Raw genomic sequence first — 57,671 nt, 5'->3', positions numbered from 1 at the left:
CCGCCTGTAGTACTCGTAGACCGGCATCTCTGACCATCGCACGACCGATGCCCTGACCCTGTAATGATTTATCTATTGCCAGACGACCAAGTACTACAACAGGGATCGGTTCTGGCATATTTCGGCGAAATCGTCCTGTCGCGACATACGTTTCAACGGCGCTGGAAGCAAGCGAATAATATGCCAAAACGTTGCTATACGTATCACAGCTAACAAATGTACGTGATGCGCCGGCAAGCTGATTTTTTAGGGCTCTCTGCTTTAGCCAGTTATCCATCGTTTCTACTCCCGAGCAAAAAGAGGTGAATTGATGCCTTGCCATGAGTGGCTCGGGGGCCTGAATCATTTTTTTTGCTCCCACGGCGCGGGTGTTTGCATGGTTTTGCGTAATGCAGCATTGGGCGCGGGGGGCTGATCCAGACGATTCAAAAATAGCTGGTAATCATCAGAATCGATCCTGAAAATTCTCTGCTCAATGAGCGCCTCTTCAGCTGCGGCTCTGGCGGCCTCAAGGACAAATTCGGTGCGATTTTTTCCTCGGGCTTTAGCGGCCCGGTCAATAAGATCGCGTTCTGCGGGTTTTATGCGCAAATTTAAAGATTCGCGCCTGGTTGGAATGTTATTGGCTGCTGGCATAAATATATCCTTCGGCTTTGCATGGATGATAATTATACAGCGCATGTAACGCTAATGTCATTACAACAAAGATGCTACCCTGAAATAAAAAAGCCCTGGCAGTTACCAGGGCTTGATTACTTGAGCTAATTATTACTCAACAGGTTGCGGACGCGCAGGAGCGGCAGAGGCATGATGCGTTGCCGTATGACCACCTGCAGCACCTTTACCTTCGAAGGCAAAAGTAGGGCGCTGCCAGTCACTGTGACGCGGTGCCTCCGGAACATATTCCGGTGCCGGAGCGCGCGTCATTGGCGCGGTAGCGTGGTTATGCTCAACGGTGACCTCAGGTTTAACCGCGGCTACCGTTTCAACTTCTGCTGCGACTTCGGCGACGACTGGCGCGGCAGGTTGAGCAACAACTTCAGGTTCAGCAACCACAACCTCAGCAGTTTCGGCAACTTCTTCAATATCTGCCGTCTCTTCCTGCGGTTCAACCACCGGTTCTGCGTGTTCTGCAACTTCCTGGGCTACGGCAACATCAGACTCGGTAATCACCTGCGGCTGTTCAGTTACCGCGGCGGCAATCACTTCAGGATGCGTCGTTTCAACCACTTCAGGTTGCGGTTCGGCAACCTGAACGGGGGCTTCTACAACTTCAGCCACTTCTTCAACAACCGGTGCGCTAACAGCAGGTTCGACAGCGGCGGCGACAGGGACCTCAGTCACCATCGGCTGCACTTGTACTTCTTCCTGTTCGCGCTGCTCTTCGACCTGTACATCTTGCGGACGTACAATTGGATAGCGGATCCAGACTTTGCCAGAGGCCAGTTCCGGAGATGCGCACGCTACGGTCAACGGCATTGGCGATTGGGTTGGATAACGCTCGTCACGATAGCGACGACGACGCTGACCACTCACGCGCAGGTGACGAGGCGAGCGGCGAGAACGACGCGGCATGCCACCGTTGTCACGGTTATCAGCATTGTTCTCTTCTTGCTGTTCTGGTGCAGTTTGCGCTACGACTGGCAGCGGGACTTTCACCAGTTCTGTGCGTGGAGCTGGCGCTTCCTGAACAATTGGTTCGGCAGCGACAGTTTCTTCAACCACTGGTGCGACTACCGCTTCTTCGGCTACGCTTTGCTCGTAACGCACTTTCTGATTGAGCTGACGCTGTTTACGACGCGGCTGAACCGGACGTACACGTTCTTCCTGTTCGGTTTCCTGAACAGATTGCTCTTCAACATTCAGCGCCTTTGCTTCTTGTTGCGCCTGACGTTTATCATCGTTACGGCGGCGGCTACGTTCACGACGCGGCGCTTGCTGCTCGTCGGTGGTACGTGCTTTTTCCGTTACCTCAGCCTGCTGACGGCTCTCACGCGTCTCGGCAGTCTGCTGCTGTGCCTGGCGACGATTACGACGGTTTTCTTCGCGATTATCGCTGCCTTCTGTACGTTCACTACGGGTATCGCGGCGCTCATTACGGTCACGGCGGTTGTTCTGACGAGGCTTGCGACGATCCTGTTGACGTTCCGGTTTCGCTTCTGCTTTCGGTGCTGGTTGCTCGGCCGGTTTGGTTTCTTCACCACCGCTGAACAGCGCTTTCAGTGCGCCGAAGAAGCGGCTCAACAACCCTGGTTGTGCAGGAGATGCTGGTGTTGCCGTTGCAGCTTTAGGTGCTGGGGCTACAACAGGCGCGGCAGGTTCAGCTGGGGTTGGAGCTGGCGGCACATCCGGCATGGCAAAGGTTGCCAGCGCAGGTTGTTCAGGACGCTTACGTTCAGCGAACTCTTCTTCAGACGGCAGCGCCATCGCTTCTTCATGCAGCTTCGGCAGCATGTAGCTTAAGGTTGGAGTTTCTTCCCCTTTACGCACGCGCAGCACATGGTAGTGCGGGGTTTCCATCTGATCGTTTGGCACAATCACACAGCGCACGCCGTCCTGACGAGTTTCAATCGCATTCACTGCAGAACGTTTTTCATTCAGCAGGTAAGACGCGATTGGCACAGGAACAATGGCGTGAACTTCCTGAGTGTTCTCTTTCAGCGCTTCTTCTTCGATCAGACGCAGAATAGAGAGCGACAACGATTCGTTGTCACGCACGGTACCGGTACCGGAGCAGCGCGGGCAGACGTGATGGCTGGATTCACCCAGTGATGGGCTCAGACGCTGACGGGACATTTCCAGCAGGCCAAAGCGAGAAATATGGCTGATTTGAATACGCGCCCGGTCCTGACGCACCGCTTCACGCAGACGGTTTTCTACCGCACGCTGGTGGCGTACTGGCGTCATGTCGATGAAGTCGATAACAATCAGGCCGCCGAGGTCACGCAGGCGCAGCTGACGAGCAATCTCATCGGCAGCTTCGAGGTTGGTGTTAAACGCGGTTTCTTCGATATCGCCGCCGCGGGTCGCGCGTGCGGAGTTGATGTCGATGGCGGTTAACGCTTCGGTGCTGTCGATAACAATGGAACCACCGGATGGCAGACGAACTTCACGCTGGAAGGCGGACTCAATCTGTGACTCGATCTGGTAGTGGCTGAACAGCGGGATCTCGCCGGTGTACAGTTTGATTTTGCTGCTGAAATCCGGGCGACCTAATGCAGCGATATGCTGGCGTGCCAGTTCGAGCACTTTCGGGTTATCGATAAGGATTTCGCCGATGTCCTGACGTAAGTAATCGCGGAATGCGCGAACGATTACGTTGCTCTCCTGATGAATCAGGAACGGAGCTGGGCGGCTTTCAGCGGCTTTTTTGATGGCTTCCCAGTGTTTCAGACGGAAGCTTAAATCCCATTGCAGCGCCTCAGCAGATTTGCCGACGCCAGCGGTGCGCACGATAAGCCCCATGCCTTCCGGCAGTTCAAGGCTTGCCAGTGCTTCTTTTAATTCGGTACGGTCGTCGCCTTCGATACGACGAGAAATGCCACCCGCGCGCGGGTTGTTCGGCATCAGAACCAGATAGCTACCCGCCAGACTGATAAAGGTGGTTAATGCCGCGCCTTTGTTGCCGCGCTCTTCTTTATCGATCTGAACAATGACTTCCTGACCTTCACGCAACACATCTTTAATGTTGGGACGACCATGAGCACTGTAGTTAGCAGGGAAATATTCGCGGGCAATTTCTTTTAGTGGGAGGAAACCGTGACGTTCAGCGCCGTAATCAACAAAAGCAGCTTCCAGACTCGGTTCAATGCGGGTGATTTTACCTTTGTAGATGTTTGCCTTTTTCTGCTCGTGCCCTGGACTTTCGATATCCAGGTCATACAGACGCTGCCCATCTACAAGGGCAACGCGCAACTCTTCCTGCTGAGTTGCGTTGATTAACATTCTTTTCATCGTAACTTACTCATTATTCTTACATTGACGACTAAGCTGCGGGCAAAGTAACGCCTTTCCGGGTGTGAACCGATGGCCTCGTGTCTAGTCGCGTCGCCAACCTCACGGTTATCGTCAGCTCAAAGAGGCGCAGAGTGTCGGTTGCCCGTTTTTCATGCGGAAAAACAGCGCAATTATCAAAGAAACAGACTGGGTATTACTCTCCAGAAATATTTCCATCTACCGGTAAGGACTGCAACCCGCAGCCCGCTAACTGCCTGAAAGATCAATACGTCTTACGCCATTGCTGCGTGGATGATCGGTCGGGCAAAATGGGTTATTCCGTAAAATTTCTTGTTTTAACAAGGATGGACACGGAAACGGCCTCATTATTCCACTGCAAGCCTTGTTATAGCAAGATGACTTTTACCATTTATCACCCGCTTACTCACAGTTTTTTCACTTCTTGCTGGTGATTGGTTTAATAACCATCAATAAAGTGATCACGTAGTGAAGTAATAAGGTGCAAAACTAAATATAAGCATAGAAAAATGAGTGGCGCGAATCCTGTTGGCTAATTAGAATCGCCCACCATGAAAACAGAGACTCCATCCGTAAAAATTGTTGCTATCACCGCTGACGAAGCGGGGCAACGTATCGATAACTTTTTGCGTACCCAATTGAAAGGCGTACCAAAAAGTATGATTTACCGTATTTTGCGTAAAGGCGAAGTGCGGGTGAACAAAAAACGTATTAAGCCTGAATATAAACTCGAAGCGGGTGATGAAGTACGTATCCCACCGGTTCGCGTTGCTGAGCGGGAAGAAGAGGCGGTTTCGCCACATCTGCAAAAGGTGGCAGCGCTGGCGGACGTCATCTTATATGAAGATGACCATATCCTGGTGCTGAATAAACCTTCCGGTACGGCGGTACATGGCGGCAGTGGTTTAAGCTTCGGCGTTATCGAAGGTTTGCGGGCGTTGCGCCCGGAAGCGCGGTTCCTTGAACTGGTTCATCGTCTTGACCGGGACACCTCAGGTGTGTTGCTGGTAGCGAAAAAACGCTCGGCGTTGCGTTCTCTGCATGAGCAATTACGTGAAAAAGGGATGCAAAAAGATTACCTGGCGCTGGTGCGCGGTCAGTGGCAGTCGCATGTGAAGAGCGTTCAAGCGCCGTTACTGAAAAATATTCTGCAAAGCGGCGAACGTATCGTGCGTGTCAGTCAGGAAGGCAAACCGTCGGAAACACGCTTTAAAGTGGAAGAACGCTATGCATTTGCCACCCTGGTGCGTTGTAGCCCGGTAACAGGGCGTACTCATCAGATCCGTGTGCATACACAGTATGCGGGTCATCCGATTGCCTTTGACGATCGCTACGGTGACCGTGAATTTGACAGACAGCTCACTGAAGCCGGCACGGGATTAAATCGTCTGTTCCTGCACGCCGCAGCGTTGAAGTTTACCCATCCGGGGACCGGTGAGGTGATGCGTATCGAAGCGCCGATGGATGATGGTTTGAAGCGTTGTTTGCAAAAGCTGCGTAACGCGCGCTAATACGAGCATATAAGCATGATAATGGGCGGTTGGCCTGATAAGGCGTTTACGCCGCATCAGGCCGCCAGCACCGATTGCCGGATGCGACGTAACCGCATCCGGCGCAAACAACTATCCCATCAGCGGGTTTTTCCCTTCCCGACGTAACATCTGACACAGCGCGATTAGCGGTAAACCAACCAGCGTGTTAGGATCACGCCCCTCTAAACGCTCAAACAGAGTAATGCCAAATCCTTCACTCTTAAAGCTACCCGCGCAGTGCAGGGGATGCTCTTTACGCACGTAATTATCAATCTCCGCCTCGCTCAGGTGACGGAAATGGACGTCAAAAGGCTCCACTTCTGTTTGTAGATGCCCATTCGCCGAATTAAACAACGCCAGTCCAGTATAGAAGGTGACGATATTGCCGCTGGCTTTGCGTAATTGCAGACGGGCATTTTCTTCCGTTAACGGTTTACCGGTGATTTCGCCATCAAGAACACATACCTGGTCTGAACCAATAATTAAATGATCCGGATAACGTGACGCCAGAGATTGTGCTTTTTCTTGTGCCAGTCGAAGCACCAACTGTCGCGGTGATTCGTCGCTGCGTGGGGTTTCGTCGACCTCTGGTGCTGCACATTCAAAAGAGATTTGCAGTTTTTCCAGAAGAGCGCGACGCCAGGGCGAAGTGGAGGCTAAAATAAGTTTAGGCATATTTTTTTCCATCAGATATAGCGTATTGATGATAGCCATTTTAAACTATGCGCTTCGTTTTGCAGGTTGATGTTCGTTATCAGCACTGAACGAAAATAAAGCAGTAACCCGCAATGTGTGCGAATTATTGGCAAAAGGCAACCACAGGCTGCCTTTTTCTTTGACTCTATGACGTTACAAAGTTAATATGCGCGCCCTATGCAAAAGGTAAAATTACCCCTGACTCTCGATCCGGTTCGTACGGCTCAAAAACGCCTTGATTACCAGGGTATCTATACCCCTGATCAGGTTGAGCGCGTCGCCGAATCCGTAGTCAGTGTGGACAGTGATGTGGAATGCTCCATGTCGTTCGCTATCGATAACCAACGTCTCGCAGTGTTAAACGGCGATGCGAAGGTGACGGTAACGCTCGAGTGTCAGCGTTGCGGGAAGCCGTTTACTCATCAGGTCTACACAACGTATTGTTTTAGTCCTGTGCGTTCAGACGAACAGGCTGAAGCACTGCCGGAAGCGTATGAACCGATTGAGGTTAACGAATTCGGTGAAATCGATCTGCTTGCAATGGTTGAAGATGAAATCATCCTCGCCTTGCCGGTAGTTCCGGTGCATGATTCTGAACACTGTGAAGTGTCCGAAGCGGACATGGTCTTTGGTGAACTGCCTGAAGAAGCGCAAAAGCCAAACCCATTTGCCGTATTAGCCAGCTTAAAGCGTAAGTAATTGGTGCTCCCCGTTGGATCGGGGATAAACCGTAATTGAGGAGTAAGGTCCATGGCCGTACAACAGAATAAACCAACCCGTTCCAAACGTGGCATGCGTCGTTCCCATGACGCGCTGACCGCAGTCACCAGCCTGTCTGTAGACAAAACTTCTGGTGAAAAACACCTGCGTCACCACATCACTGCCGACGGTTACTACCGCGGCCGCAAGGTCATCGCTAAGTAATCACGCGTCTGCGTGATGAAGCTTAGTGAGGATTTTCCCCAGGCAACTGGGGAAAGACCAAACCGGGCGGCGACGATACCTTGACACGTCTAACCCTGGCGTTAGATGTCATGGGAGGGGATTTTGGCCCTTCCGTGACAGTGCCTGCAGCATTGCAGGCACTGAATTCTAATTCGCAACTCACTCTTCTTTTAGTCGGCAATCCCGACGCCATCACGCCATTACTTGCTAAAGCTGACTTTGAACAACGTTCGCGTCTGCAGATTATTCCTGCGCAGTCAGTTATCGCCAGTGATGCCCGGCCTTCGCAAGCTATCCGCGCCAGTCGTGGGAGTTCAATGCGCGTGGCCCTGGAGCTGGTGAAAGAAGGTCGAGCGCAAGCCTGTGTCAGTGCCGGTAATACCGGGGCGCTGATGGGGCTGGCAAAATTATTACTCAAGCCCCTGGAGGGGATTGAGCGTCCGGCGCTGGTGACGGTATTACCGCATCAGCAAAAGGGCAAAACGGTGGTCCTCGATTTAGGGGCCAACGTCGATTGTGACAGTACAATGTTGGTGCAATTTGCCATTATGGGCTCAGTTCTGGCTGAAGAGGTGGTGGAAATTCCCAATCCTCGCGTGGCGTTGCTCAATATTGGTGAAGAAGAAGTAAAGGGTCTCGACAGTATTCGGGATGCCTCAGCGGTGCTTAAAACAATCCCTTCTATCAATTATATCGGCTATCTTGAAGCCAATGAGTTGTTAACTGGCAAGACAGATGTGCTGGTTTGTGACGGCTTTACAGGAAATGTCACATTAAAGACGATGGAAGGTGTTGTCAGGATGTTCCTTTCTCTGCTGAAATCTCAGGGTGAAGGGAAAAAACGGTCGTGGTGGCTACTGTTATTAAAGCGTTGGCTACAAAAGAGCCTGACGAGGCGATTCAGTCACCTCAACCCCGACCAGTATAACGGCGCCTGTCTGTTAGGATTGCGCGGCACGGTGATAAAAAGTCATGGTGCAGCCAATCAGCGAGCTTTTGCGGTCGCGATTGAACAGGCAGTGCAGGCGGTGCAGCGACAAGTTCCTCAGCGAATTGCCGCTCGCCTGGAATCTGTATACCCAGCTGGTTTTGAGCTGCTGGACGGTGGCAAAAGCGGAACTCTGCGGTAGCAGGACGCTGCCAGCGAACTCGCAGTTTGCAAGTGACGGTATATAACCGAAAAGTGACTGAGCGTACATGTATACGAAGATTATTGGTACTGGCAGCTATCTGCCCGAACAAGTGCGGACAAACGCCGATTTGGAAAAAATGGTGGACACCTCTGACGAGTGGATTGTCACTCGTACCGGTATCCGCGAACGCCACATTGCCGCGCCAAACGAAACCGTTTCAACCATGGGCTTTGAAGCGGCGACACGCGCAATTGAGATGGCGGGCATTGAGAAAGACCAGATTGGCCTGATCGTTGTGGCAACGACTTCTGCTACGCACGCTTTCCCGAGCGCAGCTTGTCAGATTCAAAGCATGCTGGGCATTAAAGGTTGCCCGGCATTTGACGTTGCAGCAGCCTGCGCAGGTTTCACCTATGCATTAAGCGTAGCCGATCAATACGTGAAATCTGGGGCGGTGAAGTATGCTCTGGTCGTCGGTTCCGATGTACTGGCGCGCACCTGCGATCCAACAGATCGTGGGACTATTATTATTTTTGGCGATGGCGCGGGCGCTGCGGTGCTGGCTGCCTCTGAAGAGCCGGGAATCATCTCCACCCATCTGCATGCCGACGGTAGCTATGGTGAGTTGCTGACGCTGCCTAATGCTGACCGTGTGAATCCAGAGAATTCAATTCATCTGACGATGGCGGGCAACGAAGTCTTCAAGGTTGCGGTAACAGAACTGGCGCACATCGTTGATGAGACGCTGACGGCGAATAATCTTGACCGTTCTCAACTGGACTGGCTGGTTCCGCATCAGGCTAACCTGCGTATTATCAGTGCAACAGCGAAAAAACTCGGCATGTCGATGGACAATGTCGTGGTGACGCTGGATCGCCACGGTAATACCTCTGCGGCCTCTGTCCCGTGCGCGCTGGATGAAGCTGTACGCGACGGGCGCATTAAGCCGGGGCAGTTGGTTCTGCTTGAAGCCTTTGGCGGTGGATTCACCTGGGGCTCCGCGCTGGTTCGTTTCTAGGATAAGGATTAAAACATGACGCAATTTGCATTTGTGTTCCCTGGACAGGGTTCTCAAACCGTTGGAATGCTGGCTGATATGGCGGCGAGCTATCCAATTGTCGAAGAAACGTTTGCTGAAGCTTCTGCGGCGCTGGGCTACGACCTGTGGGCGCTGACCCAGCAGGGGCCAGCTGAAGAACTGAATAAAACCTGGCAAACCCAGCCAGCGCTGTTGACTGCATCTGTTGCGCTGTATCGCGTATGGCAGCAGCAGGGTGGTAAAGCACCGGCAATGATGGCCGGTCACAGCCTGGGGGAATACTCCGCACTGGTATGCGCTGGCGTGATTGATTTCGCTGATGCGGTGCGTCTGGTTGAGATGCGCGGTAAGTTTATGCAAGAAGCCGTACCGGAAGGAACGGGCGCTATGGCGGCAATCATCGGTCTGGATGATGCGTCTATTGCGAAAGCGTGTGAAGAAGCTGCAGAAGGTCAGGTCGTTTCTCCGGTAAACTTTAACTCTCCGGGACAGGTGGTTATTGCTGGTCATAAAGAAGCAGTTGAGCGTGCTGGCGCTGCCTGTAAAGCTGCGGGCGCAAAACGCGCTCTGCCGTTACCAGTGAGCGTACCGTCTCACTGTGCGCTGATGAAACCAGCAGCTGACAAACTGGCAGTAGAATTAGCGAAAATCACCTTTAACGCACCAACAGTTCCTGTTGTGAATAACGTTGATGTGAAATGCGAAACCAATGGTGATGCCATCCGTGACGCACTGGTACGTCAGTTGTATAACCCGGTTCAGTGGACGAAGTCTGTTGAATACATGGCAGCGCAAGGCGTAGAACATCTCTATGAAGTCGGCCCGGGCAAAGTGCTTACTGGCCTGACGAAACGCATTGTCGACACCCTGACCGCCTCGGCGCTGAACGAACCTTCAGCGATGGCAGCGGCGCTCGAGCTTTAAAAGAGGAAAATCATGAATTTTGAAGGAAAAATCGCACTGGTAACCGGTGCAAGCCGCGGAATTGGCCGCGCAATTGCTGAAACGCTCGCAGCCCGTGGCGCGAAAGTTATTGGCACTGCGACCAGTGAAAATGGCGCTCAGGCGATCAGTGATTATTTAGGTGCCAACGGCAAAGGTCTGATGTTGAATGTGACCGACCCGGCATCTATCGAATCTGTTCTGGAAAAAATTCGCGCAGAATTTGGTGAAGTGGATATCCTGGTCAATAATGCCGGTATCACTCGTGATAACCTGTTAATGCGAATGAAAGATGAAGAGTGGAACGATATTATCGAAACTAACCTTTCATCTGTTTTCCGTCTGTCAAAAGCGGTAATGCGCGCTATGATGAAAAAGCGTCATGGTCGCATTATCACTATCGGTTCTGTGGTTGGTACCATGGGAAATGGCGGTCAGGCCAACTACGCTGCGGCGAAAGCGGGCTTGATCGGCTTCAGTAAATCACTGGCGCGCGAAGTTGCGTCACGCGGTATTACTGTAAACGTTGTTGCTCCGGGCTTTATTGAAACGGACATGACACGTGCGCTGAGCGATGACCAGCGTGCGGGTATCCTGGCGCAGGTTCCTGCGGGTCGCCTCGGCGGCGCACAGGAAATCGCCAACGCGGTTGCATTCCTGGCATCCGACGAAGCAGCTTACATCACGGGTGAAACTTTGCATGTGAACGGCGGGATGTACATGGTCTGACCGCGATTTGCACAAAATGCTCATGTTGCGCGCAGTCTGCGTGGTTATGAGTAATAATTAGTGCAAAATGATTTGCGTTATTGGGGGGTAAGGCCTCAAAATAACGTAAAATCGTGGTAAGACCTGCCGGGATTTAGTTGCAAATTTTTCAACATTTTATACACTACGAAAACCATCGCGAAAGCGAGTTTTGATAGGAAATTTAAGAGTATGAGCACTATCGAAGAACGCGTTAAGAAAATTATCGGCGAACAGCTGGGCGTTAAGCAGGAAGAAGTTACCAACAATGCTTCTTTCGTTGAAGACCTGGGCGCGGATTCTCTTGACACCGTTGAGCTGGTAATGGCTCTGGAAGAAGAGTTTGATACTGAGATTCCGGACGAAGAAGCTGAGAAAATCACCACCGTTCAGGCTGCCATTGATTACATCAACGGCCACCAGGCGTAAGTGAACATCTCCAGGCGGTCGTTCGACCGCCTGAGTTTTATCTTTTTGTCCCACTAGAATCATTTTTTCCCTCCCTGGAGGACAAACGTGTCTAAGCGTCGTGTAGTTGTGACCGGACTGGGCATGTTGTCTCCTGTCGGCAATACCGTAGAGTCTACCTGGAAAGCTCTGCTTGCCGGTCAGAGTGGCATCAGCCTAATCGACCATTTCGATACTAGCGCCTATGCAACGAAATTTGCTGGCTTAGTAAAGGATTTTAACTGTGAGGACATTATCTCGCGCAAAGAACAGCGCAAGATGGATGCCTTCATTCAATATGGAATTGTCGCTGGCGTTCAGGCCATGCAGGATTCTGGCCTTGAAATAACGGAAGAGAACGCAACCCGCATTGGTGCCGCAATTGGCTCCGGGATTGGCGGCCTCGGACTGATCGAAGAAAACCACACATCTCTGATGAACGGTGGTCCACGTAAGATCAGCCCATTCTTCGTTCCGTCAACGATTGTGAACATGGTGGCAGGTCATCTGACTATCATGTATGGCCTGCGTGGCCCGAGCATCTCTATCGCGACCGCCTGTACTTCCGGCGTGCACAACATTGGCCATGCTGCGCGTATTATCGCGTATGGCGATGCTGACGTGATGGTTGCAGGTGGCGCAGAGAAAGCCAGTACGCCGCTGGGCGTTGGTGGTTTTGGCGCGGCACGTGCATTATCTACCCGCAATGATAACCCGCAAGCGGCGAGCCGCCCGTGGGATAAAGAGCGTGATGGTTTCGTACTGGGCGATGGTGCCGGTATGCTAGTACTTGAAGAGTACGAACACGCGAAAAAACGCGGTGCGAAAATTTACGCTGAACTCGTCGGCTTTGGTATGAGCAGCGATGCTTATCATATGACGTCACCGCCAGAAAATGGCGCAGGCGCAGCTCTGGCGATGGCAAATGCTCTGCGTGATGCAGGCATTGAAGCGAGTCAGATTGGCTACGTTAACGCGCACGGTACTTCTACGCCGGCTGGCGATAAAGCTGAAGCGCAGGCGGTGAAAACCATCTTCGGTGAAGCTGCAAGCCGTGTGTTGGTAAGCTCCACGAAATCTATGACCGGTCACCTGTTAGGTGCGGCGGGTGCAGTAGAATCTATCTACTCCATCCTGGCGCTGCGCGATCAGGCTGTTCCGCCAACCATCAACCTGGATAACCCGGATGAAGGTTGCGATCTGGATTTCGTACCGCACGAAGCGCGTCAGGTTAGCGGAATGGAATACACGCTGTGTAACTCCTTCGGCTTCGGTGGCACTAATGGTTCTTTGATCTTTAAAAAGATCTAAATTGTCATTTTCCACCCTTATAAAAGGTCCGCTTGCGGGCCTTTTTTCTTAGCTTTTATTCCGACTTGTTCCGTAGTGAACATGCTGCCACACTAACAATTCTCTGATAAGGAGCCGGTATGTTCTTAATTAACGGTCATAAGCAGGAATCGCTGGCAGTAAGCGATCGGGCAACGCAGTTTGGTGATGGTTGTTTTACCACCGCCAGAGTTATCGACGGCAAAGTCAGTTTGTTATCGGCGCATATCCAGCGACTACAGGATGCTTGTCAGCGGTTGATGATTTCCTGTGACTTCTGGCCTCAGCTTGAACTAGAGATGAAAACGCTGGCAGCAGAACAGCAAAATGGTGTGCTGAAAGTGGTGATCAGTCGCGGTAGTGGCGGGCGAGGATACAGCATATTGAACAGCGGACCGGCAACGCGGATTCTCTCCGTTACGGTTTATCCCGCACATTACGACCGTTTGCGTAACGAGGGGATGACGTTGGCGCTAAGCCCGGTGCGGCTGGGGCGCAATCCTCATCTTGCAGGTATTAAACATCTTAATCGGCTTGAGCAAGTATTGATCCGCTCTCATCTTGAGCAGACAAACGCTGATGAGGCGCTGGTCCTTGACAGCGAAGGGTGGGTTACGGAATGCTGTGCGGCTAATTTGTTCTGGCGGAAGGGCAACGTAGTTTATACGCCGCGACTGGATCAGGCAGGTGTTAACGGCATTATGCGACAATTCTGTATCCGTTTACTGGCACAATCCTCTTATCAGCTTGTCGAAGTGCAAGCCTCGCTGGAGGAGGCGTTGCAGGCAGATGAGATGGTTATTTGTAATGCGTTAATGCCAGTGATACCCGTACGTGCCTGTGGCGATGTCTCCTTTTCGTCAGCAACGTTATATGAATATTTAGCCCCACTTTGTGAGCGCCCGAATTAGTCATGAAAAAAGTGTTATTGATTATCTTGTTATTGCTGGTGGTACTGGGTATCGCCGCTGGTGTGGGCGTCTGGAAGGTTCGCCATCTTGCCGACAGCAAATTGCTTATCAAAGAAGAGACGATATTTACCCTGAAGCCAGGGACCGGACGTCTGGCGCTCGGTGAACAGCTTTATGCCGATAAGATCATCAATCGCCCACGGGTTTTCCAATGGCTGCTGCGTATCGAACCGGATCTTTCTCACTTTAAAGCCGGGACTTACCGCTTTACACCGCAGATGACCGTGCGCGAGATGCTGAAATTGCTGGAAAGCGGTAAAGAAGCACAGTTCCCTCTGCGACTGGTAGAAGGGATGCGTCTGAGCGATTACCTCAAGCAATTGCGTGAGGCCCCGTATATCAAGCACACGCTGAGCGACGATAAGTACGCCACCGTAGCGCAGGCACTTGAACTGGAAAACCCGGAGTGGATTGAAGGTTGGTTCTGGCCAGACACCTGGATGTATACCGCCAATACCACCGATGTCGCGTTACTCAAGCGAGCGCACAAGAAAATGGTGAAAGCGGTCGATAGCGCCTGGGAAGGGCGTGCGGACGGTCTGCCCTATAAAGATAAAAACCAGCTGGTGACGATGGCATCAATTATCGAAAAAGAAACCGCCGTTTCCAGCGAACGCGATCAGGTTGCCTCGGTATTTATCAACCGTTTACGCATTGGTATGCGCCTGCAGACCGACCCGACCGTGATTTACGGGATGGGAGAGCGTTATAATGGCAAACTTTCTCGTGCAGACCTGGAAACGCCGACAGCGTATAACACCTATACCATTACCGGTTTGCCGCCAGGTGCGATAGCGACGCCGGGGGCGGATTCGCTGAAGGCTGCTGCGCATCCGGCAAAAACGCCGTATCTCTATTTTGTGGCCGATGGTAAAGGTGGTCACACGTTTAATACCAATCTTGCCAGTCATAACAAGTCTGTGCAGGATTATCTGAAAGTGCTTAAGGAAAAAAATGCGCAGTAAGTATATCGTCATTGAGGGGCTGGAAGGCGCAGGCAAAACTACCGCGCGTAACGTGGTGGTTGAGACGCTCGAGCAACTGGGTATCCGCGACATGGTTTTCACTCGGGAACCTGGCGGTACGCAACTTGCCGAAAAGTTAAGAAGCCTGGTGCTGGATATCAAATCGGTAGGCGATGAAGTCATTACCGATAAAGCCGAAGTTCTGATGTTTTATGCCGCGCGCGTTCAACTGGTAGAAACGGTCATCAAACCTGCGCTGGCTAACGGCACCTGGGTGATTGGCGATCGCCACGATCTCTCCACTCAAGCCTATCAGGGTGGAGGACGTGGTATTGACCAACATATGCTGGCAACACTGCGTGATGCTGTTCTCGGGGATTTTCGCCCCGACTTAACGCTCTATCTCGATGTTACCCCGGAGGTTGGCTTAAAACGCGCGCGTGCGCGCGGCGAGCTGGATCGTATTGAGCAAGAATCTTTCGATTTCTTTAATCGCACCCGCGCCCGCTATCTGGAACTGGCAGCACAAGATAAAAGCATTCATACCATTGATGCCACCCAGCCGCTGGAGGCCGTGATGGATGCAATCCGCACTACCGTGACCAACTGGGTGAAGGAGTTGGACGCATGAGATGGTATCCATGGTTACGACCTGATTTCGAAAAACTGGTAGCCAGCTATCAGGCCGGAAGAGGTCACCATGCGCTGCTCATTCAGGCGTTACCGGGCATGGGCGATGATGCTTTAATCTACGCCCTGAGCCGTTATTTACTCTGCCAACAACCGCAGGGCCACAAAAGTTGCGGTCACTGTCGTGGATGTCAGTTGATGCAGGCTGGCACGCATCCCGATTATTACACCCTGGCTCCCGAAAAAGGGAAAAATGCGCTGGGCATTGATGCGGTACGTGAAGTCACCGAAAAGTTAAATGAGCACGCACGCTTAGGTGGTGCGAAAGTTGTCTGGGTAACCGATGCTGCCTTACTGACTGACGCCGCGGCTAACGCATTGCTGAAAACGCTTGAAGAGCCACCAGCAGAAACTTGGTTTTTCCTGGCTACCCGCGAGCCTGAACGCTTACTGGCAACATTACGTAGTCGTTGTCGGTTACATTACCTTGCGCCGCCGCCGGAACAGTACGCCGTGACCTGGCTTTCACGCGAAGTGACAATGTCACAGGATGCACTACTTGCCGCATTGCGCTTAAGCGCCGGTTCGCCTGGCGCGGCACTGGCGTTGTTTCAGGGAGATAACTGGCAGGCTCGTGAAACATTGTGTCAGGCGCTGGCATATAGCGTGCAATCGGGCGACTGGTATTCGCTGCTAGCGGCCCTTAATCATGAACAAGCTCCGGCGCGTTTACACTGGCTGGCAACGTTGCTGATGGATGCGCTAAAACGCCATTATGGCGCTGCGCAGGTGACCAATGTTGATGTGCCGGGGCTGGTCGTCGAACTGGCAAACCATCTTTCTCCCTCGCGCCTGCAGGCTATACTGGGGGATGTTTGCCACATTCGTGAACAGTTAATGTCCGTCACAGGCATCAACCGCGAGCTTCTCATCACCGATCTTTTACTGCGTATTGAGCATTACCTGCAACCGGGCGTTGTGCTACCGGTTCCTCATCTTTAAGAGAGACATCATGTTTTTAGTCGACTCACACTGCCATCTCGATGGTCTGGATTATGAATCTTTGCATAAGGACGTGGATGACGTTCTGGCGAAAGCCGCCGCACGCGATGTGAAATTTTGTCTGGCAGTCGCCACAACATTACCGGGTTATTTACACATGCGGGATCTGGTAGGCGAACGTGACAACGTCGTATTTTCTTGTGGCGTGCATCCACTCAACCAGAATGATCCCTACGATGTAGAAGATTTACGCCGTCTGGCGGCAGAAGAGGGCGTTGTTGCGCTGGGTGAAACCGGGTTGGATTATTATTACACGCCGGAAACTAAAGTACGGCAGCAAGAGTCCTTCATCCATCATATCCAGATTGGTCGTGAACTGAACAAGCCGGTTATCGTCCATACCCGTGACGCCCGCGCCGATACGCTGGCAATTCTGCGCGAAGAAAAAGTGACGGATTGCGGTGGCGTACTACACTGTTTTACAGAGGACAGAGAAACGGCGGGTAAATTACTGGATCTCGGATTTTACATCTCCTTTTCCGGCATTGTGACCTTCCGTAATGCGGAGCAACTGCGCGATGCTGCGCGTTATGTCCCCCTGGATCGGTTACTGGTAGAAACTGACTCACCTTACCTTGCGCCGGTGCCGCATCGAGGAAAAGAGAATCAACCTGCGATGGTTCGTGACGTTGCAGAATACATGGCTGTGTTGAAAGGTGTTGCCGTTGAAGAACTGGCGCAGGTAACCACCGATAACTTCGCCCGTCTGTTTCACATCGACGCTTCCCGCCTTCAATCCATCCGTTGAATGAGTTTTTTTAAAGCTCGTAATTAATGGCTAAAACGAGTAAAGTTCACCGCCGAAAATTGGGCGGTGAATAACCACGTTTGAAATATTGTGACATATGTTTTGTCAAAATGTGCAACTTCTCCAATGATCTGAAGTTGAAACGTGATAGCCGTCAAACAAATCGGCACTGAATTATTTTACTCTGTGTAATAAATAAAGGGCGCTTAGATGCCCTGTACACGGCGAGGCTCTCCCCCCTTGCCACGCGTGAGAACGTAAAAAAGCACCCATACTCAGGAGCACTCTCAATTATGTTTAAGAATGCATTTGCTAACCTGCAAAAGGTCGGTAAATCGCTGATGCTGCCGGTATCCGTACTGCCTATCGCAGGTATTCTGCTGGGCGTCGGTTCCGCGAATTTCAGCTGGCTGCCCGCCGTTGTATCGCATGTTATGGCAGAAGCAGGCGGTTCCGTCTTTGCAAACATGCCACTGATTTTTGCGATTGGTGTCGCCCTCGGCTTTACCAATAACGATGGCGTATCCGCGCTGGCCGCAGTTGTTGCCTATGGCATCATGGTTAAAACCATGGCCGTGGTTGCGCCACTGGTACTGCATTTACCTGCTGAAGAAATCGCCTCTAAACACCTGGCGGATACTGGCGTACTCGGGGGGATTATCTCCGGTGCGATCGCAGCGTACATGTTTAACCGTTTCTACCGTATTAAGCTGCCTGAGTATCTTGGCTTCTTTGCCGGTAAACGTTTTGTGCCGATCATTTCTGGCCTGGCTGCCATCTTTACTGGCGTTGTGCTGTCCTTCATTTGGCCGCCGATTGGTTCTGCAATCCAGACCTTCTCTCAGTGGGCTGCTTACCAGAACCCGGTAGTTGCGTTTGGCATTTACGGTTTCATCGAACGTTGCCTGGTACCGTTTGGTCTGCACCACATCTGGAACGTACCTTTCCAGATGCAAATTGGTGAATACACCAACGCAGCAGGTCAGGTTTTCCACGGCGACATTCCGCGTTATATGGCGGGTGACCCGACTGCGGGTAAACTGTCTGGTGGCTTCCTGTTCAAAATGTACGGTCTGCCAGCTGCCGCAATTGCTATCTGGCACTCTGCTAAACCAGAAAACCGCGCGAAAGTGGGCGGTATTATGATCTCCGCGGCGCTGACCTCGTTCCTGACCGGTATCACCGAGCCGATCGAGTTCTCCTTCATGTTCGTTGCGCCGATCCTGTACATCATCCACGCGATTCTGGCAGGCCTGGCATTCCCAATCTGTATTCTTCTGGGGATGCGTGACGGTACGTCGTTCTCGCACGGTCTGATCGACTTCATTGTTCTGTCTGGTAACAGCAGCAAACTGTGGCTGTTCCCGATCGTCGGTATCGGTTATGCAATTGTTTACTACACCATCTTCCGCGTGCTGATTAAAGCACTGGATCTGAAAACGCCGGGTCGTGAAGATGCGACTGAAGATGCAAAAGCGACAGGTACCAGCGAAATGGCACCGGCTCTGGTTGCTGCATTTGGTGGTAAAGAAAATATTACTAACCTCGACGCATGTATTACCCGTCTGCGCGTCAGCGTTGCTGATGTGTCTAAAGTGGATCAGGCTGGCCTGAAGAAACTGGGCGCAGCGGGCGTAGTGGTTGCTGGTTCTGGTGTTCAGGCGATTTTCGGTACTAAATCCGATAACCTGAAAACCGAGATGGATGAGTACATCCGTAACCACTAATCCGTAAGACGTTGGGGAGACTAAGGCAGCCGGATGGCTGCCTTTTTTACAGGTGTTATTCAGAATTGATACGTGCCGGTAATGCTGAAATTACGCGGTGCGCCGTAGACGATAGAACCTTCCACGTTGGTATCGTAGGTTTTGTCGAACAGGTTATTGACGTTCCCCTGTAACGAGAAGTTTTTCGTCACCTGGTAGCGGGTGAAGAGATCCACCAGCGCGTAGCTACCTTGCTCGGCGCGGAAGGTGCCATACGGCGTCACGGTGTCGGTATACACGCGATTTTGCCAGTTAACACCACCGCCGACCGTCAACTCTGGCATGACAGGCAACCGATAGCTGGTGAACATTTTAACCGTGGTGCGTGGCAGATTAGGATTAACGGCGTTTCCTTCGTTATCCTCTGCAATATAGCGCGTTGCGCCAAACGTCAGCTGCCAGTTGTCGGTAATTGCGCCGTTGAGTTCAAATTCCACACCTTTACTGACTGTCCCATCCACCGCTTTATAGGCGGTTTCGCCGTTGCTGCCGGGGATAGGTGTACCGGTGGACTGAGCGACATTATCCTGCTCAATACGGAAGATGGCTAACGTGGTGGTCAGACGGCTATTCATCCAGTCCGATTTCAGACCCAGCTCGTAGTTGTTACCGGTGATTGGAGCCAGATATTTGCCTGAACTGTCACGATCATTTTGCGGCTGGAAAATAGAGGTATAGCTGGCGTAGGTCGACCAGTTGTCATTGATGTCAAACACCAGACCAGCGTAAGGCGTGGTGTGGTTTTTCTCCATGCTGTAAGTCAGCGTATCAACCCGCCAGTTGGTATAACGAGCGCCGAGGATCAGATGCAGCGGATCGGCAAGGGTGACACGAGTGGCAGCATATAACGATTTCATATGTGTGGTATCGTCCTGCGCCAGGCTCTGTGGTGACCAGTCGGTTTGTGGGAAATTGCCATTAAAGTTGTAGAAACTGCCAATTTCATCCGGGAAGATGTTTGCCCATGAACTGAAGTAACGATTGTTTTGTTTGCTGTAACTGCCACCAAACATTAGATTGTGCTGACGACCAAACAATTCATAACTACCGTCAGCAAACAAATCCAGCGCATCAACTTTACGTTTGCCGCTGTTCCAACCGGTGCCGCCGACATAATCAAAGCCAGGTCCATAATTACTGTATGGCCCAACCAGCATACCATCCGCTTTATTTACATAGGCATCGACATACATCATTTTACTGTCAAATTCGACTTCGGAGTGGGTGGCATTCAGTGTCGCTTGCCAGGTATCAGCAAACCGCTGCTTGAGGGTCATAAAGACCTTGTTGATCTCTTTATCGTTATACGCCCAGTCAGGTGCGGTACTGCGTGCGCGATCGTAACTGTTGCTGCTGCCATCAGTATTCCAGCGCGGTAAACCGCCCCAGGTTGGGCTATTAACATCAATGCGCTGATATTCGTAACCGGCTGAAAGCGTCGTAAGATCGCCTAAATCAGCATCGACAATGCCGGAGAAGAAGGTCTTTTCACTGTTGTAGCGGTCCAGCCATGAGTCGTTATTCTGGTAGCCGCCGACAATTCGCGCGCGGATTTTACCATCTTCGGTGAGTGGGCTTTGTAAATCCGCCACATACCGTTCTTTGTTCCAGCTACCGTATTCCGCCGAGACATCGCCTTTAAATTCACGACTGGTCGCGTGTTTTCGAACCATATTAATTGCCGCAGATGGATTACCCGTCCCGGTCATGAGTCCTGTCGCGCCACGCACTACTTCTACGCGTTCAAACAGTGCCATATCAGAAAGTGCGTCGCCCAGATTCCAGCGCGATTCAAAATAGGTGGGGATACCATCAACCATATAGTTATCGATCTGGAATCCGCGGGAATAATAAAGAGCACGATCGGAATCCGCCTGACTTTTGCTGATCCCCAGCGTGTTTTCCATCACTTCGCCCAGCGTTTGTAACTGCTGATCTTCCATCCGCTGCTGGCTAACAATAGTGACCGACTGAGGAATATCACGTTGAGTCATCTGCATTTTGGTACCTGCAGAGGTAGACGTTACGCTGTAATCATTTTCGCCATCATCTGGAGCTGTGGCTGAACCCTCAACAATCACCGTTTCTTCAGTGGCTGGTGCAGCAAAAGCGGCAGAAGGTAATAGTGCCAGTACAATGCAACCGGCAAGTAGTGACGGTTTGGTGATGGCTTGATATTGATTATCCCTGTTAAATTGTGTTGAAAGCATTTGAAATCTCTTGGTTTATGTTGTCGTCAGGCTCATGCCGGAGGAGGGTGATGAGCGGTTATATTTAGTGTGCGAATAATTTTGTATGTAAATGCAAATGAGAAATATACGCATTAATGTTTGGCGTGTAAACCAAACAGAGAATGTCTTTTCAGCGCATTCGCAGGCAGAAATGGGAATAATGGCGATATATACGGCAGCAAAACGATTTTTTGCTTAAGAAATCGTGAGTTAAGGTTGAAAGAGCAGGTTTAACTCGACCATACTCTATACTCGCAGTGTGGCGCGGCGTAGCATGGCGCAACGCATGGCTATTTGAAAAAGGAAAATGTCGTGGCAGAAGAAACTATATTCAGCAAAATTATTCGTCGTGAGATCCCCTCCGATATCGTCTACCAGGATGATCTGGTAACGGCGTTTCGCGATATTTCGCCGCAAGCGCCAACGCATATTCTGATCATTCCGAATATCCTCATTCCGACTGTGAACGACGTGTCTGCTGAGCATGAGCAGGCGCTGGGACGCATGATCACCGTAGCGGCAAAAATTGCTGAGCAAGAAGGTATTGCCGAAGATGGCTATCGTCTGATCATGAACACCAACCGCCACGGCGGACAAGAGGTTTACCACATCCATATGCACTTGTTGGGTGGCCGTCCGCTGGGACCAATGCTGGCGCATAAAGGTCTGTAACGATGAGAAAAGGATGCTTTGGGCTGGTGTCTCTGGCGTTGTTAGTGCTGGTGGGCTGTCGTTCACATCCGGAAATTCCGGTGAATGATGAGCAATCGCTGGTGATGGAGTCATCTTTATTGGCTGCGGGCATCAGTGCAGAAAAGCCCGTCCTTTCGACGTCTGATATTCAACCTTCAGCATCCTCAACGCTTTATAACGAAAGGCAAGAACCCGTTACCGTTCATTATCGTTTTTACTGGTATGACGCCAGAGGGCTGGAGATGCATCCTCTGGAAAGGCCACGCAGCGTTACCATTCCCGCACATTCGGCGGTAACGCTGTACGGCAGCGCCAATTTTCTGGGGGCGCACAAAGTCAGACTTTATCTATATTTGTAAGGGGTGAATCTTGATGACAAAAATGAGTCGCTACGCCTTGATTACCGCGCTGGCGATGTTTCTCGCCGGGTGTGTGGGGCAACGTGAACCTGCACCGGTAGAAGAAGTGAAACCAGCGCCGGAACAACCAGCCGAGCCACAACAGCCTGTCCCCACAGTGCCCTCGGTGCCGACGATCCCGCAGCAGCCAGGCCCAATTGAGCACGAAGATCAAACTGCACCGCCTGCGCCGCATATTCGCCATTATGACTGGAATGGTGCAATGCAGCCGATGGTCAGTAAGATGCTTGGGGCTGACGGCGTGACTGCGGGTAGCGTCCTGCTGGTTGATAGCGTTAACAACCGTACTAACGGTTCGCTGAATGCCGCAGAAGCGACCGAAACGCTGCGAAATGCGCTGGCTAATAACGGTAAATTTACCCTGGTTTCCGCCCAGCAGCTGTCGATGGCAAAGCAACAGTTAGGTTTGTCGCCGCAGGACAGTTTAGGCACCCGTAGTAAAGCCATAGGCATTGCCCGCAATGTCGGCGCTCATTACGTGCTATACTCCAGTGCCTCTGGCAACGTTAACGCTCCGACCCTACAAATGCAGCTGATGCTGGTGCAGACGGGCGAAATTATCTGGTCAGGTAAAGGTGCCGTTTCGCAGCAATAATCCCATCACGCGCGACGAATTGCTGTCGCGCTTTTTCCCGCAATTTCATCCCGTCACGACGTTTAATAGTGGGCTTAGTGGCGGGAGTTTTCTCATTGAACATCAGGGCCAGCGTTTTGTTGTGCGTCAGCCGCACGATCCTGATGCGCCGCAGTCCGCGTTCTTGCGCCAGTATCGGGCTTTATCACAACTACCCGCATGCATTGCACCGAAGCCGCATTTATATCTCCGTGACTGGATGGTGGTCGACTATCTGCCCGGCGAGGTAAAAACGTATTTGCCGGATACCAACGAACTGGCAGGCTTACTGTATTATCTACATCAACAACCGCGTTTTGGCTGGCGAATAACGCTGTTGCCGTTACTGGAACTGTACTGGCAGCAAAGCGATCCGGCGCGGCGGACAGTGGGTTGGCTGCGAAGGTTAAAACGTCTGCGCAAAGCGCGGGAACCACGGCCTTTACGCTTAAGTCCATTGCATATGGATGTCCACGCCGGAAATTTAGTGCATAGCGCGTCAGGGTTAAAACTCATCGACTGGGAGTATGCAGGAGATGGTGATATCGCGCTGGAACTGGCGGCGGTGTGGGTGGAAAATACTGACCAGCACCGGCAATTGGTCAATGACTATGCCACTCGCGCGAAGATTTATCCGGCGCAATTATGGCGTCAGGTCAGGCGATGGTTTCCCTGGCTGCTGATGCTCAAAGCAGGGTGGTTTGAGTACCGTTGGCGACAAACCGGCGATCAACAATTTATCAGGCTGGCCGATGACACCTGGCGGCAGCTATTAATAAAACAATAAGGAGAGCAGTGTGGGTCCAGTAATGTTGGATGTCGAAGGTTACGAACTGGACGCGGAAGAGCGTGAAATACTGGCGCATCCGCTGGTGGGAGGGCTGATTCTCTTTACGCGTAACTATCATGATCCTGCCCAGTTACGTGAACTGGTGTGCCAGATCCGCGCAGCTTCGCGCAATCATCTGGTGGTGGCGGTTGATCAGGAAGGTGGACGCGTGCAGCGTTTTCGTGAAGGTTTTACCCGCTTGCCAGCGGCACAATCATTTGCTGCGCTGTTGGGAATGGAAGAAGGCGGAAAACTGGCGCAAGAGGCAGGTTGGTTGATGGCCAGCGAAATGATTGCTATGGATATTGATATCAGCTTTGCGCCAGTGCTGGACGTCGGGCATATCAGCGCGGCGATTGGCGAGCGTTCTTATCATGCCGATCCCGAAAAAGCCCTGGCAATTGCCAGCCGGTTTATTGATGGTATGCATGAAGCCGGAATGAAAACTACCGGGAAACACTTCCCAGGACACGGTGCAGTAACGGCAGACTCACACAAAGAAACACCGTGTGACCCACGTCCGCAAGCGGAGATTCGCGCTAAAGATATGTCGGTCTTCAGTTCCTTAATCCGCGAAAATAAACTCGACGCCATTATGCCTGCGCATGTGATCTACAGTGATGTCGATCCGCGTCCGGCGAGCGGTTCTCCCTATTGGCTGAAAACCGTTTTGCGTCAGGAACTGGGTTTTGATGGCGTGATTTTCTCTGACGATTTATCGATGGAAGGTGCCGCGATTATGGGCAGTTATGCCGAACGCGGGCAGGCATCACTGGACGCGGGTTGCGATATGATCCTGGTCTGCAATAATCGTAAAGGGGCCGTCAGCGTGTTAGATAATCTGTCACCGATCAAGGCAGAACGTGTTACACGTTTGTATCATAAAGGTTCATTTTCGCGACAGGAACTGATGGACTCGGCTCGCTGGAAAGCGATCAGCGCCCGTCTGAATCAGTTACATGAACGCTGGCAGGAAGAGAAAGCAGGTCACTAACCCTGGCTTATGTGAGGAAGCGATGATTATCTATTTACACGGTTTTGACTCTAACAGTCCGGGTAACCACGAGAAAGTCTTACAATTGCAGTTTATTGACCCGGATGTACGCTTGATAAGCTACAGTACGCGGCATCCGAAACATGATATGCAGCATCTGCTCAAAGAAGTGGACAAAATGTTGCAACTGAACGTCGACGAGCGTCCGCTGATTTGCGGCGTTGGTCTGGGCGGATACTGGGCGGAACGGATTGGTTTTCTTTGCGATATCCGCCAGGTGATCTTCAACCCTAATTTGTTCCCTTATGAGAACATGGAAGGCAAGATTGATCGCCCGGAAGAGTATGCCGATATTGCCACTAAGTGTGTGACCAACTTCCGCGAAAAGAATCGCGATCGTTGCCTGGTGATTTTGTCGCGTAATGATGAAGCGCTTAACAGCCAGCGGACATCTGAAGAGCTGCATCATTATTACGAGATTGTCTGGGACGAAGAGCAGACGCACAAATTCAAGAATATCTCCCCGCATTTACAGCGCATTAAAGCGTTCAAAACCCTCGGGTAAATGCCCTCGTCGCATCAGGTAACCTTGCCGGTACCTGATGCGCATTTTATCAGGCCTACCAAACGTCCTCCATACACCCCTCACGCTATACCACTCTCATAAATTAGCTCAAATAATAAACAACAAACTCTGTTTTTTGATCTCGCCCGGTAAAGTCGCCTATCTTTTCAGCAACAAAACTTGATTAACATCAATTTTGGTATGACCAATGCACCATTCATGTTATTCTCAATAGCGAAGAACATTTTCATTGCTGTAACCTGTTGTTAATTAAGAGCTATGCCAATAACCATTAATTAACAATTGGTTAATAAATTTAAGGGGGTCACGTTGACTACGCCATTGAAAAAAATTGTGATTGTCGGCGGCGGTGCTGGTGGGCTGGAAATGGCAACACAGCTGGGGCATAAGCTGGGACGCAAGAAAAAAGCCAAAATCACGCTGGTCGATCGTAACCACAGCCACCTGTGGAAACCGCTGCTGCACGAAGTGGCGACTGGCTCGCTTGATGAAGGCGTCGATGCGTTGAGCTATCTGGCCCATGCGCGCAATCATGGTTTCCAGTTCCAGCTGGGTTCCGTAATTGATATTGATCGTGAAGCGAAAACAATCACTATTGCAGAACTGCGCGACGAAAAAGGTGAATTGCTGGTTCCGGAACGTAAAATCGCCTATGACACCCTGGTAATGGCGCTGGGTAGCACCTCTAACGATTTCAATACGCCAGGTGTCAAAGAGAACTGCATTTTCCTCGATAACCCGCACCAGGCGCGTCGCTTCCACCAGGAGATGCTGAATCTGTTCCTGAAATACTCCGCCAACCTGGGCGCGAATGGCAAAGTGAACATTGCGATTGTCGGCGGCGGCGCGACGGGTGTAGAGCTCTCCGCTGAACTGCACAACGCGGTCAAGCAACTGCACAGCTACGGTTATAAAGGTCTGACCAACGAAGCCCTGAACGTAACGCTGGTAGAAGCGGGCGAACGTATTTTGCCTGCATTACCGCCACGTATCTCTGCTGCGGCCCATAATGAGTTAACGAAACTTGGCGTTCGCGTGCTGACGCAAACCATGGTCACCAGTGCTGATGAAGGCGGCCTGCATACTAAAGATGGTGAATATATTGAGGCTGATCTGATGGTGTGGGCAGCCGGGATCAAAGCACCAGACTTCCTGAAAGATATCGGTGGTCTTGAAACCAACCGTATCAACCAGCTGGTGGTGGAACCGACGCTGCAAACCACTCGCGATCCAGACATATACGCTATTGGCGACTGCGCGTCATGCCCGCGTCCGGAAGGGGGCTTTGTTCCGCCGCGTGCGCAGGCCGCACACCAGATGGCAACCTGCGCAATGAACAACATTCTGGCGCAGATGAACGGTAAGCCGCTGAAAAATTATCAGTATAAAGATCACGGTTCTCTGGTATCGCTGTCGAACTTCTCCACCGTCGGTAGCCTGATGGGTAACCTGACGCGCGGCTCAATGATGATTGAAGGACGAATTGCGCGCTTTGTATACATCTCGCTATACCGAATGCACCAGATTGCGCTGCATGGTTACTTTAAAACCGGATTAATGATGCTGGTGGGGAGTATTAACCGCGTTATCCGTCCACGTTTGAAGTTGCATTAATCGGCTTGTACTGGCGGATGCGGCGTAAACGCCTTATCCGCCCTGGACAAATGGTACGAGCGGTAGGCCTGATAAGACGCGTTAAGCGTCGCATCAGGCATTCCTTCAGACTCCTCCGAATCCCTAAGTATTTCCAGCCATTCCCGCGCTTTTCATCTTCTGTCTGATAGCTGCTTTTCTCCTTCGCTTGCATGATTGGCATAACAGCAAAGAAGGAGGTGTTCCCGTGAATAAATCAATGTTGGCGGGTATCGGGATTGGTGTCGCAGCTGCGTTGGGCGTAGCGGCAGTGGCCAGTCTGAACGTGTTTGAACGTGGCCCGCAATACGCTCAGGTTGTTTCTGCAACCCCAATCAAGGAAACGGTTAAAACACCGCGTCAGGAGTGTCGCAACGTCACAGTGACCCATCGTCGACCGGTGCAGGATGAAAATCGCATTACCGGGTCGGTGCTCGGCGCTGTTGCTGGCGGCGTGATAGGGCATCAGTTTGGCGGTGGTCGCGGTAAAGATGTCGCCACTGTTGTGGGGGCGCTGGGAGGTGGCTATGCCGGTAACCAGATCCAGGGCTCTCTCCAGGAAAGCGATACTTACACGACTACGCAACAGCGTTGTAAAACGGTGTATGACAAGTCAGAAAAAATGCTCGGTTATGATGTGACCTATAAGATTGGCGATCAGCAGGGCAAAATCCGCATGGACCGCGATCCGGGTACGCAGATCCCGTTAGATGGCAACGGGCAACTGATTTTGAATAACAAAGTATAACAAGGCTGTACTCTGCAATTTAGCCCCTCATTCGCTCAGGTTGAGGGGCTTTTTTTGCGCCTTATTTCACCAGTTCCGGCCATAAACGCAAAGTCGTTCGGGCAATCTGCATCAGTTTTTCCAGCGATGCACCTTCGCGTGCGCTGATCGACATCCCCTGAATAATACAATTAAGGAATTCTGCCAGATGCGTCACGTCACAGTGGGTCGGGATTTCCCCGCGCGCTTGTCGTTGACATAAAAACTGCTGCAAAGTGCGCTCTTGCATCGCATGGCGTGATTTCAGCGTATTGCCGATATCTCCGGAATCCGGGGAGAGGGTGGTGCAGTTGTTGATCATAAAGCAGCCAGCCGGGGTGTCTTTGCTGGTAAAGCAGTTGGCGACGGCAGCAAAATAGTCAGCCAGCGCAGTCTCCACGCTTTTCTCTTCACAAAACAGCTGTGCTTCATGCTTAGCGGCAAAATGATCGATATAGCGGTCGAGTACAGCGCGAAATAACCCCTCTTTGTTGGTAAATTCCGCGTATAGCGTGGGCGCTTTGGCTCCGGTCGCTTCGACGAGGTCCGCAAGAGAAGTCGCTTCATAACCGTGTTGCCAGAACAATTTCATGGCCTTATCAAGCGCGGCATCCCTGTCGAACACTTTTGGGCGGCCACGGCTTTTTTTTACACATTGTGTTGAGTCAGTTGCCATGATGCCGTTGTACCTGGTGACTGTGAATGAAAGGTTATTATAAAAATAATCACCTCCGTTCACCAGTCCAGATCCCATAAAAATAATTGCTTTCTATTTAACTGAAATTTAAAGATTTTTAAATTAATTAATGATTGTTATAAAAAATATCTTGTATGTGATCCAGATCACATCTATCATTTAGTTATCGATCGTTAAGTAATTGCTTGCGACGTCATTCATCTGCATAAGGCCACTATTATGAAAAACGTAAAAACCCTCATCGCTGCGGCGATTTTAAGCTCAATGTCATTTGCCAGCTTTGCGGCTGTCGAAGTTCAGTCAACGCCAGAAGGCCAACAAAAAGTCGGTACTATCAGTGCTAACGCGGGGACAAATCTGGGATCGCTGGAAGAGCAGCTGGCGCAAAAAGCGGATGAGATGGGCGCAAAATCATTCCGTATTACTTCTGTAACCGGTCCAAATACCCTCCATGGAACAGCAGTAATTTATAAATAAGCATTAACCCTCATTAATGCCTGCTACTGCTGATTTTTTCCCCGCGACATGCCGTGTCGCGGGGATTTTTTTTATCCAGGATTTACAGAGTTTGTGGGCTCACTTGATGACGGCGGACATCCACCGGCATCCCGGAACGGACATCCATCACATGCTGCATCACTTCAGCGTCAGTTTGCGCTGCATCTTTAAATGATTGCATTGCGCTATTCAGTGTAATTGGCAGCAGTTGCGGATCGTCATCAATCTTCTCTGACAGCGGTTGATGTACTTCAACCAGACGCGCACCGTTTGGTTCGGCAGAGACTTTAATCGGGGTGTTGATGATATTCACTTTGGTACCAGGGGTGACCTGGCTAAAGAGTGTTTTGATATCGTCATCACGCAGACGAATACAGCCAGAACTTACCCGCATGCCAATGCCGAAATCGGCGTTCGTACCGTGAAGCAAATAAACACCGCCATAGGCCGCCAGACGAATCGCATGATGGCCCATTGGGTTATCCGGTCCTGCCGGAACCACTGCAGGTAGCTCAATCCCCTGAGCTTTATAACGGGCGCGAATATTCGCTGTTGGCGTCCAGGTTGGGTTTGCACGCTTGTCCGAAACGGTAGTCACCATCGTTGGCGTCAGCGTGTCACCACCCAACTGACCAATGCCGATGGGATACACGGTTACCGAATTTTTACCCGGCGGGTAGTAATAGAGACGCAGTTCCGCAATATTGATCACAATGCCTTCGCGCGGCGCATCTGGAAGTAGGGTTTGCAACGGGATCGTTAACACGCTACCCGCGCGCGGCACGTAAGGATCAACGCCGGGGTTAGCCTGTAACAGAGCGAGAAAGCCGACATTATATTTTTTGGCGATGGCTTCCAGAGAACCACCGTCATTTTCCACCACATGAAATTTGTTTTCGCCAACCAGACGACTGCCCGCTGGCGGCAGTGGCCAGGTGTTGGCTTTTGCCGGTAGCGCCAGCGCCACGGCAGCGGCGAACGTAAAAAACGTTAGCCAGCGAGAAAAATGCGTTTTGATCATCACCAAAAATCCATAATAAATATAAGGTTATTGTAATAAAAAGATCAGTCTGAATTATGGATGGTGACAGTGTCGGATAGTGCAGGGAAGTGCAAAGAATTTGTAAATGTTGCAGATGGGGGCGCAGAAACGCCCCCGATTTACTATTAAGCGATCGCGTTCTCTTCCAGTTCACGCATAAACTGGCGTACCCATTCGATACGCGTTTTTCGCTCGCTCAAATCCTGAATAAACTTCAGGCGAGTCGGGCCATCGAGGCGATAATGCTGCGGCTGTTTTTGCAGCAAACCAATCAGCCATGCCGGATTAACGTGATTCTTCTCGGCAAATTCGATCACGCCGCCTTTCTCATTACCTTCCAGCTTCCTGATCCCCAGTTTCTGCGCTTGCTGGCGCAGACGGGCAATATCCAGCAGGGTACGCGCCGGATCCGGCAGCAGGCCGAAGCGATCGATAAGCTCAACTTTGATCTCTTCCAGTTCGTTTTCCGTTTTGGCGCTGGCAATACGTTTATAGAACGACAAACGCGTATTCACGTCAGGAATGAAATCATCCGGCAACAGCGACGGCATCCGCAGCTCGACTTCTGTTTGTTGACTGGTGAGATCTTCCAGCGACGGCTCGCGTCCGGCTTTCAGCGCATCGACGGCGTTTTCCAGCAACTCCATATACAGCGAGAAACCGATGGTTTCCATTGAGCCGCTTTGTTCTTCGCCAAGCAGTTCACCCGCGCCGCGAATCTCCAGATCGTGCGTTGCCAGCGCAAAACCTGCCCCGAGATCTTCCAGCGAGGCAATCGCTTCAAGACGTTTTTGTGCATCGGTAGTCATCGCTTTTGGATGCGGTGTCAGCAACCATGCATATGCCTGATGATGCGAACGTCCGACGCGACCGCGTAACTGGTGCAGCTGCGCCAGACCGAAGTGATCCGCGCGTTCAATGATAATGGTGTTGGCTGTCGGGATGTCGATCCCGGTTTCGATAATGGTGGTACAAACCAGCACGTTGAAACGTTGATGATGGAAATCATTCATCACCCGTTCCAGTTCGCGCTCACGCATCTGCCCGTGACCGATGGCAATCCGCGCTTCAGGTACCAGTTCTGCCAGCCGTTCGGCGGCTTTCTGGATGTTTTCCACATCATTGTAGAGATAATAAACCTGTCCTCCGCGCAAAATTTCACGCAGGATCGCCTCCCGGACCACCAGACTGTCATACTCGCGGACAAACGTTTTGACCGCCAGACGACGGGCGGGCGGCGTGGCAATAATCGACAGATCGCGCATTCCGCTCATCGCCATATTCAGCGTACGTGGGATCGGCGTAGCGGTAAGCGTCAGAATATCCACGTTCGCACGCATCGCTTTAATGCGCTCTTTATGACGCACCCCGAAGCGGTGTTCTTCATCGACAATCAGCAGGCCTAAATCTTTAAACTTGACGTCACTTTGCAGCAGTTTGTGCGTACCGATCAGAATATCGATTTTCCCTTCCGCCACTTCCGCAAGGATTTGCGTCTGCTCTTTGACGCTGCGGAAACGGGAGATCATTTCGATACGTACCGGCCAGTTGGCGAAACGGTCGCGGAAGTTGTCGTAATGCTGCTGCGCGAGAAGGGTGGTAGGCACCAGCACCGCCACCTGCTTGTGGTTATCTACTGCCAGGAAAGCGGCGCGCATCGCCACTTCTGTTTTACCAAAGCCAACATCGCCGCACACCAGACGATCCATTGCCAGCGGCTGACACATGTCGCTAAGTACCGCATTAATGGCCTGTGCCTGATCCGGCGTGGTTTCAAACGGGAAGCTGTCGCAGAACAACTGATACTGCTCGCGATCGTGTTTAAACGCGAAGCCCTCTTTGGCGGCGCGTTGCGCGTAAATATCCAGTAATTCTGCCGCCACATCACGCACTTTTTCCGCCGCTTTCTGCCGCGCGCGTGACCACGCATCGCCGCCAAGTTTATGCAGCGGGGCGTTTTCTTCCGCGCCACCTGCGTAACGGCTAATCAGATGCAGTGACGATACCGGAACATACAGTTTGGCGTCGTTGGCATAGGTGAGCATCAGGTACTCGCCAGTAATGCCTCCAGCTTCCAGCGTGGTCATTCCTGCATAACGACCGACACCGTGCTCCAGATGGACCACCGGCTGACCAATATGCAGCTCCGCGAGGTTACGGATCAGTGTATCGGGGTTGATGGCGCGGCGAGAATCCTGACGACGACGGGCAACGCGTTCACCGAGCAGATCGCTTTCGCAGATCAGCGCCAGATTACGCACCGTATCGACAAAACCATGTTCGGCAGCGCCAATCATCAGATAACGCCCACGGTCGCTGGCTTCATCAAGACGCATAATGCGTTGCGGAGCAATTTTAATTCGCGCGAGCAGTTCACCCAGCGCTTCACGGCGACCTTCACTTTCTACCGAGAACACCACCGGACCGTCGAAAGACTCGAGGAACTTACGCAGCGCATCCAGCGGCGCTTTTTGTTGTGCCTGAACGGCCAGGTCTGGCAGTTTCTGGAAACCTAAATTGGCATTCGCGGCTTTTGTCGGTAAATGTTCAGTTTTTAGCTGCACTCGGGGCCAGTTTTTCAGCTCTGAGAAGAGCTCGTCCACCCGCAGCCAGAGCGATTGTGGTGGCAACAGTGGGCGCATCGGATCGACGCCGCGATTCTCAAAACGCGCCAGCGTGTCAGCCTGGAAACGTTCGGCACTGTTTTCCAGATCGCCAGTATTCACCAGCAAGGTATTGGCAGGGAAATAACTGAACAGCGGCGGCAGTGGTTCGCTGAAGAACAATGGCTGCCAGTACTCGATCCCCGCAGGTAATGTGCCTTTACTCACTTGCTGGTAAATATGTTCCGGATCACGCTTCACTTCGAAGGTATCGCGCCACTGGCTGCGGAACAGTTCAATTGCCGCTTTATCGGTCGGAAATTCGTGCGCGGGCAGCAGATTGATCGCTTCTACTTCCTCCAGCGTGCGCTGGCTGTCGACGTCAAACACCCGCAGACTGTCGATTTCATCATCAAAGAAATCAAGACGATAAGGCAGCTCACTTCCCATCGGGAAGAGATCCAGCAACGCGCCGCGCGTGGCGTATTCGCCGTGCTCCATAACCTGGTCAACATGGCGATAACCGGCGCTGTCCAGTTGGGTTCGTAATGCATCTCGTGACAGGCGCTGACCTTTTTTCATCACCAGCGCATGGCCGTGGAGAAAACTGTGCGGGCAAACGCGCTGCATAAGCGTATTCACCGGAACAATCAGTACACCACGTTGCATCGTCGGTAGCTGGTAAAGGGTGGAAAGGCGCGAGGAGATAATGTCCTGATGAGGCGAAAAACTGTCGTAGGGAAGAGTTTCCCAGTCCGCCAGATTCATCACCATCTGGTCGGTAAACTGGCTAATTTCATCATGCAAACGCAGAGCATTTTGCATATCTGGCGCAATAAGCACCACTGGTCCGGCGTGACGTTCGGCAATTTCCGCTACCAGCGTCGCGCAGGCAGCGCCAGTTAACTCGCCCAGCAGACGCTGCTCACCCGCTTTGACGGGCAGCGTATAACGATATTGTTCAGGCATAACGGTTGTCAGATTCTCGTTAGGATATGCCTCAACATATGGGGGCATATCTCTGATAAGCAATGCTGTTCATTATCCGTAATCGACATGGTTTAGCAAATTGAATCGCCCCGGCTGGGGCGATGGCTTAGCGGGAGTAACTGACGGCAGCGGGCAGTGAAGGCGGGGAGAACAACAGATCGCTGAATGCACGCTGTGAAAGTTTTCTTACCAGCAAGCCCGCAACAGTACAGATGAACAAACTGACAAAGGGGTAAACCATCAGGAGTGTCAGTTCGACTTGCGGCGACCAGCGTGCCGCGTTCATTGGCGCAAGCAGAGTTAAGCTGAATATCTCTACCAGAATGCGATGGGTGGTGTAGATAGCAATGGTGTTGGTGCCAATCACATTCAGCAGGCTGGTGGAGCGCATACCGAAACGTTGCTCGTATTGATAAAACAGCTTCATGATCACCACAATCGATACCAGCGACAACAGCAGCGAGATAGTAAACAACCAGGCACCGACCGCCAGAACGGTCAGCAAAGAAGCCATCAGCAGATGGCGGCGCAACGGCACCTCTTTAACGTAGGTCATTAATGTTGCGCCAAACCATGCGCCAAGGCTGTAATAAGGCAAATTGCGGATCACACTGTTCATTCCCCACCACGGCGTGGGAACGAAATTAACCGCCACACTCAGCAGTACAAACAAGGCGAATAGTGGCAGCGCCAGACGGCTAAAAATTTTACATACCACGAAATAGACAATTAACGCATACAGATACCACAAGCTGGTGCTGGCGGTGATCATCCCGTGCAGGAACTCACCGGTGGAATCGGCATAAGCGGCATTGGAGGCATTGCTTAAATCGCGCTCAGGTGCCAGCCACTGGTTCAGCGCACTTAACGCCAGCCACTGCACCACGCCCCAAAGCGCCAGCACCCAGAAGATGTTCCAGATCCGTTTATCGAGACAATTTCCCCACGGTACGCTGTCGATATAGCGGCGAATCAAATAGCCGGATATAAAGAAAAAAACCGGCATACGAAAGGGTGCAAGGTAAAGATTGAAATAGATCCAGCATTTGCTCAGGACTTCCGATAACGGATGCTGAAAAGTGCTCAGATGCGGATAAAAGGTAATCACCGAGTGATAAATCACTACCAGACAAATACATAATCCTTTGATCTGGTTAATCCATAGCTCTTTTTGTTTCATCAGGACAACACGCTCTTTTTATTTAACATGCTGTTGATCCTGAGGGGCCAGTCGCGTGGTGTAATGCGTATCTGTCTGTATTTGGTTATTTTTCAGATAAAGATCAGGCCACAAGGCCAATGAGAAAATGAGGCCCTTTAGTCGATTGATTTGCTGCTACTTTTCAGATTAGCCCTGACGATCACTTACAGTTCAGACGTTTACCCATCCCGCTTTCGCTTATATACTCGTGTCTTTGCTACAGCAACCAGACGGATTTCATGTACCAACCTGTCGCTCTATTTATTGGCCTGCGTTACATGCGTGGGCGTGCAGCGGATCGCTTCGGTCGTTTCGTCTCCTGGCTTTCTACCATCGGCATTACCCTCGGGGTGATGGCGCTGGTCACAGTATTGTCAGTGATGAACGGTTTTGAGCGCGAGCTGCAAAACAACATCCTTGGCCTGATGCCACAGGCAATTCTCTCTTCTGAGCATGGCTCTCTTAACCCGCAGCAACTCCCGGAAACGGCAGTCAAACTGGACGGCGTTAATCGCGTCGCACCTATTACTACCGGTGATGTGGTACTGCAAAGCGCGCGCAGCGTGGCGGTCGGGGTGATGCTGGGTATCGATCCGGCGCAAAAAGATCCACTAACGCCGTATCTGGTCAATGTGAAACAAACTGACCTCGAGCCGGGGAAATATAATGTCATCCTCGGTGAACAGCTTGCCTCACAGTTGGGCGTCAATCGCGGTGATCAAATCCGCGTGATGGTGCCATCTGCCAGCCAGTTCACGCCGATGGGGCGTATTCCAAGCCAGCGTCTGTTCAATGTGATTGGCACTTTCGCTGCCAACAGTGAAGTCGATGGCTATGAAATGCTGGTGAATATTGAGGATGCCTCGCGTCTGATGCGTTATCCGGCAGGCAATATTACCGGCTGGCGATTGTGGCTGGATGAGCCGCTGAAAGTCGACTCATTAAGTCAACAAAAACTGCCTGAAGGCAGCAAATGGCAGGACTGGCGTGACCGTAAAGGCGAGCTGTTCCAGGCCGTACGCATGGAAAAAAATATGATGGGCTTGCTGCTGAGCCTGATTGTCGCCGTTGCGGCGTTTAACATTATTACCTCGCTGGGGTTAATGGTGATGGAGAAGCAGGGCGAAGTGGCCATTCTTCAGACTCAGGGGCTGACTCCGCGGCAAATCATGATGGTCTTTATGGTGCAAGGGGCCAGCGCCGGGATTATCGGTGCAATCCTCGGAGCGGCGCTTGGCGCACTGCTTGCCAGCCAGTTAAATAATCTGATGCCGATAATCGGCGTCCTGCTTGATGGCGCGGCGCTGCCGGTCGCTATCGAACCTTTACAGGTCATTGTTATTGCGCTGGTGGCGATGGCTATCGCGCTGCTGTCTACGCTTTACCCTTCATGGCGCGCTGCCGCCACACAACCCGCTGAGGCTTTACGTTATGAATAAGATCCTGTTGCAATGCGACAACCTGTGCAAACGCTATCAGGAAGGCAGTGTGCAAACTGATGTACTGCACAATGTCAGTTTCAGCGTCGGCGAAGGTGAAATGATGGCGATCGTCGGTAGCTCTGGTTCCGGTAAAAGCACCTTGCTGCACCTGCTGGGCGGGCTGGATACGCCAACCTCCGGCGATGTGATCTTTAACGGTCAGCCGATGAGCAAACTGTCGTCAGCGGCGAAAGCAGAACTGCGCAACCAGAAGCTGGGCTTTATTTATCAGTTTCACCACCTGCTGCCGGATTTTACTGCCCTGGAAAACGTGGCTATGCCACTGCTGATTGGCAAGAAAAAGCCCGCCGAAATCAACAGCCGTGCGCTGGAGATGTTAAAAGCGGTGGGGCTGGAGCATCGTGCGAATCACCGCCCATCTGAACTTTCTGGTGGCGAACGCCAGCGTGTGGCGATTGCCCGTGCGCTGGTCAATAACCCGCGTCTGGTACTGGCGGATGAACCTACCGGTAACCTTGATGCGCGTAACGCCGACAGCATCTTCCAGTTACTTGGGGAGTTGAATCGTTTGCAGGGCACCGCCTTCCTGGTGGTTACTCACGACCTGCAACTGGCGAAACGTATGAGCCGCCAACTGGAGATGCGTGATGGTCGTCTGACGGCGGAACTGAGCCTGATGGGGGCGGAGTAATGGCGATGCCTTTATCGTTATTAATTGGCCTGCGTTTTAGTCGCGGACGGCGGCGCGGCGGCATGGTGTCGCTGATCTCCGTCATTTCTACCATTGGCATTGCCCTCGGCGTGGCGGTATTGATCGTCGGCTTAAGCGCGATGAACGGCTTTGAACGCGAACTGAATAACCGCATTCTGGCGGTGGTGCCGCATGGTGAAATCGAAGCGGTGGATCAGCCGTGGACTAACTGGCAGGAAGCACTGGATAAAGTGCAGAAAGTGCCGGGTATTGCCGCCGCTGCGCCGTATATCAATTTCACCGGGCTGGTAGAAAGTGGCGCGAATCTTCGCGCAATCCAGGTAAAGGGCGTTAACCCGCAACAGGAACAGCGTCTGAGCGCATTACCCTCGTTTGTTCAGGGGGATGCCTGGCGCAATTTTAAAGCGGGCGAACAGCAAATTATCATCGGCAAAGGCGTGGCGGATGCGCTGAAAGTGAAGCAGGGCGATTGGGTGTCGATTATGATCCCCAACTCGAATCCCGAGCATAAACTGATGCAGCCAAAACGTGTGCGTTTGCACATTGCCGGTATTTTGCAGTTGAGTGGTCAACTCGATCACAGTTTTGCCATGATCCCGCTGGCAGATGCCCAACAATATCTTGATATGGGTTCCAGCGTGTCAGGTATTGCCCTTAAAATGACGGATGTTTTCAACGCCAATAAGCTGGTACGCGATGCGGGTGAAGTGACCAACAGCTATGTTTATATTAAAAGTTGGATTGGTACTTACGGCTATATGTATCGCGATATCCAGATGATCCGCGCCATTATGTATCTGGCGATGGTACTGGTGATTGGCGTGGCCTGTTTCAACATCGTCTCCACCTTAGTGATGGCGGTGAAAGACAAGAGTGGCGATATCGCAGTATTAAGAACGCTGGGGGCGAAAGATGGTTTAATTCGCGCCATCTTTGTCTGGTATGGATTGCTGGCAGGGCTATTCGGTAGCCTGTGTGGTGTGATTATCGGCGTAGTTGTTTCACTGCAACTTACCCCGATTATTGAGTGGATTGAAAAGTTGATCGGTCATCAGTTCCTCTCCAGCGATATCTATTTTATTGACTTCCTGCCATCGGAATTGCACTGGCTGGACGTCTTCTACGTACTGGTCACAGCATTGTTGCTGAGTCTTTTGGCAAGTTGGTATCCGGCGCGGCGCGCCAGTAATATTGACCCTGCGCGAGTCCTTAGCGGCCAGTAAAGGCAGTACATTAAAACAAGGAGCGGCAATGTATTACGGGTTTGATATTGGTGGAACGAAAATTGCGCTTGGCGTGTTTGATAGCGTTCGGCAGTTGCAGTGGGAAAAGCGGGTGCCGACACCGCGTGACAGCTATGACGCATTTTTAGATGCAGTGTGCGAGCTGGTGGCTGAAGCCGATAAGCGTTTTGGCTGTAAAGGTTCTGTCGGCATCGGTATTCCGGGAATGCCGGAAACAGAAGATGGTACGCTGTATGCTGCCAATGTCCCCGCTGCTAGCGGTAAACCGCTGCGTGCCGACCTGAGCGCACGTCTTGATCGCGATGTCCGCCTTGATAACGATGCCAACTGTTTTGCCCTTTCAGAAGCCTGGGATGATGAATTTACTCAATATCCACTGGTGATGGGGTTGATTCTCGGCACCGGCGTTGGCGGCGGGCTGATTTTCAACGGTAAACCAATTACCGGTAAAAGCTATATTACCGGCGAGTTTGGCCATATGCGTCTGCCGGTTGATGCGTTAACCATGATGGGGCTGGATTTCCCGTTACGCCGCTGCGGCTGTGGTCAGCATGGCTGCATTGAAAATTATCTGTCTGGTCGCGGTTTTGCGTGGCTGTATCAACACTATTATCATCAACCGTTGCAGGCTCCCGAAATTATTGCGCTTTATGATCAAGGTGATGAGCAGGCAAGGGCGCACGTTGAGCGTTATCTGGATTTATTAGCGGTTTGTCTGGGAAATATCCTGACCATTGTTGACCCTGACCTGGTCGTCATTGGTGGTGGCTTATCGAATTTCCCGGCAATCACAACGCAACTGGCGGACAGGCTGCCTCGTCATCTCTTACCTGTAGCTCGTGTTCCGCGCATTGAACGCGCGCGCCACGGTGATGCGGGAGGAATGCGTGGTGCGGCCTTCCTACATCTAACCGATTAAACAACAGAGGTTGCTATGCTGTCGCGTCGGGGTCATCGGTTAAGTCGTTTTCGTAAAAATAAACGCCGTCTGCGCGAGCGTTTGCGTCAGCGTATTTTTTTCAGAGATAAAGTGGTGCCGGAAGCAATGGAAAAACCAAGAGTACTCGTACTGACAGGGGCAGGTATTTCTGCGGAATCAGGTATTCGTACCTTTCGCGCCGCAGATGGCCTGTGGGAAGAACATCGGGTTGAAGATGTGGCAACGCCGGAAGGTTTCGATCGCGATCCTGAACTGGTGCAAGCGTTTTATAACGCCCGTCGTCGACAGCTACAGCAGCCAGAAATTCAGCCTAACGCCGCGCATCTTGCGCTGGCTAAACTGCAAGATGCCCTCGGCGATCGCTTTTTGCTGGTGACGCAGAATATCGACAACCTTCATGAGCGTGCCGGTAACACCAATGTTATTCATATGCATGGGGAACTGCTGAAAGTTCGTTGTTCACAAAGTGGTCAGGTTCTCGACTGGACCGGAGACGTTACGCCAGAAGATAAATGCCATTGTTGCCAGTTCCCGGCACCCTTGCGCCCGCACGTCGTTTGGTTTGGCGAAATGCCACTCGGCATGGATGAAATTTATATGGCGTTGTCAATGGCCGATATTTTCATTGCCATTGGTACATCAGGGCATGTTTATCCGGCGGCTGGGTTTGTTCACGAAGCGAAACTGCATGGCGCACACACCGTGGAACTGAATCTTGAACCAAGCCAGGTCGGTAATGAATTTGCCGAGAAATATTACGGCCCGGCAAGCCAGGTGGTGCCAGAGTTTGTTGAAAAGTTGCTGAAGGGCTTATAAAGCAGGAAGCATTGCCTGATGCGCTACGCTTATCAGGCCTACAAGGGGACGCAATTAATTGAATTTGCGGGTTTTGTGGGCCAGATAAGGCGTTCGCGCCGCATCCGGCATAATAAACGCACACTTTACTGCCTCTTTTACCGTTTACTCGTCAATAACAACGCGGCAATAAACGTACAGACACCAATCAGCCCTGCCCAGAGCGGCGATATTCTGGTAATCGCCAAGCTATTATCGATGTACAAACATAAAGCCTGATAACCCATATTGGCAATAGTCATCGCCACTGCAAACTTTAATGCATAATTAAGGCGCGTCGTGTAGTAAAAAAATGCAGTAAAGACGATGAATGCAACTGCCCAGGCAAAAAGACCTAATATCGTGGTACTGCCGGGAGGATCATTCTCCTGCTGTTGTCCGGGATGCGGATAATATGTCAGTGGCGGCGTCGGTTGTTTTAATATCTGTGCTTGTAAAACAGCCAATGCATTATTGATTCCCTGATACCAGAGGTCCGCATGTAAATAAGCCTGAGTGTGATTTTCTACCAGAAGGCCGAGATGTTTATCGTCCAGACCGCTTTCAACCTGGCCGTTGGTTATCATAATTAACCGTGGCTCGCGGGTGGTAAAAAGTAACAGGACGCTGCCTTTTACATCACTCAATGAAGATGACGCATGCGCCAGCATCGCTTTGCCATTTTGCCTGAAGCTTGCTTCATTAACGCCAGGTACAACCACGATAAACGGCGCAATCCCGGTTTGTTGGCGAAAAAGCTCGGCTTTATGCGCGATCTCTTCAGCATCCGGTACAGTACCTGTAACATCTGTAAAAAGAGTCTTCATTATTGGAATCAATGGATTACTGGTTGCCGTCAGAGGCAGGAGTATCAGTAAACTGAGCAATATTATGATTTTTTTCATGGGCGGGACTTCCGTTTCCTGCGTGTCTTTTTAGAGGAGGGCATACTGATTAATAAACCGACGGAGATAAAAATAACGCCCATAATGCCGATAAACCCCCATTTAAAAAAATTAACCCACGGGTTATTTATCTCAGCCTTTTCAGGATGTCCTGGAGAATAATAAACATTAACTTTATCGCCTTCGCTGTCTTCATAAAAATCGCTGCCAATACTCGAATTGAAAATTAGCGTGTAATCAGGCGTCGGTCGAAAGGCAACGACGGGATACCACGAACCATTTTTACCCGTGCGATGAGAATGACTGGAGTGCCAGACGGTATCAACAATGACGCCTTCAGTATGAATCGCATCTTTGCTATAGGTGAACTGGTTATAAAAGACAACAACAGAAATGAGGATTAGTACCAGACCGATACCGAGGAATATATGAAAGAAAACTCTACTGTCCTGACTCATTAGCCACATCCTTGCTAAATAAAAAACGGGCGGTAATACCACCGCCCGCTTGCTGAATTAACGTCCTGCTTTCAGCTTCTGATAATACTCTTCATAAATGCTGCTGGCTGCGCCAACGTCATTCTGCCATTCACCATTTTTAATGGTTTCAGCATCCGGGTAGAGCGTTTTATCGTTCGCCACTTCCGGACTTAACAGCTTACGCGCCGCAAGGTTTGGCGTTGGATAACCGATAGTTTCTGCAACCTGTTTTGCCACATCTGGGCGCAGCAGGAAGTTGATCAATTTCAGCGCGCCTTCTTTGTTTTTGGCATTTGCCGGGATCGCCAAGCTGTCCATCCAGAAAATGCCGCCTTCTTTCGGCCACACCACATCAATTGGCGTACCCGCCTGGCGTGCAACGAAAGCAGAACCGTTCCAGATCATGCCGAGGTTAACTTCGCCTTCCATGTACGGGTTAGCGGGGTTATCGGAGTTAAACGCCGCGACGTTTGGCATCAGTTTTTTCAACTCGTTATATGCAGCTTCAATCTCTTTCGGATCGGTAGTGTTACCGGAGTAGCCCAGTTTGCGCAGCGCCATCTGGAACACTTCACGGGCATCGTCGGTCAGCAGCAGGCTGCCTTTGTACTCAGGCTTCCACAGATCGGCCCAGCTGGTAACGGATTTCGGATCTACCGCATCACCGTTAACGCCAATCGCCGTCGCCCCCCAGATATACGGAATGGAGTAGTCGTTATTCGGGTCAAACGGCTTGTTGAGCATGTCTGGATCGAGGTTGCTGAAGTTGCTTAACTTCGACTTGTCGATCTTCTGGATCATCCCTTCTTTACGCATTTTATCGACGTAATAGGTTGAAGGAACCACCAGGTCATAGGCACCGTCTTTGTACGTTTTCAGCTTCGCGTACATGGTTTCGTTCGACTCGTAAGTCGAATAGATAACCTTAATACCGGTTTCTTTGGTGAACTGTTCAAGCAGTCCTGGCGGCACGTACTCGGTCCAGTTGTAGAAATACAGCGTGTTGTTGTCATCGGCGTGAGCGGCGCTCATGCCCAGTGCCAGAGCACCCGCCGCGAGCAGGTGGCGTGACCATTTTTTCATTTAACGTCCCCTGTGTTACCTTTCGTTTTATCACGAGCAATAAGCTGGCTGGCAATTACCATCACCAGCGACAGCACCAGTAATATGGTTGCCAGCGCGTTAACTTCCGGCGATACGCCGACTTTAACCATCGAATAAATTTTTAACGGCAGAATTTCATAACTTGGTCCGGTGACGAACGAAGAAACCACCACATCGTCCATCGACAGGGTAAAGCTTAACACCCAGCCCGCCGCCACCGCTGGCATTGCCAGTGGCAGAATGATTTTTCGCAGAATGGTAAATTCGCTGGCACCGAGATCTTTCGCCGCTTCCAGCATTCGCACGTCAAAACCTTTCAGGCGCGAGTACACCGTCACCACCACAAATGGCAGGCAGAAGGTGATATGCGAGAACAGCAGCGACCAGAAGCCAAGCTGAATACCCAGCAGCATAAACAGCACCAGCAGCGAAATCGCCATCACGATATCTGGTGACATCATCACCACAAACAGCATTCCGCTAACGAACGGCTTACCACGAAAGCGATAACGGTACAGCGCAACTGCCGTCAGTGAACCGATAAGCGTAGCAAACGTCGCCGAAAACACCGCCATTGTTAGTGAATGCTGCGCTGCCTGTAACAGGCTGTCGTTGTTCATCAGCAGGCTATACCATTTGGTGGTAAAACCCTGCCAGTTGATGCCAAAGCGCGAGCTGTTAAAGGAGTTCACAATCAAAATAATGATTGGGATATACAGGTACGCGTAGATAGCGGTCATAAAACCGCCGCGAAGCAGTCGACCGATCATTCGAGTTCCACCTTTTTGTTCAGCAGACGAGAAGCGCGCCAGTAAACCAGCAACATCAGGCCCATTACGATAGTCAGCGTAATGCTGGTGGCTGCACCAAACGGCCAGTCACGAATATTGAGGAACTGAACCTTGATGACGTTACCGATCAGCAGGTTTTTCGCACCGCCCATCAGGTCGGACACATAGAACAGGCCCATCGCTGGCAGCATCACCAGCAGACATCCGGCAATAATTCCCGGCATCGTCAGTGGGATAATGATGCGGATAAAGGTCTGCAACTTGCTGGCACCGAGATCGCGCGCCGCCTCAAGCAACGGCTTATCCAGTTTTTCGATACTGGAGTACAGCGGCATCACCATAAACGGTAGCAGAATGTAAACCAGACCGATAATCACCGCACTGGGCGTGAACATGATGCGAATTGGTGTATCAATAACGCCCAGCCAGAGCAAAAACTCGTTGAGATAGCCTTTGGTGCTGAGGAAAATTTTCAGCCCGTAGATACGAATCAATGAGTTGGTCCAGAACGGAACAATCAGCAGAAACAGCAGCAGCGGACGCACCTTGTGTGGCAGCTTCGCCAGAAACCAGGCAAAAGGATAGCCCAGCACCAGGCAGGCGAGGGTGGCGATCAGCGCCATATTCAGCGAGTGCAATAGCACTTCAAAATAGAGCGGATCGAGCAGACGCGTGTAGTTATCCAGCGTAAAGACCATTTTGACGAAACTGGCGTCGTCGCGGGTCAAAAAGCTGGTGCCAATGATCATCAGGTTGGGCAGAAAGACAAACAACACAAGCCAACCGACAATAGTGACAATCACTACATTCTGGAACTTACTTGTGTTCTTCATCAGCCAGTACGACCTCCCAGCTTTCTACCCAATTAATGGCCATTTTTTGGTCGAGAGAGTGGTCAAAGTCAGGATCGTCTTCATTGAAGAATTCGCTGACCATCACCATCTTGCCATTTTCCAGTTCAACAACCGACTCCAGCGTCATGCCTTTGTAGTTACGCTCGCGAACGTAACCAATCAGCCCTTCAGCGTGGTTGTCGTCGTTAATCTCTTCAACACGTAAGTCTTCCGGGCGCAGCAGAACATGCAGTTTTTGCCCCGGTTCAACGGCGAAGTTAACGTAGATATTACATTCGCGGCCTTCAACGTTGGCGCGTACGCGCTGCTCGTCGAGACGTTCGATGACAGTGGCGTTAAACATATTGATTTCGCCAATAAACCCAGCAACAAACAGGTTTTTCGGCTCTTCATAGATTTCACGCGGCGTGCCGTCTTGCTCAATGCGACCATCGCGCATCACCACAATCCTGTCCGACATGGTGAGTGCTTCTTCCTGGTCGTGAGTCACGAAGACGAATGTAATGCCAAGCTTACGCTGTAACGCTTTCAGCTCGTTCTGCATTTGCTTGCGCAGTTTGTAATCCAGTGCTGAGAGCGACTCATCCAGCAACAACAGACGAGGCTTGTTAACCACCGCGCGGGCAATGGCGACGCGTTGCTGTTGACCACCAGAGAGCTGATGCGGTTTGCGTTGAGCGAAGGTTTCCAGCTGCACCATCCGCAGGGCTTCCATCACGCGGGGCGTAATTTCAGCAGCGGGGGTTTTTTGCATGCGCAACCCAAAGGCCACATTTTCGAACACGGTCATGTGGGGGAAAAGTGCGTAGCTTTGGAAAACAGTATTCACATAGCGGTTTTCCGCCGGAACGTGGGTGATGTCCTCGTTATCCAGCATGATGCGTCCGGAATCAACAGTTTCCAGACCTGCAATCAGGCGAAGAACGGTTGTTTTACCGCAGCCAGAAGGGCCAAGCAGCGTGAGGAACTCGCCATTGTTGATAGTCAGATCCAGCTGGGGAATGACCTCTTTACCATCAAAGCATTTGCGAATTCCCGCCAATTGCACCAGCGGTGAAAGCGAACTCGGTTGTTTATTCAATTTTTTACTCTGTCCCATGTAAACGCAACGGATGGCTTACCGATGCGGGGTTTGTGGTTAACCACCTTGGTGACTCTTAATGAGGGCGGTAATTCTACGGCAAACCGCTTGAATCGCCAATCTTTGTTGTGAATTACTGGCTTAGCTTTATATTCATTAAGGTAATGCTGATAAATATTCCCGCTTGCAGGGGTAAAAGTGACCTGACGCAATATTTGTCTTTTCTTGCTTCTTAATAATGTTGTCACAAAAAGTGAGGGTGACTACATGGATAAACTACTTGAGCGATTTTTGAACTACGTGTCTCTGGATACCCAATCAAAAGCAGGGGTGAGACAGGTTCCCAGCACGGAAGGCCAATGGAAGTTATTGCATCTGCTGAAAGAGCAGCTCGAAGAGATGGGGCTTATCAATGTGACCTTAAGTGAGAAGGGCACTTTGATGGCGACGTTACCGGCTAACGTCCCTGGCGATATCCCGGCGATTGGCTTTATTTCTCATGTGGATACCTCACCGGATTGCAGCGGCAAAAATGTGAATCCGCAAATTGTTGAAAACTATCGCGGTGGCGATATTGCGCTGGGTATCGGCGATGAAGTTTTATCACCGGTTATGTTCCCGGTGCTGCATCAGCTACTGGGTCAGACGCTGATTACCACCGATGGTAAAACCTTGTTAGGTGCCGATGACAAAGCAGGTATTGCAGAAATCATGACCGCGCTGGCGGTATTGCAACAGAAAAACATTCCGCATGGTGATATTCGCGTCGCCTTTACCCCGGATGAAGAAGTGGGCAAAGGGGCGAAACATTTTGATGTTGACGCCTTCGATGCCCGCTGGGCTTACACCGTTGATGGTGGTGGCGTAGGCGAACTGGAGTTTGAAAACTTCAACGCCGCGTCGGTCAATATCAAAATTGTAGGCAATAACGTTCACCCAGGCACAGCGAAAGGTGTAATGGTGAATGCGCTGTCGCTGGCGGCACGTATTCATGCGGAAGTTCCGGCGGATGAAAGCCCGGAAATGACAGAAGGCTATGAAGGTTTCTATCACCTGGCGAGCATGAAAGGCACCGTTGAACGGGCCGATATGCACTACATCATCCGTGATTTCGACCGTAAACAGTTTGAAGCGCGTAAACGTAAAATGATGGAGATCGCCAAAAAAGTGGGCAAAGGGTTACATCCTGATTGCTACATTGAATTGGTGATTGAAGACAGTTACTACAATATGCGCGAGAAAGTGGTTGAGCATCCGCATATTCTCGATATCGCCCAGCAGGCGATGCGTGACTGCGATATTGAACCGGAACTGAAACCGATCCGCGGCGGTACCGACGGCGCGCAGTTGTCGTTTATGGGATTACCGTGCCCGAACCTGTTCACTGGCGGTTACAACTATCATGGTAAGCATGAGTTTGTGACTCTGGAAGGTATGGAAAAAGCGGTGCAGGTGATCGTCCGTATTGCCGAGTTGACGGCGCAACGGAAGTAAGCGAAAAGGGATGCGGCATGTGATGCCGCATCCAGCTTAACTTCAAACTTACCCTTCGAAGAACCAATACCCGCTATTGACCAGCGCTGCGAGCATCGCGAGGAATGACGGATCTTCCAGTGCATCACCAAAATTCTCCGCGGTCAGCGCAATGTTGCTGGCGAGCGCATCCAGTGCCGGACGGTGCGGGGAATCGATCTTCTCACCATTGGCATACACGTCGTCGCCAATGCGCAATACGCGCAGACCACCCAGGCGCACCAGCACATCACCTTGTTTTAGCGCATCGTAGATTTCATCCGGCTGATAAGGCGGCTCTGGCGGCGCGATATCCAGTTCATGACGTGACTGGGATATAAACTCGCCAAACCATTGCTTAAAGTGTTCCGGCTGGTTGATCAATTCGAGCATCATCTCACGCAGTTTATCCATCTCTTGCGGCAGAACGTCCGCAGGATGAGCGCGAGGTGGAACATCCGGATCGCTGTAGTAGTTGCCGCCCAGTTCACGTTGCAGCACATAATCGGCAAATCCGCTAATTAATTCCCGCGTATTTGGCGCGCGAAAACCCACGGAATAGTTCATCGCATTTTCCAGCGCGTAGCCTTCATGCGGGAATCCTGGCGGAATATAAAGGATATCGCCAGGCTCCAGCTCTTCATCGATGATGGCTTCGAACGGATCGACCTGTAACAGATCCGGATGTGGGCAGTGCTGTTTCATTTGCAGCTTTTCGCCCACTCGCCAGCGACGACGTCCGGTACCCTGAATGATAAACACGTCGTACTGATCGAGATGCGGGCCGACGCCGCCGCCAGGTACAGAAAAAGAGATCATCAGATCATCAATACGCCAGTCCGGTAGTTCACGGAACGGTCGCATCAGCGCGGCGGTCGGCTCATGCCAGTGGTTCACTGCCTGCACTAACAATGACCAGTTAGTTTCACCGAGATGATCGTAGCTTTCGAACGGGCCGTGGCTGACCTGCCATTTGCCATCCTGGTGACTGACCAGTCGACTGTCGACTTCGCTTTCCATCGCCAAACCCGCCAACTCGTCTGGAGAGATCGGGTCAATAAAATTATTAAAGCCGCGTTTTAACACCACCGGACGTTTCTGCCAGTGACGTTCAAGAAAATCGGGCCAGTTAAGAGTGAGTTGGTATTCCATGTTAAGCATCCACAGGCTGGTATCTGCAACCGATTATAACGGATGCTTAACGTAATGCGTGAAGTATGGACATATTTATTCATCTTTCGGCGCAGAATGCTGGCGACCAAAAATCACCTCCATCCGCGCACCGCCCAGCATGCTCTCTCCGGCGACGATTTTACCCTCATATTGCTCGGTGATTTCGCGGGCTACCGCCAGCCCTACACCTTGCCCAGGGCGTAAAGTATCAACCCGTTGACCACGGTCGAAAATGACCTCTCGCTTGCTTAATGGAATACCGGGGCCATCATCCTCGACCACAATATAGAGATGCTCGTCTGTTTGCCTTGCAGATATTTCGACAAACTCGAGGCAATATTTACAGGCATTATCCAGCACGTTGCCCATCACCTCGACAAAATCGTTCTGCTCACCGACAAAGCTGATCTCTGGCGAAATATCGAGAGAGATATTGACCCCTTTGCGTTGATACACTTTGTTCAGCGCCGAGGTGAGATTGTCCAGCAGTGGGGCGACCGGATGCAGCTCGCGGCTGAGCAATGTCCCACCGCGCATACTGGCACGATGCAGGTAGTAGCCAATTTGCTGTGAAATGCGGCTGATTTGCTCCAGCATTACCGGTTCAGCATCACTGACGCTCATCTTCTCACTACGCAGAGAACGCAGCGTACTTTGCAGCACCGCCAGTGGCGTTTTCAGACTATGGGTCAGGTCGGTGAGCGTCGTACGATATTTGTCGTAACGTTCGCGTTCACTTTTTAACAATCGGTTCAGGTTTCGTACCAGACTGGTCAGTTCTCGCGTTGTGGCTGGATTGAGCAATTCGCGGTTATGTTCTTCCAGTTCGCGGACTTCTTTTGCCAGGGCTTCGATGGGGCGTAAACTCCACCAGGCGGCGACCCACAGCAGCGGGATCACTAACAGCAGATTGGCTGAGAGCACATAGATAAACCAGCTCCAGACCATATAGGAACTTTTTAGCTCCACCGGAATGGTATCCACCACCACAATGGTCAACTTTGGCATCCGCGATGTTGCCGGGTAGACGTTTACCGCCACCGAGTGGGTCATCTCCGCGTCGTCATCATCTTCCCGCACTTCCTGCAACTGTTGCTGTATCGAATGATCTCCACTCAGCAAGAGGCTGGTATCGTTAACATCCGCTTCAATTTCATGAAAACCATTCGATTTCAGCCAGTCAGGCTGGATCATCTTCATCAGCCAGGGCACGTCACGTTGCGCCCATAAAAGCTGCCCGTTCTCATCATAAATTAGCGTCATGGTGGGGCTTTGCTTGTCGATATTTTCGGGTAACTCGACATGCAACTTATTGTTTTCCCACTTCGCAAGGGTATAGAACAGATTGCTCTCGCCACGTAACAGCCGAAACGTGGTTTTATCGAAACTGACGCTATAACCGATCAGCGCAACCATTCCGTAGGCAAGCGAAAGCACCAATACTACTGCTGCCGTTGCTAACAGAAAACGTACCCGCAGCGAGAGCGGGAAAAAAAGACGCAGTAATTTTTTCATCAGCGCAATTCGAACAGATAGCCCTGGCCGCGAACGGTGGTAATCACTTCTTGCGGATATTGTGCCTGTATTTTTTTGCGCAGACGTCCCATCAGTACATCTATGGTATGACTTTCCCGCAGCTCCGCATCCGGGTAGAGTTGTAGCATTAACGAATCTTTGCTGACCACTTTGCCATTATTGCGTATCAACGTTTCCATAATGGTGTATTCGAACGCGGTCAGTTTGATCACTTCGTCATTAATAGATAATTCACGGCGAGAGAGATCAACCTGAAACGGGGGTAGCGAAATGACCTGTGAAGCCAGACCGCTATTACGCCGCATTAATGCCTGCATTCGCGCCATCACCTCTTCAATATGAAATGGTTTAGTCACGTAATCATCAGCGCCAGCACTTAATACTTCGACTTTGTCCTGCCAGCTTTCACGGGCGGTTAATACCAGAATCGGCAGTGAAACATCATTGCTACGCCAGCGGCGAATCAGTGACAGACCGTCCTCGTCTGGCAATCCCAGATCGACAATCGCAATATCCGGTAAATGTTCATTGAGATAATAATCGGCTTCTTTGGCATCTTCTGCGTCATCGACCTGATGACCAGCATCCTGAATCTGAACTTTAAGGTGGTGACGTAACAACGCATTGTCTTCAACAACCAGTACGCGCATTTTTATTTCTCCCTGTCTTAATTATTAAAATAGTGTAACGCGATTATGTGGTTATGGGGGTAAACATTAAATAAACCAGCGGGGAGGGGAGGTAAAGTGAAAAAAGAAAAAGTGGATAATCTTAATAAGCAGGCCGGACAGCATCGCCATCCGGCACTGTTTTGAGGCTTATTTCAGCTCATCAACCATGGTGATGGCGCGACCAATGTAGTTAGCCGGCGTCATTGCTTTCAGGCGGGCTTTCTCTTCTTCTGGCAACGCCAGACCGTCGATAAACTGCTTCATGCCTTCGGCGTCAACGCGCTTACCGCGAGTCAGCTCTTTCAGCTTCTCGTACGGTTTTTCGATGCCATAGCGACGCATAACTGTCTGAATTGGCTCAGCCAGCACTTCCCAGTTGTGATCCAGTTCATCCAGCAGATGGTCACGGTTCACTTCCAGTTTGCTCACGCCTTTCAAGGTGGATTGATACGCAATCAGCGCATAACCGATACCCACGCCGAGGTTACGCAGCACGGTGGAGTCGGTCAGGTCACGCTGCCAGCGGGAAACTGGCAGTTTGCTTGCCAGGTGCTGCAACACCGCGTTGGAAAGGCCCAGGTTCCCTTCGGAGTTTTCGAAGTCGATCGGGTTAACTTTATGCGGCATGGTGGAAGAACCAATCTCACCAGCAATAGTTTTCTGTTTGAAGTGGTTAAGGGCGATATAACCCCAGACGTCACGATCAAAGTCGATCAGAATGGTGTTGAAGCGCGCAACGCAATCAAACAGCTCGGCGATGTAGTCGTGCGGTTCGATCTGGGTAGTGTACGGGTTCCACTGAATACCCAGCGAGGTGACGAACTCTTCGCTGAACTGATGCCAGTCAACTTCCGGGTAAGCGGCGATGTGGGCGTTATAGTTACCGACCGCGCCGTTGATTTTGCCGAGAATTTCCACCTGATTAAGCTGGCGGTACTGGCGCTCCATACGGTAGGCGACGTTTGCCATCTCTTTACCGATGGTTGACGGCGTGGCTGGCTGACCGTGGGTACGAGACAGCAGCGGGATATCACGATACTGAACGGCGAGATCTTTAATGCCGTCAATCAGTTGACGCCAGTACGGCAGGATCACTTCATCACGCGCGGTTTTCAGCATTAATGCGTGGGAGAGGTTATTGATATCTTCCGAAGTACAGGCAAAGTGGATGAATTCAGAAACCGCGTGCAGTTCCGGGATCTCCGCCACTTTTTCTTTCAGGAAATACTCAACCGCTTTAACGTCGTGGTTAGTGGTACGCTCGATGGTTTTGATGCGTGCGGCATCTTCTTCGCTGAAACTGGCGACAATTGCATCAAGGTAACCGATTGCGTCGGCAGCAAAAGCAGGAACTTCCTTGATCGCTGCGTGCGCGGCCAGTTTTTGCAGCCAACGTACTTCAACTTGTACACGGAATTTCAGCAAACCATATTCGCTGAAAATCCCGCGCAGCGCGCTGACTTTATCGCCGTAGCGTCCATCGACAGGGGAAACGGCGGTCAGTGAGGATAATTCCATAGATCACAACTCCGGGGTTAAATGAGCAAGAATTTGTTTTGCCTGAGTGGTCAGGCGATTACGAGAAAACATCAGTTGCAGACGTCCGCCGCCAACCTGGTGCCAGAGCACGGCGGCGCGAATGCCTGCCAGCAGGGTTGCGCGAACTTTCGCCTGCACTTGTGGGCTTTGCAGTACAGCAGGGGAACCGGTTACCTGAATGCGCGGGCCAAGCGGGCTAATCACATCAACATAGATAGCAGCCATCGCGCTCATCAGCGTTTCGGACTGTAAATCGAAGTGTTCGAGCTGGCGTTGCAGGCCGTTGATCCGGTTGCCCAGAGTGTCGAGCGCACCTTTCGCTGAGGAGAGTTTGCGCTCAAGCACCATCAGGCTGAGTGTGTAGCGGGTTAACTCAGCGTTTAAGCCCTGGCGACTGCTGGCATTGAGCACGCCGAGCAAGGTTTCCAGCCCGACGCGCAGGTTGGCTTCGCTGCCGCCAAAAACCGCCAGCGTCGAGCTGGGGTTCATATCAATAATACTGTTGAGTGAGACGTGTAGCGCATCGGCATCACAATGCCCCTGGTGAGCGAGTTGTTGCACCAGGCGTGCCGACTGACAAATACCGGCTAGGGCGAGGGTGATGTCATAGTAATTCTTTGCCACGTTCACTGCTTCCTTGTTTTAAGTAAAGATAATAATCAGACCGGCAGCGGCAGACGCTGCTCAATAATACCGCCACCGAGGCACACTTCACCGTTATAGAAAACGGCAGACTGGCCCGGCGTCACGGCGGCAACCGGCTCATCGAAAATCACTTCAATGCGATCATCGTCCAGCGCCTTGACGGTGCACGGGATGTCGGTCTGGCGATAGCGGGTTTTTACTGTGCAACGCATAGTACCGGTGAACGGCTCGCGATCGACCCAGTGCAGCTGCTGGGCAATCAGACCGACAGACATCAGACGCGGGTGTTCATGGCCCTGCGCAACAATCAGAATGTTGTTTTCGACGTCTTTATCGACCACATACCACGGTTCTTCGGTGCCGTCTTTGGTGCCACCGATACCCAGACCTTTACGCTGACCGAGGGTGTGATACATCAGCCCCTGGTGCTCACCAATTTCATCGCCATCGACGGTAATGATTTTGCCCGGTTGCGCCGGGAGATAACGGCCCAGGAACTCGCGGAATTTACGCTCGCCAATGAAGCAAATGCCGGTAGAGTCTTTTTTCTTCGCGGTGACCAGACCGAGATCTTCAGCAATCTTACGCACCTGCGGTTTTTCCAGTTCGCCGACCGGGAACAGGCTTTGCGCAATCTGCTCATGGCTGAGCGTATAAAGGAAGTAGCTCTGGTCTTTATTGCTGTCCAGACCACGCAGCAGGCGGCTCTTGCCATCGACATCTGCCCGACGTACGTAATGACCGGTAGCGATATAATCGGCACCTAAATCTTCAGCGGCAAATTCGAGGAAGGCTTTAAATTTGATCTCTTTGTTGCACAGAATATCCGGATTCGGCGTGCGACCGGCTTTATATTCGGCAAGGAACAGTTCGAAGACGTTGTCCCAGTACTCGGCAGCAAAGTTAACGGTGTGCAGTTCAATGCCGAGCTTGTCGCAGACAGCCTGGGCATCAGCCAGATCCGCTGCCGCTGTGCAATATTCCTCACCGTCGTCTTCTTCCCAGTTCTTCATAAACAGGCCTTCGACCTGATATCCCTGTTGTTGCAACAGCCAGGCAGAAACGGAGGAATCGACACCGCCGGACATGCCGACGATTACTTTTTTTGCGGTTTCAGACATTGGATCACTCACGACATTGAACTTCAAGGCGGCGTATTCTATCACGCAGCCTTTTAGATGACACCCTTTGTAAAAGGCCAGTTAAAATCGCCAATCATCTCTAGCGGATAGCGTTGCCTGCTTTGATAACAACGAATACTTTCCGCCACCAGCGGCGAACGCAGATTTGACGCCTGTAAAATTTCTTCGGCGCTAACCCAACGGCAGCAGTCGATATCGCTGTCATGAGGCTGGGTCGGGCATATTTGCTCAAGCTCAATAGCAAACAGGAAACGCAAAAACGGCGTTTTATCTGGCGCAATCCACTGATGCATACGAATAAAGTGTTGCGGCTGCGCGCTGATGCCGGTTTCTTCCCACAGCTCACGGGCGGCGGCTTCCACTAAGGTTTCATTGGCTTCCAGATGCCCGGCAGGTTGGTTCCATAACGCTTTACCATTAATCGTCTCTTCAACGACTAAAAATTTGCCTTCTGCGTGCACCACGCAAGCAACGGTAACGTGCGGTTTAAACATTTTGCGTCCTTAATCTGTCGCTTCTCGCCATTCGCCGTTGGCAAGATTATCCAAAGAGTAATCACCCATCGCATAGCGAATCAGTCGCAGCGTGGGGAAACCAACATGGGCGGTCATGCGGCGCACCTGGCGATTACGTCCTTCATATAAGGTGATCTTCAGCCAGCTGGTGGGAATACTTTTGCGTTCACGAATTGGTGGATTCCGCGGCCATAACCACGCGGGTTCGTCAACCAGCTCTACGCCTGCGGGCAGGGTAGGGCCATCATTTAAGGTTACGCCATTGCGCAAGGCTTCAAGTGCGTCTTGTGTGGGAATACCTTCCACCTGCACATAATAGATTTTTCCGGTGCGTTTACCCGGCTGGGTTAAACGCGCCTGCAACGCGCCGTTATTGGTCAGCACCAGTAACCCTTCGCTATCGCGGTCAAGACGACCTGCTGCATAAACGCCCTGAACCGGGATGAATTCTTTTAATGTTTTGCGTCCGGCTTCATCGGTGAACTGCGGAAGAACATCGTAGGGTTTATTGAACAGGATCACGCGCGTGGGCTGGTTTTCAGGTTTACGCTTAGTGGAGTGTTGCGAGTTTAGTCGACTAACCTGTTTTTTTCTAAAAGAAGATTTAGAATCGCTAAAGTATTTCATGGTAAATTCCAAATAGAGCTATACGCAGAGGGTAGCACAGTGTCGGATTGCATTGGACTTTTAAGGTACTCGTTAGAGGTTCAGGGTTCAGGCTCTTCAGCGCGGTTTCATCAATACCTGGGTTAGTGAGCAGCGGTTGTGTGGCTGCATGGTGATAAATATGGCCCAATGAACACATTTTACATTGATGAATTGAATAAATACTGGTATGAAAAATAGTGTTTCTGTATTACTGATGGGTGACAGCACTTCACTGTTCAAGTTCAGGATGATGCTTTACCACTACCATCATCAGCAGTAATAAGAGGGGCATCGCAGCCTTCTTTTTTATTCTACTGATACAGCCATTTTCCCGCTTCTGCTGATTCTGCAAACATCCGTACAGTTAACGGTAAACGTGTTGTTTCTACCTCTTCCCGCTTGAGCTTGAACCATCGTTGAAGCAATGGTGCAGACTCCCATGGAAGGTACAAAGACCAGTCCAGATTATCCAGGTTAATCCCAAACCTCTCTTTGTATTTCCGTATAGCGTCCTCTAAATCATCTCGTGGATAGTCGAACAAATCAGAGTCCAGTTCTAACGGAATTTCCTTCCCGTGGTCATCCTGATAACCTGGAATCTCATCACGGAACAGTGCTAAAACTTCGTCTGTGATTGTTGTCGCCATTAGAAGGAAGTCCACTTAATACGGTCTTGAGGTTTGGCAATCAGATTGTATTTTTCCTGGGTACGAGTCGAAACCCTGTAAAGACTCATCGACAGTGAAGCCCAACCAATCCACGGGACCCAACGAGCGATAATTGCAGCAAGCTTATTAGATTTCTGCATCCTTACACCCACTGGTGTATGAACAGAAATACCAAAAGGCATGCGTGCATCTCTCATCAGTATACGCGCATACTTTGAGACAACACTTGTTCCCAGGGTTGCCCCTTGCGGCTTCGCTCTTGTACCCAGCCACGGTTGACCAGATAAGATTGCTGCACCTGATACCGAATCAATCCCCAATTCCTTACAGAATTCTTCAAGGAATATGACGTTGAGTAGTTCTATTTTGGACAGGTTCGGGTGTCCTCTGTAGAAATATGTTCCATTGCGTTCTTCGGTAGTATCCATTTGTCAACACTCCATTGTTATATAGTGTTTCTGTTACTTGAAGTTGATTTCTTCGGTTGCAGCAGATGCAGAACCAGTAAAGGCAACGAGTTTCACAGCTATCAGTGCAAAGCGTTTCATGTGAACCTCAAAAAGGGGGGATGCCATAATTTACTCGTTGCTTGTCGCTTCAACCATGACTTTTGATAATTTTCCCAATAGTGCTCAAAGTGAGATAGTCGCTGAGTCGAGTAATGTCAAATTTTGACCAAATAGCATCCTGTTAGTTATCTCTGGTGGTTTTTTTTATTGCTTAAAAACTGGTGTAACTTATTGATATTTAATGCCTTATTTGAAGGTCTGAAAAATACTGTCTTTGGTCTAAAAGAAGTTTTTTGCATGGTATTTTCAGAGATTATGAATTGCCGCATTATAGCCTAATAACGCGCATCTTTCATGACGGCAAACAATAGGGTAGTATTGACAAGCCAATTACAAATCATTAACAAAAAATTGCTCTAATGCATCCGTATCGCAGGACGCAAACGCATATGCAACGTGGTGGCAGACGAGCAAACCAGTAGCGCTCGAAGGAGAGGTGAATGGAAAGTAAAGTAGTTGTTCCGGCACAAGGCAAGAAGATCACCCTGCAAAACGGCAAACTCAACGTTCCTGAAAATCCGATTATCCCTTACATTGAAGGTGATGGAATCGGTGTAGATGTAACCCCAGCCATGCTGAAAGTGGTCGACGCTGCAGTCGAGAAAGCCTATAAAGGCGAGCGTAAAATCTCCTGGATGGAAATTTACACCGGTGAAAAATCCACACAGGTTTATGGTCAGGATGTCTGGCTGCCTGCTGAAACCCTTGATCTGATTCGTGAATATCGCGTTGCCATTAAAGGCCCTCTGACCACTCCGGTTGGTGGCGGTATTCGTTCTCTGAACGTTGCCCTGCGCCAGGAACTGGATCTCTACATCTGCCTGCGTCCGGTACGTTACTATCAGGGCACCCCAAGCCCGGTTAAACATCCTGAACTGACCGATATGGTTATCTTCCGTGAAAACTCGGAAGACATTTATGCGGGTATCGAATGGAAAGCTGACTCTGCCGACGCCGAGAAAGTGATTAAATTCCTGCGTGAAGAGATGGGCGTGAAGAAAATTCGCTTCCCGGAACATTGCGGTATCGGTATTAAGCCGTGTTCGGAAGAAGGCACCAAACGTCTGGTTCGTGCAGCGATCGAATACGCAATTGCTAACGATCGTGACTCTGTGACCCTGGTGCACAAAGGCAACATCATGAAGTTCACCGAAGGCGCGTTTAAAGACTGGGGCTACCAGCTGGCGCGTGAAGAGTTTGGCGGTGAACTGATCGACGGCGGCCCGTGGATGAAAGTTAAAAACCCGAATACCGGCAAAGAGATCGTCATTAAAGACGTGATTGCTGACGCATTCCTGCAACAGATCCTGCTGCGTCCGGCTGAATATGATGTTATCGCCTGTATGAACCTGAACGGTGACTACATTTCTGACGCTCTGGCTGCACAGGTCGGCGGTATCGGTATCGCCCCAGGCGCAAACATCGGTGACGAATGCGCCCTGTTTGAAGCCACCCACGGTACTGCGCCGAAATATGCCGGTCAGGACAAAGTAAACCCAGGCTCTATTATTCTCTCCGCTGAGATGATGCTGCGCCATATGGGCTGGACTGAAGCCGCAGACCTGATTGTTAAAGGTATGGAAGGCGCAATCAACGCCAAGACTGTAACCTATGACTTCGAGCGTCTGATGGATGGCGCTAAACTGCTGAAATGTTCAGAGTTTGGTGATGCGATCATCAAGAACATGTAATCTCTACATGTGTTAAATATTGAAACGGGCGTGTTATACGCCCGTTGTTTTTGTGCACAGAAAACCCCCAGCTAGGCTGGGGGTTCCGGAAAGCTTTCAGCTTTAAGCCAGTTATTAAAACCCCTTTTGATTTGTTAAAACACCTTGCGGTCTGGCAACTGCAAGTGTCAAACAAGAAATCAAAAGGGGGTCCCAATGGGGAACGAAAAGAGCTTAGCGCACACCCGATGGAACTGTAAATATCACATAGTTTTT

56 protein-coding genes (1 of these 56 running past the window's edge) are annotated in these 57,671 nt (G+C 51.1%); 31 read left to right on the top strand and 25 right to left on the bottom strand.

The window, feature by feature from the left end; all coding sequences use genetic code 11:
• From ACJHYD_RS11365 to rne, 3 genes are all read right to left on the bottom strand, one after another.
• Positions 1-346: the 5' portion of a GNAT family N-acetyltransferase gene (locus ACJHYD_RS11365; protein WP_000613626.1), read on the bottom strand. The gene continues 149 nt to the left of window position 1, outside the view; 346 of the gene's 495 nt are visible here — the first part of the coding sequence; the start codon lies at positions 344-346; the stop codon falls past the left edge of the window.
• Positions 343-636, bottom strand: a complete 294-nt coding sequence (locus ACJHYD_RS11360) for a DUF1778 domain-containing protein (RefSeq protein ID WP_001110447.1) — start codon at positions 634-636, stop codon at positions 343-345. The genes ACJHYD_RS11365 and ACJHYD_RS11360 overlap by 4 nt, the downstream gene beginning before the upstream one ends.
• Before the next feature lie 132 nt (positions 637-768).
• Positions 769-3,954, bottom strand: coding sequence for a ribonuclease E (gene rne / locus ACJHYD_RS11355; protein WP_001550951.1), 3,186 nt, complete (start codon positions 3,952-3,954; stop codon positions 769-771).
• Positions 3,955-4,526: 572 nt separating this feature from the next.
• On the opposite strand from rne, the gene rluC reads away from it, so the two are divergent.
• Positions 4,527-5,486, top strand: coding sequence for a 23S rRNA pseudouridine(955/2504/2580) synthase RluC (gene rluC / locus ACJHYD_RS11350; RefSeq protein WP_000846342.1), 960 nt, complete (start codon positions 4,527-4,529; stop codon positions 5,484-5,486).
• 111 nt (positions 5,487-5,597) lie between these two features.
• On the opposite strand, the gene yceF is transcribed toward rluC, so the two are convergent.
• Positions 5,598-6,182 (bottom strand): 7-methyl-GTP pyrophosphatase, encoded by a 585-nt coding sequence (yceF, locus tag ACJHYD_RS11345; protein WP_001125202.1) that lies wholly within the window; start codon positions 6,180-6,182, stop codon positions 5,598-5,600.
• Positions 6,183-6,380: 198 nt separating this feature from the next.
• On the opposite strand from yceF, the gene yceD reads away from it, so the two are divergent.
• From yceD to ptsG, 14 genes are all read left to right on the top strand, one after another.
• Entirely contained in the window at positions 6,381-6,902 is a 522-nt protein-coding gene (gene yceD, locus ACJHYD_RS11340; protein ID WP_001174481.1) for a 23S rRNA accumulation protein YceD, read from the top strand.
• 51 nt (positions 6,903-6,953) lie between these two features.
• Positions 6,954-7,127, top strand: coding sequence for a 50S ribosomal protein L32 (gene rpmF, locus ACJHYD_RS11335; protein WP_000290727.1), 174 nt, complete (start codon positions 6,954-6,956; stop codon positions 7,125-7,127).
• A gap of 80 nt (positions 7,128-7,207) precedes the next feature.
• Complete coding sequence (gene plsX / locus ACJHYD_RS11330) at positions 7,208-8,278, top strand: phosphate acyltransferase PlsX (protein ID WP_000197578.1); 1,071 nt, start codon at positions 7,208-7,210, stop codon at positions 8,276-8,278.
• Between the two features lie 67 nt (positions 8,279-8,345).
• Positions 8,346-9,299: a beta-ketoacyl-ACP synthase III gene (fabH, locus tag ACJHYD_RS11325; protein WP_000288138.1), complete on the top strand. Its 954-nt coding sequence runs from the start codon at positions 8,346-8,348 to the stop codon at positions 9,297-9,299.
• Positions 9,300-9,314: 15 nt separating this feature from the next.
• Positions 9,315-10,244 (top strand): ACP S-malonyltransferase, encoded by a 930-nt coding sequence (gene fabD / locus ACJHYD_RS11320; protein WP_000191372.1) that lies wholly within the window; start codon positions 9,315-9,317, stop codon positions 10,242-10,244.
• Between the two features lie 12 nt (positions 10,245-10,256).
• Positions 10,257-10,991: a 3-oxoacyl-ACP reductase FabG gene (gene fabG / locus ACJHYD_RS11315; protein WP_001008535.1), complete on the top strand. Its 735-nt coding sequence runs from the start codon at positions 10,257-10,259 to the stop codon at positions 10,989-10,991.
• 210 nt (positions 10,992-11,201) lie between these two features.
• Entirely contained in the window at positions 11,202-11,438 is a 237-nt protein-coding gene (gene acpP / locus ACJHYD_RS11310; RefSeq protein WP_000103754.1) for an acyl carrier protein, read from the top strand.
• A gap of 87 nt (positions 11,439-11,525) precedes the next feature.
• A complete protein-coding gene (gene fabF, locus ACJHYD_RS11305; protein ID WP_000044679.1) occupies positions 11,526-12,767 on the top strand; it encodes a beta-ketoacyl-ACP synthase II in 1,242 nt (413 codons plus the stop codon).
• A gap of 119 nt (positions 12,768-12,886) precedes the next feature.
• Positions 12,887-13,696: an aminodeoxychorismate lyase gene (gene pabC / locus ACJHYD_RS11300; protein WP_001550952.1), complete on the top strand. Its 810-nt coding sequence runs from the start codon at positions 12,887-12,889 to the stop codon at positions 13,694-13,696.
• Between the two features lie 2 nt (positions 13,697-13,698).
• The gene (yceG, locus tag ACJHYD_RS11295) at positions 13,699-14,721 is read left to right on the top strand and encodes a cell division protein YceG (RefSeq protein WP_000756841.1); all 1,023 of its coding nucleotides are present in this window, start codon (positions 13,699-13,701) and stop codon (positions 14,719-14,721) included.
• On the top strand, positions 14,711-15,352 hold the full coding sequence (gene tmk, locus ACJHYD_RS11290) for a dTMP kinase (protein ID WP_001257002.1): 642 nt from the start codon (positions 14,711-14,713) through the stop codon (positions 15,350-15,352). Before yceG ends, tmk begins: the two co-directional genes overlap by 11 nt.
• A complete protein-coding gene (holB, locus tag ACJHYD_RS11285) occupies positions 15,349-16,353 on the top strand; it encodes a DNA polymerase III subunit delta' (protein WP_001267924.1) in 1,005 nt (334 codons plus the stop codon). Before tmk ends, holB begins: the two co-directional genes overlap by 4 nt.
• Positions 16,354-16,363: 10 nt before the next feature.
• Positions 16,364-17,161 carry a metal-dependent hydrolase gene (locus tag ACJHYD_RS11280; RefSeq protein WP_000480245.1) on the top strand — a complete coding sequence of 266 codons (798 nt, stop codon included), beginning with the start codon at positions 16,364-16,366 and terminating at the stop codon, positions 17,159-17,161.
• Positions 17,162-17,454: 293 nt separating this feature from the next.
• Complete coding sequence (gene ptsG, locus ACJHYD_RS11275) at positions 17,455-18,888, top strand: PTS glucose transporter subunit IIBC (protein ID WP_000475719.1); 1,434 nt, start codon at positions 17,455-17,457, stop codon at positions 18,886-18,888.
• A 59-nt stretch (positions 18,889-18,947) separates the two neighbouring features.
• On the opposite strand, the gene fhuE is transcribed toward ptsG, so the two are convergent.
• Positions 18,948-21,137 carry a ferric-rhodotorulic acid/ferric-coprogen receptor FhuE gene (fhuE, locus tag ACJHYD_RS11270; protein WP_001550953.1) on the bottom strand — a complete coding sequence of 730 codons (2,190 nt, stop codon included), beginning with the start codon at positions 21,135-21,137 and terminating at the stop codon, positions 18,948-18,950.
• A gap of 333 nt (positions 21,138-21,470) precedes the next feature.
• On the opposite strand from fhuE, the gene hinT reads away from it, so the two are divergent.
• The 8 genes from hinT (at position 21,471) to ACJHYD_RS11230 (ending at position 27,672) form a co-directional block, all read left to right on the top strand.
• On the top strand, positions 21,471-21,830 hold the full coding sequence (gene hinT / locus ACJHYD_RS11265) for a purine nucleoside phosphoramidase (RefSeq protein WP_000807125.1): 360 nt from the start codon (positions 21,471-21,473) through the stop codon (positions 21,828-21,830).
• Positions 21,831-21,832: 2 nt separating this feature from the next.
• Entirely contained in the window at positions 21,833-22,210 is a 378-nt protein-coding gene (locus ACJHYD_RS11260) for a YcfL family protein (protein WP_001225291.1), read from the top strand.
• Positions 22,211-22,223: 13 nt separating this feature from the next.
• Entirely contained in the window at positions 22,224-22,865 is a 642-nt protein-coding gene (gene lpoB / locus ACJHYD_RS11255) for a penicillin-binding protein activator LpoB (protein WP_000164439.1), read from the top strand.
• On the top strand, positions 22,846-23,670 hold the full coding sequence (gene thiK, locus ACJHYD_RS11250; protein ID WP_001550954.1) for a thiamine kinase: 825 nt from the start codon (positions 22,846-22,848) through the stop codon (positions 23,668-23,670). Before lpoB ends, thiK begins: the two co-directional genes overlap by 20 nt.
• 10 nt (positions 23,671-23,680) lie before the next feature.
• Positions 23,681-24,706, top strand: a complete 1,026-nt coding sequence (gene nagZ / locus ACJHYD_RS11245; protein ID WP_001550955.1) for a beta-N-acetylhexosaminidase — start codon at positions 23,681-23,683, stop codon at positions 24,704-24,706.
• Positions 24,707-24,728: 22 nt separating this feature from the next.
• The gene (gene ycfP, locus ACJHYD_RS11240; protein WP_000587933.1) at positions 24,729-25,271 is read left to right on the top strand and encodes an alpha/beta hydrolase YcfP; all 543 of its coding nucleotides are present in this window, start codon (positions 24,729-24,731) and stop codon (positions 25,269-25,271) included.
• Between the two features lie 330 nt (positions 25,272-25,601).
• Positions 25,602-26,906, top strand: a complete 1,305-nt coding sequence (ndh, locus tag ACJHYD_RS11235) for an NADH-quinone dehydrogenase (protein WP_000211045.1) — start codon at positions 25,602-25,604, stop codon at positions 26,904-26,906.
• A gap of 226 nt (positions 26,907-27,132) precedes the next feature.
• Positions 27,133-27,672 (top strand): glycine zipper 2TM domain-containing protein, encoded by a 540-nt coding sequence (locus tag ACJHYD_RS11230; protein WP_001563799.1) that lies wholly within the window; start codon positions 27,133-27,135, stop codon positions 27,670-27,672.
• Positions 27,673-27,733: 61 nt separating this feature from the next.
• On the opposite strand, the gene comR is transcribed toward ACJHYD_RS11230, so the two are convergent.
• Complete coding sequence (gene comR, locus ACJHYD_RS11225) at positions 27,734-28,366, bottom strand: TetR family copper-responsive transcriptional repressor ComR (RefSeq protein WP_024176208.1); 633 nt, start codon at positions 28,364-28,366, stop codon at positions 27,734-27,736.
• Positions 28,367-28,606: 240 nt separating this feature from the next.
• Here comR and bhsA point away from each other — a divergent pair, with 240 nt between their 5' ends.
• Positions 28,607-28,864 (top strand): multiple stress resistance protein BhsA, encoded by a 258-nt coding sequence (gene bhsA, locus ACJHYD_RS11220; protein ID WP_000800153.1) that lies wholly within the window; start codon positions 28,607-28,609, stop codon positions 28,862-28,864.
• Between the two features lie 82 nt (positions 28,865-28,946).
• Here the strand turns inward: bhsA and ldtC are convergent, their stop codons facing one another.
• From ldtC to ACJHYD_RS11205, 3 genes are all read right to left on the bottom strand, one after another.
• The gene (gene ldtC / locus ACJHYD_RS11215) at positions 28,947-29,909 is read right to left on the bottom strand and encodes a L,D-transpeptidase LdtC (RefSeq protein WP_019842382.1); all 963 of its coding nucleotides are present in this window, start codon (positions 29,907-29,909) and stop codon (positions 28,947-28,949) included.
• 143 nt (positions 29,910-30,052) lie between these two features.
• On the bottom strand, positions 30,053-33,499 hold the full coding sequence (gene mfd / locus ACJHYD_RS11210) for a transcription-repair coupling factor (protein ID WP_019842381.1): 3,447 nt from the start codon (positions 33,497-33,499) through the stop codon (positions 30,053-30,055).
• Between the two features lie 127 nt (positions 33,500-33,626).
• Positions 33,627-34,700: an acyltransferase family protein gene (locus ACJHYD_RS11205; RefSeq protein WP_001550959.1), complete on the bottom strand. Its 1,074-nt coding sequence runs from the start codon at positions 34,698-34,700 to the stop codon at positions 33,627-33,629.
• 260 nt (positions 34,701-34,960) lie between these two features.
• Here ACJHYD_RS11205 and lolC point away from each other — a divergent pair, with 260 nt between their 5' ends.
• From lolC to cobB, 5 genes are read left to right on the top strand one after another with little or no spacing between them, the layout of a single operon-like run.
• A complete protein-coding gene (gene lolC, locus ACJHYD_RS11200) occupies positions 34,961-36,160 on the top strand; it encodes a lipoprotein-releasing ABC transporter permease subunit LolC (protein WP_000284714.1) in 1,200 nt (399 codons plus the stop codon).
• Positions 36,153-36,854: a lipoprotein-releasing ABC transporter ATP-binding protein LolD gene (lolD, locus tag ACJHYD_RS11195; protein WP_001033695.1), complete on the top strand. Its 702-nt coding sequence runs from the start codon at positions 36,153-36,155 to the stop codon at positions 36,852-36,854. The genes lolC and lolD overlap by 8 nt, the downstream gene beginning before the upstream one ends.
• Positions 36,854-38,098, top strand: coding sequence for a lipoprotein-releasing ABC transporter permease subunit LolE (lolE, locus tag ACJHYD_RS11190; RefSeq protein WP_019842380.1), 1,245 nt, complete (start codon positions 36,854-36,856; stop codon positions 38,096-38,098). Before lolD ends, lolE begins: the two co-directional genes overlap by 1 nt.
• A gap of 28 nt (positions 38,099-38,126) precedes the next feature.
• A complete protein-coding gene (nagK, locus tag ACJHYD_RS11185; RefSeq protein WP_001550961.1) occupies positions 38,127-39,038 on the top strand; it encodes an N-acetylglucosamine kinase in 912 nt (303 codons plus the stop codon).
• 15 nt (positions 39,039-39,053) lie between these two features.
• Positions 39,054-39,875, top strand: coding sequence for a Sir2 family NAD+-dependent deacetylase (cobB, locus tag ACJHYD_RS11180; RefSeq protein WP_000952736.1), 822 nt, complete (start codon positions 39,054-39,056; stop codon positions 39,873-39,875).
• 137 nt (positions 39,876-40,012) lie between these two features.
• On the opposite strand, the gene ACJHYD_RS11175 is transcribed toward cobB, so the two are convergent.
• Genes ACJHYD_RS11175 through potA form a run of 6 tightly spaced genes read right to left on the bottom strand, consistent with a single transcriptional unit; the run spans position 40,013 to position 45,125 of the window.
• Positions 40,013-40,798 carry a TPM domain-containing protein gene (locus ACJHYD_RS11175; protein ID WP_001550962.1) on the bottom strand — a complete coding sequence of 262 codons (786 nt, stop codon included), beginning with the start codon at positions 40,796-40,798 and terminating at the stop codon, positions 40,013-40,015.
• A complete protein-coding gene (locus ACJHYD_RS11170; RefSeq protein WP_001550963.1) occupies positions 40,795-41,256 on the bottom strand; it encodes a DUF3592 domain-containing protein in 462 nt (153 codons plus the stop codon). The genes ACJHYD_RS11175 and ACJHYD_RS11170 overlap by 4 nt, the downstream gene beginning before the upstream one ends.
• 57 nt (positions 41,257-41,313) lie before the next feature.
• Positions 41,314-42,360 (bottom strand): spermidine/putrescine ABC transporter substrate-binding protein PotD, encoded by a 1,047-nt coding sequence (gene potD, locus ACJHYD_RS11165; protein WP_000759309.1) that lies wholly within the window; start codon positions 42,358-42,360, stop codon positions 41,314-41,316.
• Positions 42,357-43,151, bottom strand: a complete 795-nt coding sequence (potC, locus tag ACJHYD_RS11160; RefSeq protein ID WP_000580316.1) for a spermidine/putrescine ABC transporter permease PotC — start codon at positions 43,149-43,151, stop codon at positions 42,357-42,359. The genes potD and potC overlap by 4 nt, the downstream gene beginning before the upstream one ends.
• Complete coding sequence (gene potB / locus ACJHYD_RS11155; protein WP_000799401.1) at positions 43,148-44,005, bottom strand: spermidine/putrescine ABC transporter permease PotB; 858 nt, start codon at positions 44,003-44,005, stop codon at positions 43,148-43,150. Before potB ends, potC begins: the two co-directional genes overlap by 4 nt.
• Entirely contained in the window at positions 43,989-45,125 is a 1,137-nt protein-coding gene (gene potA, locus ACJHYD_RS11150; protein WP_000531594.1) for a spermidine/putrescine ABC transporter ATP-binding protein PotA, read from the bottom strand. The genes potB and potA overlap by 17 nt, the downstream gene beginning before the upstream one ends.
• Positions 45,126-45,374: 249 nt before the next feature.
• Here potA and pepT point away from each other — a divergent pair, with 249 nt between their 5' ends.
• A complete protein-coding gene (gene pepT / locus ACJHYD_RS11145) occupies positions 45,375-46,601 on the top strand; it encodes a peptidase T (protein WP_000359446.1) in 1,227 nt (408 codons plus the stop codon).
• A gap of 48 nt (positions 46,602-46,649) precedes the next feature.
• Here pepT and roxA read toward each other — a convergent pair whose 3' ends face one another.
• The 10 genes from roxA to ACJHYD_RS11095 form a co-directional block, all read right to left on the bottom strand.
• Entirely contained in the window at positions 46,650-47,771 is a 1,122-nt protein-coding gene (roxA, locus tag ACJHYD_RS11140) for a [50S ribosomal protein L16]-arginine 3-hydroxylase (protein WP_001295435.1), read from the bottom strand.
• 75 nt (positions 47,772-47,846) lie between these two features.
• Positions 47,847-49,307 carry a two-component system sensor histidine kinase PhoQ gene (gene phoQ / locus ACJHYD_RS11135; RefSeq protein WP_000735412.1) on the bottom strand — a complete coding sequence of 487 codons (1,461 nt, stop codon included), beginning with the start codon at positions 49,305-49,307 and terminating at the stop codon, positions 47,847-47,849.
• Positions 49,307-49,978, bottom strand: a complete 672-nt coding sequence (gene phoP / locus ACJHYD_RS11130; protein ID WP_001265481.1) for a two-component system response regulator PhoP — start codon at positions 49,976-49,978, stop codon at positions 49,307-49,309. Before phoP ends, phoQ begins: the two co-directional genes overlap by 1 nt.
• Positions 49,979-50,146: 168 nt before the next feature.
• A complete protein-coding gene (gene purB, locus ACJHYD_RS11125) occupies positions 50,147-51,517 on the bottom strand; it encodes an adenylosuccinate lyase (RefSeq protein WP_000423742.1) in 1,371 nt (456 codons plus the stop codon).
• 3 nt (positions 51,518-51,520) lie between these two features.
• The gene (gene hflD, locus ACJHYD_RS11120) at positions 51,521-52,162 is read right to left on the bottom strand and encodes a high frequency lysogenization protein HflD (RefSeq protein ID WP_001297479.1); all 642 of its coding nucleotides are present in this window, start codon (positions 52,160-52,162) and stop codon (positions 51,521-51,523) included.
• Positions 52,163-52,197: 35 nt separating this feature from the next.
• Positions 52,198-53,304 carry a tRNA 2-thiouridine(34) synthase MnmA gene (gene mnmA / locus ACJHYD_RS11115; RefSeq protein WP_001295972.1) on the bottom strand — a complete coding sequence of 369 codons (1,107 nt, stop codon included), beginning with the start codon at positions 53,302-53,304 and terminating at the stop codon, positions 52,198-52,200.
• Between the two features lie 53 nt (positions 53,305-53,357).
• Positions 53,358-53,819, bottom strand: a complete 462-nt coding sequence (nudJ, locus tag ACJHYD_RS11110; RefSeq protein WP_000476103.1) for a phosphatase NudJ — start codon at positions 53,817-53,819, stop codon at positions 53,358-53,360.
• 9 nt (positions 53,820-53,828) lie between these two features.
• Entirely contained in the window at positions 53,829-54,467 is a 639-nt protein-coding gene (gene rluE, locus ACJHYD_RS11105; protein ID WP_000873387.1) for a 23S rRNA pseudouridine(2457) synthase RluE, read from the bottom strand.
• A gap of 332 nt (positions 54,468-54,799) precedes the next feature.
• Positions 54,800-55,135: a DUF1493 family protein gene (locus tag ACJHYD_RS11100; protein WP_000246191.1), complete on the bottom strand. Its 336-nt coding sequence runs from the start codon at positions 55,133-55,135 to the stop codon at positions 54,800-54,802.
• The gene (locus ACJHYD_RS11095; RefSeq protein ID WP_000381622.1) at positions 55,135-55,584 is read right to left on the bottom strand and encodes an STM2901 family protein; all 450 of its coding nucleotides are present in this window, start codon (positions 55,582-55,584) and stop codon (positions 55,135-55,137) included. Before ACJHYD_RS11095 ends, ACJHYD_RS11100 begins: the two co-directional genes overlap by 1 nt.
• Positions 55,585-56,165: 581 nt before the next feature.
• Between ACJHYD_RS11095 and icd the strand changes: the two genes are divergently transcribed.
• Entirely contained in the window at positions 56,166-57,416 is a 1,251-nt protein-coding gene (icd, locus tag ACJHYD_RS11090; RefSeq protein ID WP_001522898.1) for an NADP-dependent isocitrate dehydrogenase, read from the top strand.
• Positions 57,417-57,671: the final 255 nt, after the last annotated feature.

The organism is Escherichia sp. WS1368 (genome assembly GCF_046487485.1).
GTDB lineage: Bacteria > Pseudomonadota > Gammaproteobacteria > Enterobacterales > Enterobacteriaceae > Escherichia > Escherichia coli.
This window is presented reverse-complemented; position numbering and strand designations above follow the sequence as displayed.

What these genes read in the sequence shown, in the direction of transcription:
- yceD (WP_001174481.1), top strand. Translation starts at nt 6,381, where the DNA reads ATGCAAAAGGTAAAATTACCCCTGACTCTCGATCCGGTTCGTACGGCT.
- ACJHYD_RS11360 (WP_001110447.1), bottom strand. Translation starts at nt 636, where the DNA reads ATGCCAGCAGCCAATAACATTCCAACCAGGCGCGAATCTTTAAATTTG.
- mnmA (WP_001295972.1), bottom strand. Translation starts at nt 53,304, where the DNA reads ATGTCTGAAACCGCAAAAAAAGTAATCGTCGGCATGTCCGGCGGTGTC.
- potC (WP_000580316.1), bottom strand. Translation starts at nt 43,151, where the DNA reads ATGATCGGTCGACTGCTTCGCGGCGGTTTTATGACCGCTATCTACGCG.
- potD (WP_000759309.1), bottom strand. Translation starts at nt 42,360, where the DNA reads ATGAAAAAATGGTCACGCCACCTGCTCGCGGCGGGTGCTCTGGCACTG.
- rluC (WP_000846342.1), top strand. Translation starts at nt 4,527, where the DNA reads ATGAAAACAGAGACTCCATCCGTAAAAATTGTTGCTATCACCGCTGAC.
- fabD (WP_000191372.1), top strand. Translation starts at nt 9,315, where the DNA reads ATGACGCAATTTGCATTTGTGTTCCCTGGACAGGGTTCTCAAACCGTT.
- potA (WP_000531594.1), bottom strand. Translation starts at nt 45,125, where the DNA reads ATGGGACAGAGTAAAAAATTGAATAAACAACCGAGTTCGCTTTCACCG.
- pepT (WP_000359446.1), top strand. Translation starts at nt 45,375, where the DNA reads ATGGATAAACTACTTGAGCGATTTTTGAACTACGTGTCTCTGGATACC.
- ACJHYD_RS11095 (WP_000381622.1), bottom strand. Translation starts at nt 55,584, where the DNA reads ATGGATACTACCGAAGAACGCAATGGAACATATTTCTACAGAGGACAC.
- fabG (WP_001008535.1), top strand. Translation starts at nt 10,257, where the DNA reads ATGAATTTTGAAGGAAAAATCGCACTGGTAACCGGTGCAAGCCGCGGA.
- ACJHYD_RS11205 (WP_001550959.1), bottom strand. Translation starts at nt 34,700, where the DNA reads ATGAAACAAAAAGAGCTATGGATTAACCAGATCAAAGGATTATGTATT.
- ACJHYD_RS11175 (WP_001550962.1), bottom strand. Translation starts at nt 40,798, where the DNA reads ATGAAAAAAATCATAATATTGCTCAGTTTACTGATACTCCTGCCTCTG.
- lolE (WP_019842380.1), top strand. Translation starts at nt 36,854, where the DNA reads ATGGCGATGCCTTTATCGTTATTAATTGGCCTGCGTTTTAGTCGCGGA.
- pabC (WP_001550952.1), top strand. Translation starts at nt 12,887, where the DNA reads ATGTTCTTAATTAACGGTCATAAGCAGGAATCGCTGGCAGTAAGCGAT.
- ACJHYD_RS11260 (WP_001225291.1), top strand. Translation starts at nt 21,833, where the DNA reads ATGAGAAAAGGATGCTTTGGGCTGGTGTCTCTGGCGTTGTTAGTGCTG.
- yceF (WP_001125202.1), bottom strand. Translation starts at nt 6,182, where the DNA reads ATGCCTAAACTTATTTTAGCCTCCACTTCGCCCTGGCGTCGCGCTCTT.
- lolC (WP_000284714.1), top strand. Translation starts at nt 34,961, where the DNA reads ATGTACCAACCTGTCGCTCTATTTATTGGCCTGCGTTACATGCGTGGG.
- potB (WP_000799401.1), bottom strand. Translation starts at nt 44,005, where the DNA reads ATGAAGAACACAAGTAAGTTCCAGAATGTAGTGATTGTCACTATTGTC.
- yceG (WP_000756841.1), top strand. Translation starts at nt 13,699, where the DNA reads ATGAAAAAAGTGTTATTGATTATCTTGTTATTGCTGGTGGTACTGGGT.
- phoQ (WP_000735412.1), bottom strand. Translation starts at nt 49,307, where the DNA reads ATGAAAAAATTACTGCGTCTTTTTTTCCCGCTCTCGCTGCGGGTACGT.
- ACJHYD_RS11280 (WP_000480245.1), top strand. Translation starts at nt 16,364, where the DNA reads ATGTTTTTAGTCGACTCACACTGCCATCTCGATGGTCTGGATTATGAA.
- icd (WP_001522898.1), top strand. Translation starts at nt 56,166, where the DNA reads ATGGAAAGTAAAGTAGTTGTTCCGGCACAAGGCAAGAAGATCACCCTG.
- roxA (WP_001295435.1), bottom strand. Translation starts at nt 47,771, where the DNA reads ATGGAATACCAACTCACTCTTAACTGGCCCGATTTTCTTGAACGTCAC.
- fhuE (WP_001550953.1), bottom strand. Translation starts at nt 21,137, where the DNA reads ATGCTTTCAACACAATTTAACAGGGATAATCAATATCAAGCCATCACC.
- rpmF (WP_000290727.1), top strand. Translation starts at nt 6,954, where the DNA reads ATGGCCGTACAACAGAATAAACCAACCCGTTCCAAACGTGGCATGCGT.
- mfd (WP_019842381.1), bottom strand. Translation starts at nt 33,499, where the DNA reads ATGCCTGAACAATATCGTTATACGCTGCCCGTCAAAGCGGGTGAGCAG.
- ptsG (WP_000475719.1), top strand. Translation starts at nt 17,455, where the DNA reads ATGTTTAAGAATGCATTTGCTAACCTGCAAAAGGTCGGTAAATCGCTG.
- phoP (WP_001265481.1), bottom strand. Translation starts at nt 49,978, where the DNA reads ATGCGCGTACTGGTTGTTGAAGACAATGCGTTGTTACGTCACCACCTT.
- holB (WP_001267924.1), top strand. Translation starts at nt 15,349, where the DNA reads ATGAGATGGTATCCATGGTTACGACCTGATTTCGAAAAACTGGTAGCC.
- ycfP (WP_000587933.1), top strand. Translation starts at nt 24,729, where the DNA reads ATGATTATCTATTTACACGGTTTTGACTCTAACAGTCCGGGTAACCAC.
- purB (WP_000423742.1), bottom strand. Translation starts at nt 51,517, where the DNA reads ATGGAATTATCCTCACTGACCGCCGTTTCCCCTGTCGATGGACGCTAC.
- lolD (WP_001033695.1), top strand. Translation starts at nt 36,153, where the DNA reads ATGAATAAGATCCTGTTGCAATGCGACAACCTGTGCAAACGCTATCAG.
- nagK (WP_001550961.1), top strand. Translation starts at nt 38,127, where the DNA reads ATGTATTACGGGTTTGATATTGGTGGAACGAAAATTGCGCTTGGCGTG.
- acpP (WP_000103754.1), top strand. Translation starts at nt 11,202, where the DNA reads ATGAGCACTATCGAAGAACGCGTTAAGAAAATTATCGGCGAACAGCTG.
- bhsA (WP_000800153.1), top strand. Translation starts at nt 28,607, where the DNA reads ATGAAAAACGTAAAAACCCTCATCGCTGCGGCGATTTTAAGCTCAATG.
- ACJHYD_RS11170 (WP_001550963.1), bottom strand. Translation starts at nt 41,256, where the DNA reads ATGAGTCAGGACAGTAGAGTTTTCTTTCATATATTCCTCGGTATCGGT.
- ACJHYD_RS11100 (WP_000246191.1), bottom strand. Translation starts at nt 55,135, where the DNA reads ATGGCGACAACAATCACAGACGAAGTTTTAGCACTGTTCCGTGATGAG.
- fabH (WP_000288138.1), top strand. Translation starts at nt 8,346, where the DNA reads ATGTATACGAAGATTATTGGTACTGGCAGCTATCTGCCCGAACAAGTG.
- comR (WP_024176208.1), bottom strand. Translation starts at nt 28,366, where the DNA reads ATGGCAACTGACTCAACACAATGTGTAAAAAAAAGCCGTGGCCGCCCA.
- cobB (WP_000952736.1), top strand. Translation starts at nt 39,054, where the DNA reads ATGCTGTCGCGTCGGGGTCATCGGTTAAGTCGTTTTCGTAAAAATAAA.
- rne (WP_001550951.1), bottom strand. Translation starts at nt 3,954, where the DNA reads ATGAAAAGAATGTTAATCAACGCAACTCAGCAGGAAGAGTTGCGCGTT.
- nudJ (WP_000476103.1), bottom strand. Translation starts at nt 53,819, where the DNA reads ATGTTTAAACCGCACGTTACCGTTGCTTGCGTGGTGCACGCAGAAGGC.
- lpoB (WP_000164439.1), top strand. Translation starts at nt 22,224, where the DNA reads ATGACAAAAATGAGTCGCTACGCCTTGATTACCGCGCTGGCGATGTTT.
- tmk (WP_001257002.1), top strand. Translation starts at nt 14,711, where the DNA reads ATGCGCAGTAAGTATATCGTCATTGAGGGGCTGGAAGGCGCAGGCAAA.
- rluE (WP_000873387.1), bottom strand. Translation starts at nt 54,467, where the DNA reads ATGAAATACTTTAGCGATTCTAAATCTTCTTTTAGAAAAAAACAGGTT.